Annotated in this window: 55 protein-coding genes and 3 tRNA genes (2 of these 58 running past the window's edge); 29 read left to right on the top strand and 29 right to left on the bottom strand. The window is 70.1% G+C overall.

Translation table 11 applies throughout. The features are described from left to right. From AAME72_RS10185 to AAME72_RS10170, 4 genes are all read right to left on the bottom strand, one after another. A protein-coding gene (locus AAME72_RS10185) for an NAD(P)-dependent oxidoreductase (RefSeq protein WP_348786448.1) crosses the window boundary here: on the bottom strand, positions 1-464 show its 5' portion. The gene continues 445 nt to the left of window position 1, outside the view; 464 of the gene's 909 nt are visible here — the first part of the coding sequence; the start codon lies at positions 462-464; its stop codon lies off the left edge, out of view. Further along, the gene (locus AAME72_RS10180) at positions 461-1,432 is read right to left on the bottom strand and encodes a carbohydrate ABC transporter permease (RefSeq protein WP_348786447.1); all 972 of its coding nucleotides are present in this window, start codon (positions 1,430-1,432) and stop codon (positions 461-463) included. The genes AAME72_RS10185 and AAME72_RS10180 overlap by 4 nt, the downstream gene beginning before the upstream one ends. Next, positions 1,432-2,394 (bottom strand): sugar ABC transporter permease, encoded by a 963-nt coding sequence (locus tag AAME72_RS10175; protein ID WP_348786446.1) that lies wholly within the window; start codon positions 2,392-2,394, stop codon positions 1,432-1,434. The genes AAME72_RS10180 and AAME72_RS10175 overlap by 1 nt, the downstream gene beginning before the upstream one ends. Positions 2,395-2,457: 63 nt before the next feature. Then, on the bottom strand, positions 2,458-3,822 hold the full coding sequence (locus tag AAME72_RS10170; RefSeq protein ID WP_348786445.1) for an extracellular solute-binding protein: 1,365 nt from the start codon (positions 3,820-3,822) through the stop codon (positions 2,458-2,460). Positions 3,823-4,155: 333 nt separating this feature from the next. On the opposite strand from AAME72_RS10170, the gene AAME72_RS10165 reads away from it, so the two are divergent. Then, a complete protein-coding gene (locus AAME72_RS10165; RefSeq protein ID WP_348786444.1) occupies positions 4,156-5,187 on the top strand; it encodes a LacI family DNA-binding transcriptional regulator in 1,032 nt (343 codons plus the stop codon). Between the two features lie 3 nt (positions 5,188-5,190). Here AAME72_RS10165 and AAME72_RS10160 read toward each other — a convergent pair whose 3' ends face one another. After that, positions 5,191-6,957 (bottom strand): hypothetical protein, encoded by a 1,767-nt coding sequence (locus AAME72_RS10160; protein WP_348786443.1) that lies wholly within the window; start codon positions 6,955-6,957, stop codon positions 5,191-5,193. Positions 6,958-7,205: 248 nt separating this feature from the next. Here AAME72_RS10160 and AAME72_RS10155 point away from each other — a divergent pair, with 248 nt between their 5' ends. Further along, complete coding sequence (locus AAME72_RS10155; RefSeq protein ID WP_348786442.1) at positions 7,206-9,509, top strand: chitobiase/beta-hexosaminidase C-terminal domain-containing protein; 2,304 nt, start codon at positions 7,206-7,208, stop codon at positions 9,507-9,509. A gap of 1,476 nt (positions 9,510-10,985) precedes the next feature. Here the strand turns inward: AAME72_RS10155 and AAME72_RS10150 are convergent. Beyond that, positions 10,986-11,059 (bottom strand) — tRNA-Met (locus tag AAME72_RS10150). A 30-nt stretch (positions 11,060-11,089) separates the two neighbouring features. After that, positions 11,090-11,161: transfer RNA gene (locus AAME72_RS10145), tRNA-Thr, on the bottom strand. 64 nt (positions 11,162-11,225) lie between these two features. Between AAME72_RS10145 and AAME72_RS10140 the strand changes: the two genes are divergently transcribed. Further along, positions 11,226-12,269, top strand: a complete 1,044-nt coding sequence (locus tag AAME72_RS10140) for a hypothetical protein (protein WP_348786441.1) — start codon at positions 11,226-11,228, stop codon at positions 12,267-12,269. A gap of 64 nt (positions 12,270-12,333) precedes the next feature. Here AAME72_RS10140 and AAME72_RS10135 read toward each other — a convergent pair whose 3' ends face one another. After that, a complete protein-coding gene (locus AAME72_RS10135; protein WP_348786440.1) occupies positions 12,334-13,290 on the bottom strand; it encodes an aldo/keto reductase in 957 nt (318 codons plus the stop codon). Between the two features lie 256 nt (positions 13,291-13,546). On the opposite strand from AAME72_RS10135, the gene AAME72_RS10130 reads away from it, so the two are divergent. Continuing rightward, a complete protein-coding gene (locus tag AAME72_RS10130; protein WP_348786439.1) occupies positions 13,547-14,398 on the top strand; it encodes a pentapeptide repeat-containing protein in 852 nt (283 codons plus the stop codon). A 194-nt stretch (positions 14,399-14,592) separates the two neighbouring features. Next, positions 14,593-16,332 (top strand): glycoside hydrolase family 13 protein, encoded by a 1,740-nt coding sequence (locus AAME72_RS10125; protein ID WP_348786438.1) that lies wholly within the window; start codon positions 14,593-14,595, stop codon positions 16,330-16,332. A 72-nt stretch (positions 16,333-16,404) separates the two neighbouring features. Here the strand turns inward: AAME72_RS10125 and AAME72_RS10120 are convergent, their stop codons facing one another. Further along, a complete protein-coding gene (locus AAME72_RS10120) occupies positions 16,405-17,265 on the bottom strand; it encodes a M23 family metallopeptidase (protein WP_348786437.1) in 861 nt (286 codons plus the stop codon). Positions 17,266-17,314: 49 nt separating this feature from the next. Then, positions 17,315-18,127: an inositol monophosphatase family protein gene (locus AAME72_RS10115; protein ID WP_348786436.1), complete on the bottom strand. Its 813-nt coding sequence runs from the start codon at positions 18,125-18,127 to the stop codon at positions 17,315-17,317. A 93-nt stretch (positions 18,128-18,220) separates the two neighbouring features. Here AAME72_RS10115 and AAME72_RS10110 point away from each other — a divergent pair, with 93 nt between their 5' ends. Together AAME72_RS10110 and rox are read left to right on the top strand one after the other, a co-directional pair. Then, entirely contained in the window at positions 18,221-18,571 is a 351-nt protein-coding gene (locus AAME72_RS10110) for a hypothetical protein (RefSeq protein WP_348786435.1), read from the top strand. Between the two features lie 142 nt (positions 18,572-18,713). Further along, entirely contained in the window at positions 18,714-20,183 is a 1,470-nt protein-coding gene (gene rox, locus AAME72_RS10105; protein WP_348790114.1) for a rifampin monooxygenase, read from the top strand. Here the strand turns inward: rox and AAME72_RS10100 are convergent. Then, positions 20,171-20,255 (bottom strand) — tRNA-Tyr (locus tag AAME72_RS10100). The two genes, rox and AAME72_RS10100, sit on opposite strands and share 13 nt — an antisense overlap. Positions 20,256-20,360: 105 nt before the next feature. Between AAME72_RS10100 and AAME72_RS10095 the strand changes: the two genes are divergently transcribed. Beyond that, positions 20,361-20,978 carry an ATP-dependent Clp protease proteolytic subunit gene (locus AAME72_RS10095; protein WP_348790113.1) on the top strand — a complete coding sequence of 206 codons (618 nt, stop codon included), beginning with the start codon at positions 20,361-20,363 and terminating at the stop codon, positions 20,976-20,978. 115 nt (positions 20,979-21,093) lie between these two features. Here the strand turns inward: AAME72_RS10095 and AAME72_RS10090 are convergent, their stop codons facing one another. The 5 genes from AAME72_RS10090 to AAME72_RS10070 all read right to left on the bottom strand — a co-directional run bounded on the left by AAME72_RS10090 (position 21,094) and on the right by AAME72_RS10070 (position 25,841). Next, the gene (locus AAME72_RS10090; protein WP_348786434.1) at positions 21,094-21,414 is read right to left on the bottom strand and encodes a helix-turn-helix transcriptional regulator; all 321 of its coding nucleotides are present in this window, start codon (positions 21,412-21,414) and stop codon (positions 21,094-21,096) included. A gap of 82 nt (positions 21,415-21,496) precedes the next feature. Further along, positions 21,497-21,712 (bottom strand): DUF2283 domain-containing protein, encoded by a 216-nt coding sequence (locus AAME72_RS10085; RefSeq protein ID WP_348786433.1) that lies wholly within the window; start codon positions 21,710-21,712, stop codon positions 21,497-21,499. A 264-nt stretch (positions 21,713-21,976) separates the two neighbouring features. Beyond that, on the bottom strand, positions 21,977-23,203 hold the full coding sequence (locus AAME72_RS10080) for an acyl-CoA dehydrogenase family protein (protein ID WP_348786432.1): 1,227 nt from the start codon (positions 23,201-23,203) through the stop codon (positions 21,977-21,979). 11 nt (positions 23,204-23,214) lie between these two features. After that, positions 23,215-24,423, bottom strand: coding sequence for an acyl-CoA dehydrogenase family protein (locus tag AAME72_RS10075; RefSeq protein WP_348786431.1), 1,209 nt, complete (start codon positions 24,421-24,423; stop codon positions 23,215-23,217). Further along, positions 24,420-25,841: an LLM class flavin-dependent oxidoreductase gene (locus AAME72_RS10070; protein ID WP_348786430.1), complete on the bottom strand. Its 1,422-nt coding sequence runs from the start codon at positions 25,839-25,841 to the stop codon at positions 24,420-24,422. The genes AAME72_RS10075 and AAME72_RS10070 overlap by 4 nt, the downstream gene beginning before the upstream one ends. 162 nt (positions 25,842-26,003) lie before the next feature. Between AAME72_RS10070 and AAME72_RS10065 the strand changes: the two genes are divergently transcribed. From AAME72_RS10065 to AAME72_RS10055, 3 genes are read left to right on the top strand one after another with little or no spacing between them, the layout of a single operon-like run. Beyond that, positions 26,004-27,329, top strand: coding sequence for a sugar ABC transporter substrate-binding protein (locus AAME72_RS10065; protein ID WP_348786429.1), 1,326 nt, complete (start codon positions 26,004-26,006; stop codon positions 27,327-27,329). Further along, positions 27,326-28,264, top strand: a complete 939-nt coding sequence (locus tag AAME72_RS10060) for a sugar ABC transporter permease (protein ID WP_348786428.1) — start codon at positions 27,326-27,328, stop codon at positions 28,262-28,264. The genes AAME72_RS10065 and AAME72_RS10060 overlap by 4 nt, the downstream gene beginning before the upstream one ends. Next, the gene (locus AAME72_RS10055) at positions 28,257-29,090 is read left to right on the top strand and encodes a carbohydrate ABC transporter permease (protein ID WP_348786427.1); all 834 of its coding nucleotides are present in this window, start codon (positions 28,257-28,259) and stop codon (positions 29,088-29,090) included. Before AAME72_RS10060 ends, AAME72_RS10055 begins: the two co-directional genes overlap by 8 nt. Before the next feature lie 24 nt (positions 29,091-29,114). Here AAME72_RS10055 and AAME72_RS10050 read toward each other — a convergent pair whose 3' ends face one another. Further along, a complete protein-coding gene (locus AAME72_RS10050; protein ID WP_348786426.1) occupies positions 29,115-30,011 on the bottom strand; it encodes an RNA polymerase sigma-70 factor in 897 nt (298 codons plus the stop codon). After that, a complete protein-coding gene (locus tag AAME72_RS10045) occupies positions 30,008-31,201 on the bottom strand; it encodes an FAD-dependent oxidoreductase (protein WP_348786425.1) in 1,194 nt (397 codons plus the stop codon). Before AAME72_RS10045 ends, AAME72_RS10050 begins: the two co-directional genes overlap by 4 nt. A 107-nt stretch (positions 31,202-31,308) precedes the next feature. Between AAME72_RS10045 and AAME72_RS10040 the strand changes: the two genes are divergently transcribed. After that, complete coding sequence (locus tag AAME72_RS10040; protein WP_348786424.1) at positions 31,309-31,797, top strand: YajQ family cyclic di-GMP-binding protein; 489 nt, start codon at positions 31,309-31,311, stop codon at positions 31,795-31,797. On the opposite strand, the gene AAME72_RS10035 is transcribed toward AAME72_RS10040, so the two are convergent. The 4 genes from AAME72_RS10035 to AAME72_RS10020 are packed head-to-tail and all read right to left on the bottom strand — an operon-like array spanning position 31,784 to position 36,368. After that, complete coding sequence (locus AAME72_RS10035) at positions 31,784-32,800, bottom strand: alpha/beta hydrolase (protein ID WP_348786423.1); 1,017 nt, start codon at positions 32,798-32,800, stop codon at positions 31,784-31,786. The genes AAME72_RS10040 and AAME72_RS10035 overlap by 14 nt on opposite strands. A gap of 37 nt (positions 32,801-32,837) precedes the next feature. Beyond that, complete coding sequence (locus AAME72_RS10030) at positions 32,838-34,220, bottom strand: FAD-dependent oxidoreductase (RefSeq protein WP_348786422.1); 1,383 nt, start codon at positions 34,218-34,220, stop codon at positions 32,838-32,840. Between the two features lie 16 nt (positions 34,221-34,236). Beyond that, positions 34,237-35,316, bottom strand: a complete 1,080-nt coding sequence (locus AAME72_RS10025; protein ID WP_348786421.1) for a polyprenyl synthetase family protein — start codon at positions 35,314-35,316, stop codon at positions 34,237-34,239. After that, positions 35,316-36,368, bottom strand: coding sequence for a demethylmenaquinone methyltransferase (locus AAME72_RS10020; protein ID WP_348790095.1), 1,053 nt, complete (start codon positions 36,366-36,368; stop codon positions 35,316-35,318). The genes AAME72_RS10025 and AAME72_RS10020 overlap by 1 nt, the downstream gene beginning before the upstream one ends. 123 nt (positions 36,369-36,491) lie before the next feature. On the opposite strand from AAME72_RS10020, the gene AAME72_RS10015 reads away from it, so the two are divergent. Then, positions 36,492-37,760, top strand: a complete 1,269-nt coding sequence (locus tag AAME72_RS10015) for an isochorismate synthase (protein WP_348790094.1) — start codon at positions 36,492-36,494, stop codon at positions 37,758-37,760. A gap of 22 nt (positions 37,761-37,782) precedes the next feature. Here the strand turns inward: AAME72_RS10015 and AAME72_RS10010 are convergent, their stop codons facing one another. Further along, positions 37,783-38,637 carry a polyphosphate kinase 2 family protein gene (locus tag AAME72_RS10010; RefSeq protein ID WP_348790093.1) on the bottom strand — a complete coding sequence of 285 codons (855 nt, stop codon included), beginning with the start codon at positions 38,635-38,637 and terminating at the stop codon, positions 37,783-37,785. A gap of 182 nt (positions 38,638-38,819) precedes the next feature. Here AAME72_RS10010 and AAME72_RS10005 point away from each other — a divergent pair, with 182 nt between their 5' ends. From AAME72_RS10005 to AAME72_RS09995, 3 genes are read left to right on the top strand one after another with little or no spacing between them, the layout of a single operon-like run. Next, complete coding sequence (locus tag AAME72_RS10005; RefSeq protein ID WP_348790092.1) at positions 38,820-39,206, top strand: SHOCT domain-containing protein; 387 nt, start codon at positions 38,820-38,822, stop codon at positions 39,204-39,206. A 45-nt stretch (positions 39,207-39,251) separates the two neighbouring features. Next, positions 39,252-39,932, top strand: coding sequence for a GntR family transcriptional regulator (locus AAME72_RS10000; protein WP_348790091.1), 681 nt, complete (start codon positions 39,252-39,254; stop codon positions 39,930-39,932). Further along, entirely contained in the window at positions 39,932-40,633 is a 702-nt protein-coding gene (locus AAME72_RS09995; RefSeq protein WP_348790090.1) for a GntR family transcriptional regulator, read from the top strand. Before AAME72_RS10000 ends, AAME72_RS09995 begins: the two co-directional genes overlap by 1 nt. A gap of 3 nt (positions 40,634-40,636) precedes the next feature. On the opposite strand, the gene AAME72_RS09990 is transcribed toward AAME72_RS09995, so the two are convergent. After that, entirely contained in the window at positions 40,637-41,308 is a 672-nt protein-coding gene (locus AAME72_RS09990) for a TrkA family potassium uptake protein (RefSeq protein ID WP_348790089.1), read from the bottom strand. Next, positions 41,301-42,737 (bottom strand): potassium transporter TrkG, encoded by a 1,437-nt coding sequence (locus AAME72_RS09985; protein ID WP_348790088.1) that lies wholly within the window; start codon positions 42,735-42,737, stop codon positions 41,301-41,303. The genes AAME72_RS09990 and AAME72_RS09985 overlap by 8 nt, the downstream gene beginning before the upstream one ends. A 67-nt stretch (positions 42,738-42,804) precedes the next feature. Between AAME72_RS09985 and AAME72_RS09980 the strand changes: the two genes are divergently transcribed. The 6 genes from AAME72_RS09980 to AAME72_RS09955 all read left to right on the top strand — a co-directional run bounded on the left by AAME72_RS09980 (position 42,805) and on the right by AAME72_RS09955 (position 45,390). After that, positions 42,805-43,221, top strand: a complete 417-nt coding sequence (locus AAME72_RS09980) for a metalloregulator ArsR/SmtB family transcription factor (RefSeq protein WP_348790087.1) — start codon at positions 42,805-42,807, stop codon at positions 43,219-43,221. Positions 43,222-43,304: 83 nt separating this feature from the next. Continuing rightward, complete coding sequence (locus AAME72_RS09975) at positions 43,305-43,514, top strand: helix-turn-helix domain-containing protein (protein WP_314147583.1); 210 nt, start codon at positions 43,305-43,307, stop codon at positions 43,512-43,514. 70 nt (positions 43,515-43,584) lie between these two features. Next, on the top strand, positions 43,585-43,683 hold the full coding sequence (locus AAME72_RS09970) for an AURKAIP1/COX24 domain-containing protein (protein WP_003792170.1): 99 nt from the start codon (positions 43,585-43,587) through the stop codon (positions 43,681-43,683). 80 nt (positions 43,684-43,763) lie between these two features. Then, on the top strand, positions 43,764-44,030 hold the full coding sequence (locus tag AAME72_RS09965) for a glutaredoxin family protein (protein WP_348790086.1): 267 nt from the start codon (positions 43,764-43,766) through the stop codon (positions 44,028-44,030). After that, positions 44,027-44,329, top strand: coding sequence for a Dabb family protein (locus AAME72_RS09960; protein ID WP_348790085.1), 303 nt, complete (start codon positions 44,027-44,029; stop codon positions 44,327-44,329). The genes AAME72_RS09965 and AAME72_RS09960 overlap by 4 nt, the downstream gene beginning before the upstream one ends. Positions 44,330-44,475: 146 nt before the next feature. Further along, complete coding sequence (locus AAME72_RS09955; protein ID WP_348790084.1) at positions 44,476-45,390, top strand: hypothetical protein; 915 nt, start codon at positions 44,476-44,478, stop codon at positions 45,388-45,390. 51 nt (positions 45,391-45,441) lie between these two features. On the opposite strand, the gene proC is transcribed toward AAME72_RS09955, so the two are convergent. After that, the gene (gene proC, locus AAME72_RS09950; protein ID WP_348790083.1) at positions 45,442-46,290 is read right to left on the bottom strand and encodes a pyrroline-5-carboxylate reductase; all 849 of its coding nucleotides are present in this window, start codon (positions 46,288-46,290) and stop codon (positions 45,442-45,444) included. A gap of 23 nt (positions 46,291-46,313) precedes the next feature. On the opposite strand from proC, the gene AAME72_RS09945 reads away from it, so the two are divergent. Both AAME72_RS09945 and AAME72_RS09940 read left to right on the top strand, forming a co-directional pair. Beyond that, entirely contained in the window at positions 46,314-47,276 is a 963-nt protein-coding gene (locus AAME72_RS09945) for a cation diffusion facilitator family transporter (RefSeq protein ID WP_348790082.1), read from the top strand. Then, entirely contained in the window at positions 47,273-47,977 is a 705-nt protein-coding gene (locus AAME72_RS09940) for a gamma-glutamyl-gamma-aminobutyrate hydrolase family protein (protein ID WP_348790081.1), read from the top strand. The genes AAME72_RS09945 and AAME72_RS09940 overlap by 4 nt, the downstream gene beginning before the upstream one ends. 10 nt (positions 47,978-47,987) lie before the next feature. Here AAME72_RS09940 and tadA read toward each other — a convergent pair whose 3' ends face one another. Beyond that, entirely contained in the window at positions 47,988-48,455 is a 468-nt protein-coding gene (gene tadA / locus AAME72_RS09935) for a tRNA adenosine(34) deaminase TadA (protein WP_348790080.1), read from the bottom strand. A 39-nt stretch (positions 48,456-48,494) separates the two neighbouring features. Here tadA and upp point away from each other — a divergent pair, with 39 nt between their 5' ends. The 5 genes from upp to AAME72_RS09910 all read left to right on the top strand — a co-directional run bounded on the left by upp (position 48,495) and on the right by AAME72_RS09910 (position 54,066). Beyond that, entirely contained in the window at positions 48,495-49,127 is a 633-nt protein-coding gene (upp, locus tag AAME72_RS09930) for a uracil phosphoribosyltransferase (RefSeq protein ID WP_348790079.1), read from the top strand. A 383-nt stretch (positions 49,128-49,510) separates the two neighbouring features. Beyond that, the gene (locus tag AAME72_RS09925) at positions 49,511-50,251 is read left to right on the top strand and encodes a winged helix-turn-helix domain-containing protein (RefSeq protein ID WP_348790078.1); all 741 of its coding nucleotides are present in this window, start codon (positions 49,511-49,513) and stop codon (positions 50,249-50,251) included. Positions 50,252-50,566: 315 nt separating this feature from the next. Beyond that, a complete protein-coding gene (locus AAME72_RS09920; protein ID WP_348790077.1) occupies positions 50,567-51,034 on the top strand; it encodes a MarR family winged helix-turn-helix transcriptional regulator in 468 nt (155 codons plus the stop codon). A 66-nt stretch (positions 51,035-51,100) separates the two neighbouring features. Continuing rightward, a complete protein-coding gene (locus AAME72_RS09915) occupies positions 51,101-53,413 on the top strand; it encodes a transglycosylase domain-containing protein (RefSeq protein ID WP_348790076.1) in 2,313 nt (770 codons plus the stop codon). 68 nt (positions 53,414-53,481) lie between these two features. Further along, positions 53,482-54,066 carry a TetR/AcrR family transcriptional regulator gene (locus AAME72_RS09910; protein ID WP_348790075.1) on the top strand — a complete coding sequence of 195 codons (585 nt, stop codon included), beginning with the start codon at positions 53,482-53,484 and terminating at the stop codon, positions 54,064-54,066. Here the strand turns inward: AAME72_RS09910 and AAME72_RS09905 are convergent. Both AAME72_RS09905 and AAME72_RS09900 read right to left on the bottom strand, forming a co-directional pair. After that, positions 54,054-54,506: an SRPBCC family protein gene (locus tag AAME72_RS09905; RefSeq protein WP_348790074.1), complete on the bottom strand. Its 453-nt coding sequence runs from the start codon at positions 54,504-54,506 to the stop codon at positions 54,054-54,056. The genes AAME72_RS09910 and AAME72_RS09905 overlap by 13 nt on opposite strands. A 74-nt stretch (positions 54,507-54,580) precedes the next feature. Continuing rightward, positions 54,581-55,671 carry the 3' portion of an alpha-glucosidase gene (locus tag AAME72_RS09900; protein ID WP_348790073.1) on the bottom strand. The gene runs 607 nt beyond the window's last position, so 1,091 of the gene's 1,698 nt are visible here — the last part of the coding sequence; its start codon lies beyond the right edge, outside the window; it ends in the stop codon at positions 54,581-54,583.

Genomic DNA, 55,671 nt, shown 5'->3' with positions numbered 1-55,671 from the left:
TGCTTGGAGAGGGAGTAGCCGTCCGCGATGTCGGCGGGGATCTCCTCGTCGAGCGGGTAGTAGGCGGGCATCACCTGGTTCGTGTTCATCGGGACGCCGAACGCGTTGATGCTGCTGGCGATCACGGCACGCTGCACGCCCGCCTGCCCGGCCTGGGCGAGCACGGTGAACGTCGCGACGGCGTTCGTCCCGAAGACGACCGCAGGCGTCCCCAGCGAGGGATGCGGGATCGCCGCGAGGTGGACGACCGCGTCGGCGCCCTCCAGCGCCCCGGCCACGGTCGCCTCGTCGCGCGCGTCGCCGACGATCACCCGGTCGGCCGGGCTGTCCGCGGCGAAGTCGAGCGACAGCGCGGTCACGGCGACGCCGAGGCCGATCAGGCGCTCGGTGGTCGCGCGGCCGATCGAACCGTCGGCTCCGGTGACCAGCACGCGGCGGGGCAGCGCACCCAGAGGCCCGATCATCCCTTCACCCCGCCGGACATTCCGACGCCCCGGAGGAACGACCGCTGGAAGACGATGAACAGCACCACCGGGATGAGCAGCGCCAGGAACAGCCCCGCCATCTGGATGTTGAGCTCGCTGCGCGCCGCCAGCTTCGGCAGCGCGACCGACACCGGTTGGAGCGCCGGGTCGGGGAGCACGAGCAGGGGCCACAGGTAGTCCTTCCAGGAGGCGATGACGGCGAGCAGGGCGACGACGCCGAGGATGGGACGCGAGAGCGGGAGCACCACGGTCGTGAACACCCGCACGTGGCCGGCTCCGTCGATCCGGGCGGCCTCGAAGTACTCGCGCGGGATCGAGTCGAAGAAGCGCTTGATGACCAGCACGTTGAACGCGCTCGCGGCCGCCGGCAGCCAGACGGCCCAGTAGGTGTTGGTCAGGTTGGCCCCGATCACGGGCATCTTCAGCACGGTCAGGTAGAGCGGGACGAGGGAGACGATGCTCGGGATGAACAGCGTCGCGAGGATGGCGCCCGACAGGATCGGCCCCCACTTCGGCCGGAGGACGCTGAGCACGTACGCGCCGGTCGTGCAGACGAAGAGGTTGGCGATCATCGCGCCGAGCGCGAGGATCGCGGTGTTGCCCAGGTAGTAGCCGATGTGCCCCTGATCCCACGCCGTCGCGAGGTTCTGCCACTGCACGACGCCGGACGGGAACAGCGCGAGCGGTTCGCGCAGCGTGTCCTGAGTGGGCGAGATCGCCGCCTTCAGCAGCCACAGCAGCGGTCCGAGGCCGGCGATCACCAGCCCGACCAGGATGAGGATCTGCACGATGGTCAGCGGCACCCGCACGCGGAGGCGTTTGCGGTCGCTGAAGGAGATCACGCTCCGCTCGCCGCCGTCCGCAGCGCGCCGGCGTCTGCGGGCGGTGGGGACGACCGGCGCGTCGAGTCGCGCCTGCTCGTCGCTCTCGAGAAGTGAGCTGCTCATCAGTCTGTGCTCCATTTCCGCGTCGCGAGCTGGTAGACCGCGGAAAGGACGCACAGTCCCGCCGCGAGCAGGACGCTCAACGCCGTCGCCGCGCCGTAGTCGCCGTTGACGAACGCGTAGTTGTAGATGAGGAGGAGGATCGTGGTGGTCGCGCCCTGCGGGCCGCCGCCGGTGAACAGGTACGGCTCGGTGAACAGCTGCATCGTGCCGATGATCTGAAGCAGCAGCATCACCAGGATGATCCCGCGGATCTGCGGCAGGGTGATGTGCCAGACGCGCGACCAGACACTCGCCCCGTCGAGCTCCGCCGCCTCGTACAGCTCGGCGCGCACCGAGGTGAGAGCAGCGAGGTAGATGATGACCGCGGTCCCCGAGGCCGCCCAGGTGGACTCGAGCACGATGGAGGGCATCGCGGTCGCTGTCGAGTCCAGCCACGGCTGCGGAGGGATGCCGATCACGCCCAGGATGGAGTTGAACAGACCGTCGGCCGACGAGTCGTAGAACACCTTCCACAGCAGGATCGACACGACCGGCGGCACGATCACGGGCAGGTAGGCCAGCGTCGTGTAGATCCACGACCGGCCCTTGAGCTCGGCCATGAAGACGGCGAGGAAGATCGGCAGCGGAAAGCCGAAGATGATCGCCAGCACGGTGAAGTACAGGGTGTTGAGCGTCGCCTGCCCGAGCAGGGGATCCGCGAGAACGTAGGTGAAGTTGCCGATGCCCACCCACTGCGCGGGGTCGACGAGGTTCGTCTTCTGCAGGCTCATCAGCAGCCCGCTCACGATCGGCCCCCACGAGAAGTAGAGGAAGATCAGAACGATCGGCACGGCGAAGAGCACGACGACCAATCCGCCCTGGCGATACCAGCTGAGGAACCGGTTGCGCCGGCGTGCGCGAGGCGGCTCCACCGCCCGGCTGCGGGACTGAGGAATGGCCGGGGCTTGCTCCCTGATGACCATGGTGACTCCTTCGGGATGTCGCGGCCCGGCCGCACGCGAGCGTGCGTGCCGGGCCGCGGGGCGTCAGCGCCCGAGCTTCGCCTGGACGGCGCCTGCCGCCTTGGCGAGCAACGAGTCGATGTCGGCGTTCCGGTCGGTCAGCACCGCCTGGACCACCGGGTCCAGGGCGGCGTAGACCTCCTGCGCGTGGGACACCGGCTCGGGGATGATCTCCTGGTCGGCCGCCACCTTCACGTAGGGCGCGAAGTTGTCGACAGGCACGTTGACGTAGGGCTTGATCCAGTCGTTGTACTTCGCCTGCTGCTCGGCACTCAGGACGGGCAGCCCCGGAAGGCCGACGGGCTGGTTGTCGGCGGCGCTGGCCTTGGCGGTGGCCGTCGCCTTGCCCTCGTCCTGGTACTTGGCCAGGTAGTAGAACTCGATCCACTTGATCGCGGCCTGCTTCTGCTCCTCGGTCGCCTTCGGGCTGACCACCTCGACGGACCCTCCGGAGAGCGTGCCGTGCTCGCCGCCGTTCTGCGGCAGGCCGCCCACAGCGAAGTTCTTCGGGTCCATGCCGTTGGTGACCACCGAGGCGGAGTACTGGTCGGGCGCCGACATGAACATGCCGATCTTCCCTGCGGCGAACTGCTGGGCCATCGCGTCCAGGTCGAGGAGTGTCGTGCTGGGCATGGAGGCGTCGGTCCAGCGCATCTGCTGCAGCGCCTTCAGCGCATCCTTGGACGGCGCGCTGTCGAAGGTGACCTTCGTGCCGTCGGCGTTCTCGACGCTACCGCCGAACGCGTAGGTCTGGGTGGTGAACATCCAGCCGCCCTGGCCCTTGGTTGTCAGCTGCGCGTAGCCGGCGGCACCGGTCTTCTCGGTGATCTGCTTGGCGTCGGCGCGCAGCTCCTCCCAGGTGGTCGGGGGCTTGTCGGGGTCGAGGCCGGCCTTGGTGAACAGGTCGCGGTTGTAGATGAGGCCGACGGAGTACGCGGACACCGGGACGCCGTAGGTGTTGCCGCTGCTGTCCTGCGCCACCTTGAGCACCGTCGGGTTCAGCTGGTCGATCAGCTTGCTCGACTTCAGCACGCCGCTCAGGTCGGCGACCTGCTTGCGGGCGATGAGCCCCTGGGGCTCGGTGAACGGCACGCTGAGGACGTCGGGCAGATTGCCGCCCGCGACCAGGGCCTGGAAGGTGGTGGCGTCCCAGGCCGTCTCCATCGGTTTGAGGGTGATGGAGGGGTTGGCCTTTTCGAACGCCTTCACCTGGCTGTCGTAGAAGGCGCGATTGTCCTTGTCCGACGAGGCCGGCCGGTCGCCGATCGTGATCGTGACCTTGCCGTTGCCTGCCTCGGAGGCGGGCGAACTCGAGCATCCGACCAGTGCGGCGAGCACGGCGACTCCTGTCGCTGCGGCGACGGCGGCCTTACGCGATGGTTTCATCATTGAAACTCCTTGGTTGCTGCGGCGGGGAGAGCCGCTGTTCTCCGGAATGGAATGGGTAGCGCAAATGCTTTCGCATTCGCAGTCTGCCTCATGGACGGGCGCGAAGCAAGCATTTCGCAGATATGCGCAATCGCTTGCGCGAATTCGCCGACCAGCCTTGAACAGCGGCCGTGGGGCACGCGCAAGAGTTTTCGCGTTCGGCTTCGCAGCGGAACAAGGGGCACCCGTCGCGGACGCGTCGCACGGGCCTCCGAGCGAAATCGCTTACACTCGGATGACGCCGAGGCGTCTCCCCCACTAACGTTAGGTGAGCGCCATTCTCGAGGAGGACGGATGACGAAGCGGGCCAGCATGAGCGACGTCGCGCGCGCGGCGGGCGTCTCGCTCACGACGGCCTCGCGGGCGCTCGGAGGCGTCGGCCGGGTGTCCGCAGAGACGCGCGCGAAGGTGATCGAGACGGCGGAGCGCCTCCAGTTCCAGCCCGACATGATCGCCCGCTCCTTCGTCACGGGCCGCAGCTTCATCGTCGGGGTGCTGGCCGAGGCCGCACAGGGGCGCTTTAGCATGCCGCTCATCGTCGGCGCCACCGACCTGCTCGGCCGCGAGAACATCGCAGCGGTCACCCTCGACGCCCGGGGCACGCCGCGGCGGCTGAACGACTACCTGAAGCGGCTGCGGTCGCGTCGCATCGACGGCATCCTGGTCGTCGGCGACGATCCCAACCGCGCGAGCCTCGTTCTCTCGGAGGACTTCGCCGTGCCCGTCGTGTTCGCCTCCTCGTCGGCCACACCCGAGACCGACTACGTCGTGGCGCCGGACAACCGGGCCGCCGGACGCATCGCCGCCGAGCACCTGATCGGCCTCGGCCGCCGGCACATCGCCCACGTGACAGCGGCGGTCCACGAGCCCGCTGTCGACGCCCGCGCCGCAGGTTTCGCGGACGCGATGGCCGCCGCCGGGATCAGGACCGCGCTCGGCGGCCCGCTCTACGGCAGCTACCTGCAGCGCTGGGGCACCGACGCGGCCGAGCGGATCATGGCGAGTGGCGAGCCCGTCGATGCCATCTTCGCCGCGAACGACGAGATCGCGATCGGCCTCTTCGCCGAGTTCCACAAGCACGGCATCCGCGTGCCGGACGACATCGCCATCGTCGGCTACGACAACCGCCTCGCGGGCGTCCGCCGGCCGGACGATCCGTTCACCACCTTCGACCCGCAGCTCATCACGGTCGGGGAGCACGCCGCCAGACGGCTGCTCGCCGCCATCGGCGGCGACGGCGAGCCGGGCGTCGAGTACGTCGAGCCGAAGTTCATCGTCGGCCGGTCGACCGTTGGACCGACCCTGGAGCCGTACGACGTGCTCTGAGCGTCAGGCCACCGCCCACTGGAACGTCTCCCAGCCGAGGAGGCGCGGAGCGCTCGCCTTCACCGGGGCACCGTCCGTGTCCTGCCACGTGCTGACGAGGTCGCCGTTCGCCGAGCTGACCAGCCCCATGGAGCCCGCCCCGAGGACGACCCAGCGGAACGACTCCCACACCGCCACGGCGGTCACCGCCGCAGTCAGCGGACCGTCGGTCGTCGTCGGCTCCCAGGCGCTGACGTACCTGCCGTTCGCCTGAGCCTGCAGGGCGATCATGCCGTTCCCGGCGTCCACCACCGTGAACCGCTCCCAGACATCGACGACCGGGGCGATCGCCTGCAGCGGCGCCGTGCCGTCGTCCTGCTTCCTCGCACTCACGTACATCCCGTTCGATGCCCTCAGGGAGATCGTCGACCCGACGGGCGCCCCGCTCGCGACGGCATCGGGATGCGCGAACACGTCGTCCTGGTACGCGCTGTACGGGGGGTCCAACGGGGTGCCGTCGCCCTGGGTGAGACCCCACTTCGCCCCCTGATCGAGGCTGTAGAACATCGCCGACTGGAGGCCGACCGTCGTCCGCGCGGCCCGGAACTCCTGGAGCTGGGAGGGGATGTACGCGGCCCGGTGCGGGAGCGCGTCGTCCTCGTTGGAGTTCCACTCTGTGACCATGAACGGTTTGCCGTAGCGCGCCTTGGCGTAGATCGGCAGGTTGAAGGACGGCCCGGCGCCGTCCGTCCCGATGCGGAACAGGTCGCCGTCGACCTGGTAGTTGTGCCAGGTCGTGATGTCCCACCGCACCTGCGGATGGCCGCCGGAGCCGTCCGGCTGCATCCCGTCCCAGAGGGCGTCCGCAGCGCCGATGTCCGACCGGCAGAAGTTGATGCCGATCAGCGCGGACGGCTGGACGCCCTTGACGCCGTCGATCAGACCCAGCATGAAACCGCGCATGAGCGGCCAGGTGTCGTTGCGCCAGTCGATGGCCTTCGTGCCCGCGTCGTTCGTGTGGTCGGCGGCGACGACGTACGGGTCGCGGGTGAGCTCGTTCCCGCACTCGTACATGGTGACGCCGAGCGGCGCCATCGCGGTCGCCACCCGTCGGCCGATGTCCTGCGCGGCCGCACGGGCCTGCGCCTCGGAGCCGTACGCCAGATTCTTGCCGGCGTCCTGCAGTCCGGCGTCGATCACGGGGAACACGCTCTTGCCCACCTCTGTGACGCGCTGCGCGATCCCCGCCGCCGCCGCGATCGAGCCGTCGTCTCCGCCGGTGTTGACCCGGAGGACCGTCGCGCCGAGCGCGCCCATCGCCGCGACGATGTCGGTGGGCGACAGCGCCGTGTCGTGGTGGGTGTTGACCCCGTACATCATCCCTGCGGGAGCCGACAGCGGGATGCGGGGGTCGGTGACCTTCAGCCAGACGTCGTTGAGGCAGACGTACCACTGTCCACCCGTTCCCGAGTGATAGATCATCCCCCCGTACCAGAGCAGCAAGGTCACGTTGTAGGTGTTCCCGACGGTGGCGCCGTTCCGGTGGATCACTCCTCCCGACAGCGTCCACACGGCACCGCCGTTGTCGGTGATCGAGGAGGCCGACGGGATCGTCGTGCCGTCCGGCGACGCGTTCGGCGAGTCGCCCATCGGGCGGATGCCGAGCGGCGACGCCGATGCCTTCAGGGGCGGCCCTCCGGCCGCGAGGGCGAGTGACGCGGTGGCCGCCGCGGCGGCGGCGGCGCCGAGGAAGACCCGCCGCGGGATGGGCTCGGGCTCGGGCTCGGTCATCGTCGAGACTCCCCACTTCATCACGGCGCACACGTCGTCGTGAGGCTGATGCAACGCGCAATCGGTTGCACACCACAGAATGAGGCATGACGAGCGCCGGCGCAAGCCCCCATCGCCGAATGCGGCGAGCGCGGAAACCCGCGATTGACACTCGAGCCGCGCCGGGCCTAACCTGTGCGGACCGCGCACTTCCGCGCAAATTCACTCCCATTCTCGAACGATGGAGTTCACAGGTGAAGAATCGATCGTTGTCGATCGCGACGGCGCTGGTCATCCTCGGCGTCGCAGCAATTCCGACATCCGCGCAAGCAGTTGCGCAGAGCATGAACCGGGCGGAGACCACGGCCACCGCCCCGTCGCCGGCCGACTGCCCGGCCGCTGTACCCAATCCGACCTCCGGCAACGTGAGCGACTATCGGCTCGACTCCAACGTGGTCGGCGCCGGGCGCTGGTCCTACGAGTCGATCGACGGCGACGCCGTCAACCTGCTTCACAAGGGCGGCGCCGGCTCCTTCGCCTCCGACGAGTGGGCGGCCGACACGACCAAGCCGGAGCACGCCTGGTTCGTGAAGGCCGACGGTTCGATCGGCACCGACTGGCGCCCGATCGCCGAGACCTACACCGTCCCCGATATCGCCGACGGCAAGAACGTCCACATCGCCGGAAGCTTCACGTCGCCCGGTGGCCGCTTCCGCGTGCTGCTCTCGCACGATGGCCGCAGCGACTCGATCGGCAGCGCGAGCACGTTCCGCGAGCTCTTCACGTACACGGGGACCTCGACCACGTTCGACCTGAACGTCACGGCCGCAGCGGGCGACGACATCCTCTTCGTGGACGACGGGGTGTCGACGTGGTGGGTCCCCGGCTCGCTGAAGGCGACCGTCACCACGCAACTGTCCACTCCCCCGGCCGTCGTCACCGCGAAGCCCGGCGCCGGCGCGATCGACGCCGGTGACGCGGTCGCGCTCTCGAGTGCCACCGACGGCGCCTGCATCGCGTACACCACCGACGGGTCGGACCCGACGACCTCGGGCACGGCGAAGACCTACGCCGAGCCCATCACCATCACGGCCGACACGGACATCAAGGCCGTCGCGATCTCCAAGACCGGTGCACCGAGCGCGGTCTCGGACCTGCCGTTCGTGCTCAACGAGCCGTTCCGCGCCTTCGCCGGCATCAACCAGGCAGGCAGCACCGGCCTCACCGCCGGCGTGCAGTGGTCGCGGCAGGACTTCGACTGGGGCAGCGTCGAGCCCGCCAAGGGGCAGATCGACAAGGCCGCCCTCGCCGAGTACGTCCGCCAGTTCCGCGAGGCGAAGGCGCACGGCGAGACGATCCTCCCGGTGCTCGCCTACACCGCCGGGTGGGCGGCCAACCGCACCGGCTACAGCTACGACTTCCACGGCACCACCTACGTCTACGGTCCAGTCCTCTCCGAGCAGAACGGCAGCTTCACGCGCCAGCTCACGACGAAGGACTCCTCGGGGAAGGTCATCGAGAGCAAGCAGGTCCAGACGAACATCGGACGCACTCCCCCGCAGGATCCCGCCGACTGGACCGCCTTCGTGAAGCTCGCCGTGGACACGCTCAAGCCGCTCGGCATCACCTACTTCCAGGTGTGGAACGAGGCCTATCCCGGCTCCGGCTTCTGGGAGGGCGGCATGGATCAGTACATGCGCGACATCCAGCTCCCGGCCGCCGAGGTCATCCACGCCGCCGGCGTCAAGCTCGTCTACGGCGGCTGGATCTGCGGCGCTCCGCTCAGCGAGTACATCGCCCTGCTCGACAAGTGGAAGGCGTGGAAGAGCATCGACGTCTACGACATGCACTACATGCCCATCGGCACCATGCAGACGATCTACGCCGCGGCCCAGAAGCGCGGGATCAAGAACCCGTCCGTGTGGCAGACGGAGATCGGCTTCACCACCGAGGACAAGTTCATCGCCGACATCTACCCGCGGGTGTTCCAGTGGGCGCTGTCGAAGGGGACGAAGAACATCGATCAGACGAAGCTGATCTACTTCGCCGATTGGTCGCCCAGCGACCCGGCCGCCTTCGGCTACAACCGCACCATCCGCAGCGGCTCGGGCCTGAGCACGAAGGGCAAGACGCTCGTCACGCTGGCCTCGCTGCTGCGCGGCACGAAGGCCGAGACGTACACGGACTTCACGACCGACCCGGGTCTGAAGCCCGAGCTGAACGAGGCGCTCTCGACGGCCAACGGCTTCCGGCTGGACGACGACCGCGTCGTCCTCGCGATCGACCTCAAACGGCAGAACCAGGCGGACATCTTCGAGGATCAGGCCACGGGCGACACCATCCACCTGAACTTCGGAAACCCGACCATGACGGTGACGCTCCGCAACGTCCATCATGTGACGTCGCTCGACCGGGTCGACCTCTTCGGCAACAAGACGCCGCTGACGTGGAAGAGCACGGGCAAGAACACCATCCAGGTGCAGGTGCCGATCATCGACGCCGATCCCACCGTGCACGACCTCAACCAGACGGAGAACGAGGACGTATTCTACCTCTCGCTCACGCAGGGCTGAGAGAACCACCCGGGGCCGCCGTCCGACGGGCGGCGGCCCCGGTCCGTGCACACTCCCGATCGGGCGGAGCGATCCATCATCGCGGGGAACGACGAGACGGCGGCTTCTGATGCTGTAGCGAGGGGGGACTCGAATCCGCGACACCACGATTATGAGCCGTGTGCTCTAGCTGGGACGCCGGGACTCCCTGGAGCGTGGCGAGAATCCGCGGATCCGGCGGGTATTGCTACCGGGCAGTCCGTCGGTGCGCAGCGGGCCGGGCCGAGGCCGATCCTCCAATCGAGCGCATCACGCACTCAGGCAGGATCGTCTTCCTCAGGCCGGACTGACTGCTCTCCGCTCCCGGAGGGTCCTTCGACTTCGGCGTCAGTCGTCGCCGAGCTGATCCGGCCTGTCACGCGTTCCTCGGCCCTCGCGCGAGTCGCGGTCGTGTATTCGCTGGTGTGCCAATGCTGCGCATGCGCCTCAGTCCACCGATGTTCACGTGTTTCCGCCGCCACCTCGGCTGCGAGGTCGGCGTCTGATCCCACCGAGCCGCCCTCGTTGTCCCAACGCGCGTCCGCGTCCTGGCCCTCCGGCGTTCTGAACTCCATCGGATCGCCCGGGTCGCCGCCACTGCGGTCGTCTCGAGACTGTATCTCGTCCACGAGATGCGCCTCCCTATTTCCATCAGACTTGCAATGAGAATGAGAACGAGGGCGAGGGGCGCATCGACTCCGATGCGAACCTCGTCCCCGCGCCCGCTGGGAAACGCAGTTCACCGCCCCATGTCAGAATGGGTACGATCTGCCTTCCAGCATTTCAGAACGCTAAGACGTTTCGTCGTCGGTCGGGTCCGACAAGTACGCGTCATGTGCCTTCTGAATTCGGTCCGGGTCATCCCGGCGAGACGACCTTAAGGACTCCCAGGCTCTCTCGATGCGACGCTCGGTCTGATCCGCCGAGTCTTCAGGGAACAACTGTTCCGCCATAGCGCACTCTCCCCGGTCGACCACATCGACCGGCAGCGCGAGGAGACCCGGAATCAGCACCACCGGCCGGCAGAACACGCCTGGGAGGAGCCCGCAATTCATGTTACGCCTCCACCGGGCTGATGGACACTACCCCAGCCCACCCGGACGCGTGAGAGTGCCGAGTCCCCGCCGCCCCGTCATAGGCACGCGTCCCGGCTCGCCTTCTCCGACCCGATCGGCGCCGCGACGTGAGCTCAAAACCTCCGATCTGACCATGCTTGCGGCACGGGAGGCTTTCCCCGCAGCAAGCTCCAGGACGGTCACAACCGTGTCATCAACGGATTGAGGCGACATTTCCCGCATCTGCGCTCGCGGTTCCGTCACGGTGCACACGAGGGCCATACGACTCTGACGTCATCACGCGTCACCACTTCACGTGTGGGCAGAATGTGGGCGATGTCGCCTGCAAACACAAGAACGGCGGCTGTTCAACAGCCGCCGTTCCCCGTGTTTTCAACCTATGTAGCGAGGGCGGGACTCGAACCCGCGACACCACGATTATGAGCCGTGTGCTCTAACCACCTGAGCTACCCCGCCGGGGTCTCCCTCGTCGCGTTCGGGAGACGGAGCCCCCTGTGGGAATCGGACCCACTACCTCTTCCTTACCAAGGAAGTGCTCTACCAATGAGCTAAGGGGGCGAAGCCGACGTCGGCATCCGCCGGACGTTTTTGGCAACCGTACGAGGATACCATTCCTCCGGGGGTGCTCCGTACCACCGCGGACAGCCAAGGAGGCATGTTGGATCAGCTTTTCGGCGACCCGATGGGGTGGGCGCAGGATTGGGATAGCCGACCACTCGAGGGACCCGGAAGCAAGAAGTCGCTCTACCAAGGCGCTGTCGGCGAGGACTTCCTCGCGCGTCACATTCAGGTCGCGCTCGGACCAGGCCGAGCGGCCGGCGCCGTCCTCGGCGCTCGCGCTCGCCAGCGAGGACTGGGCGACTTCGACATGATCATCCACATCGCCGCCGGCACGGAAGACCACATCATGGTTGTGGACGCGAAGAACCTGCGCAGGGCGCACATCGACGACAGACAGGTCGTCAAGGCGCAGAAGCGGTTGGCCGAGCTCGTCTCGAGCGGCGGACTCGGCGAGACTCGTCGCGGCAAGAAGGACGGCTGGCACGGCGTCACGCTGAGCTACCACCTGGTCTTCGCGGGCGAAGCGACGACCGAGGAATGGCAGCGAGACGCACGAACCAAGCTCGTGCACGCCAAGCACCACCCCCGCACCGACGTCCACGATCTCGAGCACGTGATCGTGATCGAACCGTACGAAACGCTGATCGGCGACGTACTGTGCAGGGCGATGCGAAGCACCAGCGAAGACTCCCGCGCCCCACGATATGGCACGCGCATCCTCGACATGATCGCCGACCAGTACTACGCCGACAGCGCACCCCGTCCTTTCCGCTCCATCATGGAGCGGGACAGGTCCGTCGCGTGGTCCTGCTCTCATCCCTCATGCTGGAAACCTCCCGGGCGCGGCTACCTGCTCGCTCACCTCCACGACCAGGCGCACGTGTCAGGTCCGCCACGCGGCTCTCGATGGTTCCACGGGTGGATCGACGCGCTGGCCGCCGGAGCACAGCACGGCGTGCCGGAGTGGAAAGACCTGCTCGCGATCGATGACCTCTGGGATTGGACGCCGGGCTCCGCCGCTGCCGCGCTGCTCTATGGGGACAGCCACCCGCCGTACCCGGGTCCGCTGAGGTACCTCACATTTTCGGAGTCGGTCACGCCCTGACCAGCGGATACCATCACCGCGAGGGTGCTCCGTACCATCGGGAGCACCCTCGCGGTCGATCCGGTCACGCCGCGACGGCGGCCTCCGAGGCGCCGGAGAGCGCCTCCAGCTCGTCGGCGGTCAGCTCGAGCTCGACGGCCGCGAGCAGGTCGGGGAGCTGCTCCAGCGTGCGGGCGCTCGAGATCGGCGCCGTGATGGTCGGCTGGGCGGCGAGCCAGGCCAGCGCCACCGTCGCCACGGATGCGGAGTGCGCGGCCGCGACCTCGTCCAGGGTGGCCAGCACCGCGCGACCGGTGTCGTCAAGGTACTTGGCCGCGCCACCGGCGCGGGGGCTGTCCACCGTGACGCCGTCGCGGTACTTGCCGGTGAGGAAGCCTGCGGCGAGCGCGAAGTACGGCATCACGCCGAGGTCGTGGCGCTCGACGAGCGGCCGGTAGTTCTGCTCGTAGGCGCGCTCCACCAGGTTGTAGTGCGGCTGCAGCGCCACGGCGCGGTGAAGTCCCTCGCGCTCGGTGATCGCGAACCACTCCTCCACCCGCTCCGGAGAGTAGTTCGAGATGCCGATGTAGCGCACCTTGCCCGCGTCCACGAGCCCGGAGAGGGCGGCGACGGTCTCTTCCAGCGGCACCGTCTCGTCGTCGAAGTGCGCGTAGTAGAGGTCGATGTACTCGCTCTGCAGGCGCTCGAGCGAGGCGTCGGCGGCACGGCGGATGTTGTCGGCGGCGAGACCCTTGAAGTCGGGGTGCTGGCTGACCTTGGTGGCGAGGACGACGTCGTCCCGGTTGCCGCGGGCGTCGAACCACTCGCCGAGGATCCGCTCCGAGTCGCCGCCGGTGTTGCCGGGCACCCATGCCGAGTAGCCGTCCGCCGTGTCGACGAAGTTGCCACCGGCGGCCGTGTACGCGTCCAGCACCTGGAACGAGGTGTCCCGGTCGGCCGTCCAGCCGAAGACGTTGCCGCCGAGGGAGAGGGGGAAGACCGTCAGGTCGGAGGTTCCGATCGTGCGACGCGCAGAAGTCATGCCGTTTCGTCCTTTCGTTGGGGGTCATCCCACGCTAACGCCTGCTCGCCGGGCCTATTCCGGTTCCGTTCGGTTCGCGCCCGCCCGCCGTGGCGACTGTCCCCGCACGGCAGCGTGCGGCAGCGTGACTGCGCACGCGCGGGACGAGTGCGCCCGGGCGCCGGGGCGCACTCGTCCCACGACGCAGCAGTCACGGTGTCGCGGTCGCGGGCGCACGAGTGTGGAAAGGTGACGGGCCCGCCCATAGTGTGGAGGGATGGCCACCATCGTCGAGGAACCCCGCCGCGCGCTCCGCGCCGAGTGCGGCGACTGCGTCGGGCTCTGCTGCGTCGCCCTGGCCTTCGCGAAGTCCGCCGACTTCGCCTTCGACAAACCGGCCGGCGAGCCGTGCGTCAACCTCGACGGGGACGATCGGTGCAGCATCCACCCGCACCTGCGCGACCGCGGCTTCAAGGGCTGCACCGTCTTCGACTGCTTCGGCGCGGGCCAGCACGTGACCCGGCACACCTTCGACGGCCGCAGCTGGCGGGACGACGACGCCGTGCGAGCCGGGATGTTCGCCGTCTTCCCCATCGTCCGTCAGCTGCACGAGTTGCTCTGGTACCTCGAGGAGGCGCTGCGGATGCCCGCGGCGGCTCCCCTACATCCCGCTCTCCGCGAGGCGCGCGCCGAGGTGGAGGCGGCCGCCGACGCCCCCGCCGACGCCATCCGGATGCTGGACGTGGACGAGCTGCGCGCCCCCGCCGCCGAGCTCCTGCGCGAGGCCGCCCGCCTCACCCGAGAGACCGGCGAGCCCGCCGACTGCACCGCGCCGTTGCGGGTGAAGCGGTCCCGGATCCGCCCGGGCGCCGACCTGCTGGGCGCCGACCTGCGCGGCGCGGACCTCCGCGGCGCCGAACTGCGCGGCGCCCTCCTGATCGCGGCCGACCTGCGGGATGCGCGCCTCGTCCGCGCCGAGCTGATCGGCGCCGACCTGCGCGACGCCCGGCTCGGCGGGGCCGACCTCTCCGAGGCGATCTACCTCACCCAGACGCAGGTCAACGCCGCGACCGGCGACGCGCGAACCCGCCTCCCCCGCACGGTCGATCGCCCGTCGCACTGGCGCTGAGCCGGCCCCGGCGCGCGCCCCGGCGCCCTGAAGCGGCGCCCAGCGGATGGCGCTAGCATGTCGTGCAGCGCCGACGACGGCGCGACGACCCCGGCTCGCACCACCCCCGCAGACCCTGGGACCGGCCGCGCCCGCGGCCGCCGCGTTCCCACCCGCCGGCGTCGCCCGTCCCGTCCCTTCGATGACCAAGACAGGTGATCCGTATCCCCACTCCCACTTCCTCCCCTCTGTCCCCGAGCACGCCCGGCCGCGAGTGGTGGCGCTCCGCCGTCATCTACCAGGTGTATCCGCGCTCCTTCGCGGACTCCGACGGCGACGGGATCGGCGACCTGCCCGGCATCACGCACCGCCTGCCCGCCCTGCGCGAGCTCGGCGTCGACGCGGTCTGGCTGTCCCCCTTCCAGACCTCGCCGCAGCGCGACGCCGGCTACGACGTCGCCGACTACTGCGACGTCGACCCGCGCTTCGGCACGCTGGCGGACTTCGACGCCCTGCTGGGCACGGCGCACGAGCTGGGCCTGCGCGTCATCATCGACCTCGTCCCCAACCACTCCTCGAGCGACCACGTCTGGTTCCAGGAGGCGCTGGCCGCCGGCCCCGGCAGCCCCGAGCGCGCGCGGTACATCTTCCGCGACGGCACGGGAGCCGACGGCGAGCTGCCCCCGAACAACTGGGAGTCGATCTTCGGCGGCGCCGCGTGGACCCGCATCACGGAGGCGGACGGCCGTCCCGGTCAGTGGTACCTGCACCTCTTCGACAAGTCGCAGCCCGACCTGGACTGGGAGAACCCGTGGGTGTGGGAGCAGTTCCGCGGCATCCTGCGGTTCTGGCTCGACCGCGGCGTCGACGGCTTCCGGGTGGACGTCGCCCACGGCATGATCAAGGAGAAGGGCCTGCCCGACTACACGCCGCCCGCCCACGCGGGCAGCATGGGCGGCGGCCAGGTGCCGACGACCACCGGTGGCATCGCCCTGGAGCCGCAGATCGCCGGTCACGCCGGCGACGAGCCCGCGACTCCCCCGTACTTCGCGCAGGACGGTGTGCACGCCATCTACCGCGACTGGCACACAGTCCTCGAGGAGTACGAGGGCGACCGCGTGCTCTGCGGCGAGGCCTGGGTGGAGCCGCTGGAGAAGCTGGCCCGCTGGGTGCGCCCGGACGAGATGCAGCAGACCTTCAACTTCGGCTACCTGGAGACGCCGTGGGATGCGGTGGCGCTACGCACTGTGATCGACCGCTCGATCTCGGTGTTCGGCAGTGTCGGCGCGCCGAGTACCTGGGTGCTCTCGAACCACGATGTCGTGCGGCACGCGACCCGCCTCGCCCTGGAGGGCGAGAACCTGCAGGGCCACGGCATCGGACCGAACTCGACCGGCATCCCCGACCCGCAGTTCGCGCTCCGCCGCGCCCGCGCCGCGACCGCTCTCATGCTCGCGCTGCCGGGATCGGCGTACCTCTACCAGGGCGAGGAGCTCGGCCTGCCCGAGGCGATCGACCTGCCGGACGAGGCGCGTCAGGACCCCACCTGGTTCCGCACGAACGGCGAGCGCTACGGCCGCGACGGCTGCCGTGTCCCGATCCCGTGGGAGGGCACCGACCCGTCGTACGGCTTCGGTCCGACCGCGGCGAGCTGGCTTCCGCAGCCCGCGTCGTGGGCGTCGTACACGCGCTCGTCGCAGCGCGGCGTCCCCGGCTCGACCCTGTCGATGTACCAGGATGCGCTGGCCGCGCGCCGCGAGCACGACCTGGCCTTCGGCGAGCTGGAGTGGGCGAACGCCGGCGAGGACGCCCTCCTCTTCCGGTCGGGCGCGGTCACCGTGGCGGTCAACTTCGGCAAGGCCCCGCTCGAGCTCCCCGCCGGCGCGGTCATCCTCGCCAGCGGCCCGCTCGAGGGCCGTCTGCTCCCGCGCGACACGACCGCCTGGCTGATCTGACCCGCGCCGATTCGTGGCGAATGCGGCTCATTCCCGACGAATGACCCGCATTCGGCACGAATGTGCGGCCACTCAGGCGGCGTTCGCCTGCAGCCACGCGAACGGGTCCACCGGCTCGGTGCCGTTCAGGCGGATCTCGAGGTGCAGGTGCGCTCCGGTGGAGACGCCGGTGTTCCCCACCCGGCCCACGATGTCGGCCACCTTCACCCGCTGGCCGGCGCGCACCTGAACCGAGCCGACCTGCATGTGGCAGTACTTCGAGCTGACCAGCCGCCCGTCGATCATGTGATCGATCGTGACGTTCACACCGCACCCGCCGTTGTCGCCGGTGACGACCTCCCGCACCACGCCGTCGGCGATGATCTGGATCGGCACCCCGGCACCGGGGGTGAAGTCGACGCCGAGGTGGTTCGTCGACGCACCGGCGGTCGGCGCGACCCGCGGCCCGAACCCGGACGAGATCGGGACGCCGACCGGGAACGGCCACTGGATGGCGCCGTTCGGGTCGTTCCTGAACGTGTCGGCGATCCGCATCGAGCGGATGGCGGCGAGCTTCTCGGCGGAGGTGGCGGCACCGGCGTCGCGGACGATCTCCGCCGACGAGTCCAGTGTCACCTGGTCGAGCGCCTGCAGCTCGCCCTCCGTGGCCGTCCGCCCGGAGAAGTGCACCGCCTGCCCCGCGCGCACCTGCTCGTCGGTCAGCAGCGCCATCGCGGGCACCGAGGTCGCGACGCCGATCCCGAGCACGGACAGCATCGCCATCAGGGTCACCCCGCGGCTGAACCGGCGCTCGGGGACCCCGCTCTCGCGGACGCTGCGGTCGCGTTCGATGCGACGCTGCAGCACGCGCCGACGGGTGCGCCGTGCGGCCTCTTCAGCGAGCCGCCGTTCGCGGCGGGTGAGAGGCGTCTGCGGGGGTTCTGCGGCGCGCACCCGACCTAATGTAACGAATTGATAACCGCGGCACCAATCCCGCGGCGCGTCACTCCCACTCGGCGTAGTACCGCTGGACCAGCGGGTCGAGCTGTTCGTACAGTCCCGGCTCCGCCGCGAGGATCAAACGCTTGCCGGCGGGAGCATCCCCCAGGCCGCCGACCCTGGCGCCTGCCTCCCTCGCGATGAGGGCGCCCGCGGCGTGATCCCACGGGTTGAGTCCACGCTCGTAGTACGCGTCCAGCCGGCCGGCGGCGACGTTGCAGAGGTCGAGGGATGCGGCGCCGATCCTGCGCACATCCCGCACCTGGGGGATCAGCTCGTGCACGAACGCGGCCTGACGCCTGCGCACCTCGGCGTCGTAGCCGAAGCCGGTGCCGACGAGCGCCAGCGGCAGTTCGACACCCTCGTGCACCCGCAGCGGCCGTCCGTTGAGCGCTGCCCCGCCGCCCTCGAAGGCGGTGAAGACCTCGCCGAGCTCCGGGTTCACCACCGCGCCCGCGAGCGTGCGCCACGTCGACGGGTCCGGCTCGCCCTCCACCACGGCGACGCTCACCGCGTACGCGGGAATGCCGTAGTAGTAGTTGACGGTCCCGTCGATCGGGTCGACCACCCAGGTGAGGCCGCTGCTGCCCGGCTCGGCCTCCGACTCCTCGCCGAGGAAGCCGTCGCGCGGACGCGCCGCGGCGATGGCGCCGCGGATGAGGTCCTCCGCCTCCCGGTCGGCCTTCGTGACGATGTCGGTGAGCGTCGACTTGGACGCGGCGATCTCCACCCCGTCCCGCCTGCGCTGCAGGGCCAGCGCCGCGGCTCGGCGGGCGACGGTGGCGGCGATTTCGAGGAGCTCGGCGTTGGACGGCATGCCTCCAGCATCCCAGACCGCAGTCGGTGTCGCGCACGACGTCATCCCCGCGACGGACGCCGGGGTACGGCCCTGGCCGATACCGTCGACCGCATGAAGGGGGCTCTCATCGCGTTCGGCGCCGCCCTGCTCGCCATCGCCGGGCTCTTCGCGGTCCTCCAGGCCGGCTACGCCTGGAAGAACCCGTGCTCGCGGTACGGCCCGGTCCCCGCGGAGGCGCGCCCGACCGACGCCGGCGGAAGCGTGCACGAGACCCGGACGTGGTGGCCGATCGGGAGCGTGTGCGAGTGGATGCGCGCGGACGGCACCGGAACGGTCCGCTCGCAGGTCGGCGACGACGCCCTCACCCTGACCACGTACGGCCTCGCCGTCGCCGGAGTCGTGAGCATCGCCGTCAGCGGGACGGCGGCTCGGCGTCGCGAGCAGCGGGCGAGCCGCGGCTGAACAGAAGAAGCAGCGGGCGTCTCCCCGCTGCATTTCCAGGATACCGGACGACCCGGGGCTTGCGGCAAGGCCCTCCCGCTCGTGCAGAATGGCTGGTCGCGGGCGGATTCCCGCCGGGATGGAGGCTGTGGTGCAGGACGAGATGTTCGACGTCGCGATCGTCGGAGGCGGACCGACGGGGATGATGCTGGCGAGCGAGCTTCGGCTCCACGGCGTGCGCACGCTCGTGCTGGAGCGGGATGTCGAGCCCACTCCCCTCGTCCGTTCGCTCGGTCTGCACGCGCGAAGCCTCGAGATCCTGGACCAGCGCGGACTGCTCGACCGCTTCCTCGCGCTCGGCACGCGCTATCCCGTCACCGGCAGCTTCGCCGGGCTGACGCCCAGCCGGCCCGTGACGCTGGACACCGCCCACGGCTACACGCTCGGGCTCCCCCAACCGGTGACCGATCGGCTGCTCGCCGAGCGCGCGGCCGAGCTGGGCGCGGAGATCCGCCGCGGCGCGGAGGTGACCGGTTTCGAGCAGGACGACGATGGCGTCACGGTCGAACTCGGGGACGGCGCCCGCGTGCGGTCGCGGTGGCTGGTGGGCTGCGACGGCGGGCGAAGCATGATCCGGCGCACGCTCGGCGTCGGCTTCCCCGGCGAGGCGGCGACCACGGAGTGGCTGCTCGGCGAGGTGCAGGTGACCGCACCGGCCGACGAGATCGCCGCGGTGTCCGCGGAGGTCCGGAAGACCCACCGCGGCTTCGGCATCGGGCCGGCCGAGGGCGGCCTGTTCCGCGCCGTCGTCCCCGCCGCGACCGTCGCGGAGGACAGGACCGTACCGCCGACACTGGAGGACTTCACGGCCCAGCTGCGCGCGTACGCCGGCACCGACTTCGGCGCCCACTCGCCGCGGTCGCTCTCGCGCTTCACCGACGCCACGCGGCTCGCAGAGCGCTACCGGGTCGGCCGGATCTTCCTCGCCGGGGATGCGGCGCACGTCCATCCGCCGCTCGGCGGCCAGGGGCTGAACCTCGGCATCCAGGACGCGTTCGACCTGGGCTGGAAGCTGGCTGCGGAGGTCTCGGGATGGGCGCCGGAGGGCCTCCTGGACAGCTACGCCGACGAGCGCCGGCCCGCCGCCGAGGACGTGCTCACGATCACCCGCGCGCAGAGCGAGCTGATCTCGCCGGAGCCGGGGCCGCAGGCGGTCCGCCGGCTGCTCACGGAGCTCGTGGAGTTCGAGGACGTCGCCCGGTTCCTCGCCGAGAAGGTGACCGGAACGGGCATCCGCTACGACTTCGGCGACGGGCCGGACCTGCTCGGCAGGCGGATGCCGGACGTCGCCCTCGAGACCGGCCGCCTCTACGACCGGACGCACGAGGGCCGCGGACTGCTGCTCGACGGCACCGGCTCGCTGTCGGTCGCGGGATGGACGGACCGCGTCGACCGCGTGACCGACGTCGGCGCGGCGCTCGACGGGCTCGGTGCGCCCGCTCTGCTGCTCCGCCCGGACGGCCACGTCGCCTGGATGGGCGCCGAGCAGGAGGACCTGCAGCGCGCGCTCCCGACCTGGTTCGGAACGGAAGAAGCCCGGACACGAGTCCGGGCTTCCGATGGTGGCGAGTGAGGGATTCGAACCCCCGAAGTCGTAGACAGCTGATTTACAGTCAGATCCCTTTGGCCGCTTGGGTAACTCGCCATTCGCGCTTCCGACCACCAGTCAGCTGCTGACCGAAGGCGCCAGATAAGGATACTCGGCGGGCGCGTCCACGCGAAATCGAGCCGATGCGTCTGCCCGCGGCGAATTCGCGGGAGGCAGAAACGCGAGACGGGAGCGGGACCGCGCGAGCAGCATGAGCGCATGGACATGGACAAGACCTCACCCGTTCAGCGGCTCCTGGAGGAGCGGATCGTGTTCCTCGGCAGCGAGGTGAACGACGACTCCGCCGGGGAGATCTGCGCGCAGCTGCTGCTCCTCGACTCGATCGCCTCCGACCGCGACATCTACCTCTACATCAACTCCCCCGGCGGCTCGGTGACGGCCGGGTTCGCCATCTACGACACGATGAACTTCGTCCGCGCCGATGTGGCGACGGTCGCGATGGGGTTCGCAGCCTCGATGGGACAGTTCCTGCTGTCGTCGGGCACGAAGGGCAAGCGGTACGCGCTGCCGAACGCGTCGGTGGTGATGCACCAGCCGCACGGGGGATTCGGCGGCACCAGCGCGGACATCCAGACGCAGGCCAAACAGATCCTGCACTTCAAGCGCAAGATGGCGGAGCTGACCAGCGAGCAGACCGGCAGGCCGGTCGAGCAGATCATCGAGGACGGCGACCGCGACCGCTGGTTCACCGCGGAGCAGGCGCGCGACTACGGCTTCGTCGACCAGGTCATCGACACCACCCGCGCACTCGACCGCTGACCGAGGCCCCGTCGACCCCGCCACATTTGGCGCACATGTCGGTTCTGGCGCAGCCGAAGCCGACATGTGCGCCACATGTGCAGCGAGCGGGACTCCGACGCGGCTTCGCGCGGGGCTACGCGGCGAGCAGCAGCGCGCCGGGGCGCGCTGGCTCGGCCACCTCGTGCAGCGGCTCGACGACGCGCTCCGGCAGCAGGCTCAGCACCGGCGTGCCCGCGAACTCGGCGGCGACCAGGGTGAGCAGCTCGCCCTCCGTCACATCGAGCACGCGGCAGAGGGCCGCGAGGATCTCGGACGACGCCTCCTTGCGGCCCCGCTCGATCTCCGAGAGATAGGGGATGCTGATCCGCGACCGCTCGGATAGCTGGCGCAGCGTCGCACCGCGCTCCGTCCGGATCCGGCGGAGCACGGAACCCATCGCGTGCCGCAGAAGCATGGCAGCAGCCTAAGCCGCGCGGCCGCGTTCCGCGCGGGGCGGGTTCCGCGATTCTGCTGTCGGCAGAATCGGCGGCTCCGACTCACGCCGGCTCCGCCCCGGCGAGCACCTCGGGCGGGAGCACGCGCGTCGCGCCGATCACCTCGAAGCCGACCAGCCGCCCCGCCGCGTCGAACTCCGCATCCACATAGCTGCCTGCGGGGATGCCGCCCACCGTCGCCAGCCGCCCGCCCGGCGCCGCCGCATCGCCGAACACGACGTGCGCGATGTCCAGTTCCGGGTCGTAGACGATGCGCATACCCGTCACGCTACGGATCGGCGCGCGGGATGTCGTCGGACCCTCGTACCACTTCGCGACACACCCGTCCTCCTTCCGATTGTGTCGGTGGTCGGGCGCACAATCGAGGGCATGAGGACCTTGGAGATTTGCGAACGGTGCGACGGGACGGGTGCCGACCCCGTGCAGCGCAGTGAGGAGATCACCGTGTGCATCGAGTGCGCAGGTGATGGCTGCCACGTGACGTACTACGCCGAACTGGCGGAGACGGCCTGAACCGACCCGTCAGGTCGTCGGCGCCGAGGCGCGGTCGACGCCGATCTGCCAGATGAACGGCGGGACGGTGCCGTTGACGCTCCAGTCGCCGACGATCCGCGCCTTGTAGACCCACGGATTGTGGGAGGCGACGGTGCGTGCGTTCCGCCAGTGCCGATCCAGCCCGCTCGCGCGGCTGACGGCGGAGGCGCCGAGCGTGTCGAAGAGCCGCGTCGCCGCGAGCGGGACGGACTGGCTCAGCACGACCTGCGCCTGCGCGGAGGCGATCTCCGCGCGGATGTTCGCGGCGTCGTCCTCCGCGCTGCCGCGCTCCGCCGCGGTCGAGGCCGCCGCATCCAGCGCCTCCCCTACCGAGCGGACGAGCGAGCGGGCCGTGAACGCCACCGCGGAGATCTCTCCGACGACCGCCTGGAGCTGGCCGTCGTCCTTCGCGAACGGCGCGAGGCCGTGGCTGTACACGCGCTTGCGGGCGCGAAGCGCGGCGCCGGCGTCCCGCTCGACCGCCTGCGCGATCCCCGCCAGCACGGTCACCAGGGTCCACTGGTAGAGCGCCGTCTGGTAGCGGAACCGGTCGGCGAAGGGATACACGTGGTCCGCCGCCGCGTCGTCGAAGACGGCCGTCCCGGTGCCGGTCAGCTGCTGCCCGAAGCCGTCCCAGTCGTCGCTCACCACCACGCCGGGCTGCCCGGTGCGGACCAGCACGGTCACGTCGGCGCCGTCGTCGTCCTTCGCCGTCGCGTCGATCCAGTCGGCGTAGATGCTCCCCGTCGTGTAGTACTTGCGGCCATCCACGCGCGGTCCGCCCGCGCTGCTGCGGACGCGCGTGCCCGACTCGCCGAGCCCGACGGCGCCGGTCTCGCTCCAGGCGTTGCCGACGATCTCGCCCGCCGCGAAGCGCGCGAGCCACGTGTCGCGGTCGGCGGAGGCGGGCGCGACCAGTCGGTCCTCCGCGAACGCGAAGTGCCCGCGGAAGATCTGCGGCAGGTTGGAGTCCGCCGCCGCGAGGTCGACGAGCAGCCCGCCGAGCTCGACGAAGCTCAGCCCGGCGCCGCCGAGCTCGACCGGGAGGCGCAGCGCGCCGAGCCCGGCCGCCGCGAGCTCGCGCACCGCCTCGGTCGGGAGCTCGTGCTCGCGCTCGCGGCGGGACGCTCCCTCGGCCAGCCGCTCCAGGATGGGCGCGAAGCGCTCCCGCGCCTCCGCGGCGCCTGCCGGTGCGCGCAGTGTCGTGTCGGTCATGGTGGCTCCGTTCAGGTGTAGAGGGAGATGGGCTGCAGGTCGCCGTTGACGTAGTAGGCGCCGACCTCGAGCTTCTTGTAGTCCACCGGGTCGTGCAGGGTGTGCGTGCGCACGTTGCGCCACCACAGGTCCAGGCCGACCGATGCCTTGGCGGAGCTGGAGCCGGTGACCTCGAACACGCGCGTCGTCACCTCGATGGCGACCTCCGTCGACACCACCTTCAGCCGCGCGATCCGCTGGGCGAGGCGTCCACGATCCTCTGCGGTCACCGCGGAGCCGAGCTCCACCACCGCGTCGAACTCGCGGCCGACCGCGTCGGCGAGCGCCTCCACCGCATCCACCTTCGACAGCAGCTCGCCGAACACCCGCAGCACGAACGGGTCCTCCGCGTAGCGCTCGACTCCAGAGAGGAACCACGAGTTCGCCCTGGCGAGCGTCAGCTCCCTGGCGCGGGCGAGCGCCCCCTGCGCGACGCCCAGGTAGAGATCGCCGAACGCGAGCTGAATGCCCGGCGTGATGAGCGTCGAGAACGGCTCGTCGGTGAGTTCGCCGAGGATGTCCTCCTCCGCCACCCGCACGCCGTCGAACGTGACGGAGCCGCTGGCGGACAGCCGCTGGCCGAGCGCGTCCCAGTCGCCGTGGTAACGGATTCCCGCCCGGTCGTGGTCGAGCAGGACGAACACGGGCGTCCCGTCCCTGTCCCCGCCGCGGATCGTCCCGGCGGCCAGTACGACGTCCCCCACGGACGCCCCGGTCGAGAACCGCTTGGTGCCGTCCAGCCGGAACCCGCCGTCCGGGTGCGGAGTGAGCGCGAGGTCCGGGTCGACAGGGTTCACGGAGTCGCCCCACACCCAGCGGCCGGCGACGGTGCGCCGGTACAGGTCGGGCTGCTTCGCGAAGTCCACGGCGAAGCCGATGTTGCCGGAGTTGATGTAGTGGTACGCGAGCACCTGGGCGACGGACGCGTCGGCGCGGGCGAGCACGCGGACCACGCGGAACGCCGTCTGCCAGTGCGCGCCTCCCCCGCCGAACTCGGCCGGGTCGAGCAGGTTCACCAGGCCGGCGTCGCGGAGCAGCTGCAGCTCGGCGTGCGGGTCCTGGTTCGCGCGGTCACGCTCCAGCGCGTCGGCGGCGAGGGTCTCGGCGACCTGCGCGGCCACCGCCTCCCAGCGCTCCAGCTCGGCCACGTCTGCGGTGCCGGTCCAGTGACTGCGGGTCATGCCGCTCCTTCCGTCTCGCGCTCGCGGGCGTCCGCGGCGCTCGGTCCATCGGTGAACGCGCCGCGGTAGGCGTGCGCGGGGTGCCAGGAGGGGACGACCGCGTCCCCTGTGCCGTTCAGGCGGCCGCGCAGCGTCGTGCCCGGCTGGTCGTCGAGTCGTCCCCTCGCGCGCAGCTCCGGGACGACGAGCTCGACGAACTCCTCGAAGCTGCCGGGAGTCACGACATAGGCGAGGTTGAAGCCGTCGACACCGCCGACCTCGACCCAGCGCTCCAGCTCATCGGCGACCGTGGCGGGGCTTCCGACGATCACGGGACCGATACCGCCGATTCCGACGTACTCGGCGATGTCCCGCGCGGTCCAGCTGCGCGTCGGGTCGGCGATCGTGAAGATCGACAGCGCCGAGCGCGCGGCGTCGGTGTCGATGTACTTCAACGGCTCGTCGATGGGATGGTCGGCGAGGTCGAGGCCGGACCAGCCGCCGTAGAGGGCGAGGGCGCCCTCGGTGGAGACGTAGCCGCGGTACTCGGCCAGCTTGGCCTGCGCCTCCTCGTCGGTGGGCGCGACCACCACCGTCGCGAGCGTGAGGATCTTGACCGTGTCCCGCGGGCGCCCGAGGCGCTCGGCGCGGTCGCGGATGTCGTCGGTGGCCTTCCTGGTGAGCTCCGGGGTGAGTCCGTTGATGAAGATCGCCTCACCGTGCCGGGCGGCGAACTCCCGCCCGCGCGACGAGGCGCCGGCCTGGAAGACGACGGGCGTGCGCTGCGGGCTCGGCTCGGCGAGGTGGATGCCGGGAACGCGGAAGAACGCGCCGTCGTGACCGATGGGATGCACCTTCGCCGGGTCGGTGAACACGCCCGCCTCGCGGTCGCGGACGACCGCGTCGTCCTCCCACGACCCCTCCCAGAGCTTGTAGACGACGTCGAGGAACTCCTCGGCGATCCCGTAGCGGTCGTCGTGCCCGATCTGCGTGTCGAGACCGAGATTGCGGGCGGCGGAGTCGAGGTACGACGTCACGACGTTCCACCCGATCCGGCCCTTCGTCAGGTGGTCGAGGGTGGAGAAGCGGCGGGCGAGCAGGTACGGCTGCTCGTACGTGGTCGCCACCGTCACACCGAAGCCGAGCCGCTGCGTGACGGCGGCCATCGCGCTGATCTGGCCGATCGGGTCGCCGAGTGGGATCTGCGCCGCGTCGAGCAGTGCCGGGGCGGCGGAGTCTCGGTACACGTCGTAGACGCCGAGCACGTCGGCGAGGAACAGCGCATCGAACCCGCCGCGCTCGAGCGTGACCGCGAGGTCTGTCCAGTAGTCGAGGTCGGTGTAGCGGTGCGCCTGGTTGTCGGGGTGGCGCCACAGGCCCGGCGCCTGGTGGGTGACGCAGCTCATGTCGAACGCGTTGAGGATGATTCGTGCAGCCATAGGTGCCGGACTCTAGCGGCCACGACCGCGCCGGCCCAGCGAGTGTGACGCCCCGTTGCGGCGACGACTCACAGCGTCACATTCGGTTGCCCGCTCCGCCTCCGCACCCCTACCGTGCAGACCCTTGCACCCCATCCCGCACCCGAACACCAGGAGCCCCCCATGACATCCCGACGACCGCTCGCGGCCGCCGTCGCCGCCATCGCCGCCACGGCGCTCGCCCTCACCGGCTGCGCGGGCGGATCCGGCGCGTCCACCGCCTCCGGCGACAAGAAGTTCGCCGGACAGACCCTGACCGTCGAGATGATCTCGTCGCACGAAGGCGCGGCCAAGTGGCTCGCCGCCGAGTTCAAGAAGGAGACCGGCGCCACCATCAAGCCGGTCATCGTCCCTTACGACGAGATCGGGTCGAAGATCGCGCTCGACCAGCAGTCGGGGGCGAACACCATCGACGCCGCCGCGCCCTGGTATGTGTCGCTCGGCGACCTGGCGGCCGATGGCGCCATCCAGGACCTCACGAGCTGGATCAAGGACGACGCATCGCTCGACACGTCCGACTTCATCCCGTCGATCTACGACGCGTACAGCAAGGTCGGCGACAAGCGCTACGGCCTGCCGTTCGACGGCGACACGCACGTGCTGTTCTACAACAAGGAGATCCTCGCGAGGAACGGGATCGCGAACCCGCCGAAGACCTGGGACGAATACCTCGAGGACGTGAAGACGATCACGGCGAACGAGTCATCGAAGGGTGTCTACGGGGCTGCGGTCTTCGGCCAGAAGTCCCCGCTCATCCTCGGCGCGAGCTATGCGAACCGCCTCGCCGGCTTCGGCGGAGAGTTCCTGGACGACAAGGGACGTCCTGCCCTCGACTCCGAGGCGGCCGTCCAGGCCGCGCAGGCGCTGGTGGACGTCGACAAGTACGCGCTCCCGACTCCGGCCGAGACGGACTTCGGCGCGGGCAACAGCGCCTGGTTCGCCGGCAAGGTCGGCTTCATCGAAAACTGGACGGACCTCGGTGTGCGCTCCGAGGATGCGACGAGCGACTCGAAGGTCGCCGGCAAGTGGGGCGTCGTCACCCTTCCGGTCGGCGGTTCGAACACCACGTCGCGCGCCTCGCTGGTCGCCGGGTTCACGTGGGTGATCACGGCGAACACGAAGAAGACCGACCTGGCGAAGGCGTTCATCGCGTTCGCGACCTCGTCGAAGGTCAACGCGCAGCTGCTCGTCGCCTCCCCGCCGACCGGCATCGACCCGAACCGCAAGAGCTCGCTCGAGGATGCGACCTACGGCAAGGACTTCCCGGAGATCCAGACGGTGAACCGCGCCACCCTCACCGGCACGCTCGCCTGGCCGACCGGGCCGCACGCGACCGAACTGGCCCAGGTGCTCACCGACGGACTCGCCAAACTGCTCGCCGGCCAGGGCGGCTCGGCGAAGCAGACGATGGACGCCATCCAGGCCAAGTGGGAGAGCATCCTGAAGTGACCGAGGCCACCCTCGCCACCGGCGCCGTCCCCCGGCCCGCGGCGCGCTCCGGCGCACGCGGCCGGGCGGGCGGCGCCTGGCCGCGCCGTGCGATGGTCGCGCCGACCGTGCTGGCGACCGTCGTGCTCGGCGCCTACCCGCTCGTGTTCATCGTGCTGACCGCGTTCTCCCAGTCCTCGCTCGGCAGACCGCTGCAGGCGTGGGTCGGCACCGCCAACTTCGCGGAGGTGCTCACCGACACGGACGTGACCGCGTCGCTGCTGCGGAACATCGGCTACGCCGTGGTCGTGACAGTGGTGTCTGTGGCGCTCGGCGTTGTGACCGCGCTCGCCCTGCGCTCGGCGACGACGCGCGGATCCCTCGTGCGGACCCTGCTGCTCCTTCCGCTCATCACTCCGCCCGTCATCGTCGGGGTGCTGTGGAAGCTGATCTTCAACCCGTCCGGCGGTCTGCTCGGCACCGTCCTCTCGGCCCTCGGCCGGCGCGGCGACCCCGTCGCCGTGCTGTCCTCCCCCGCATCGGCCCTCGCCGGGATCGGCGTCGCCGACGTGTGGGAGTGGACCCCGCTGATCGCGCTGCTCGTGTTCGCGGCGCTCCTCGGCCAGGACCGGTCGGTCGCCGAGGCCGCCGCCCTGGACGGCGCGCACGGCTTCCGGTTCTTCTGCAGCATCACACTTCCCGCGATCGCGGGGACGATCGCCGCGGCATTCCTGGTGCGCCTTGTGCTCGCGTTCAAGGTCTTCGACCTGGTGTTCGTGCTCACCTCGGGCGGACCGGGGACCTCGACCAGCGTTCCCGCCTACCTCATCTACCAGGCGGCGCTGCAGCAGTTCGACCTGGGCCGCGCCTCCACCATCACCCTCCTGCTCGCGGTCGTGGTCACGGTCGTGACCCTTCCCGTCATCCTCATCGCCCGGAGGCTCCACCGTGACTGACCGCCTGCTCACCGGGACCCGGGCGCGTCGCCCGGCCGCCGCCGTCGTCGTGCTGGCGCTGGTGCTCGCCGGGACGCTGATCCCGATCGCCTACCTGGTGTCCGTCTCGTTCATGTCGCGGGCGGATGTGGGCGCGGGGCTCGTGCTGCCCGCGCATCCCCAGCCGGCGAACTGGTCGAACGCCCTGGCGGGCGGCCTGCTGCAGGGCATCGGCAACTCCCTCGTCGCCGCGCTCGGCGGAGCGCTGCTGACCCTTGCCATCGCGCTGCCCGCGTCGTGGGCGATCACCCGCTACCGGGCGGGCGGGAGGACGCTCGCCGCGACCGTCCTGAGCCCCTGGCTGCTGCCCCCGATCGTGGCGGTCATCCCGCTGTTCACCCTGCTGAGGACGCTGTCGCTGAACAACACCCTGCCCGGCCTCACGCTCGTCTACGCCCTGGCCAACGTAGCCGTGGCCGTGTGGCTGCTGGAGGGGTTCACCCGGCGCGTGCCCGCCGAGCTCGACGAGGCGGCGCAGCTGGACGGCGCGGGATCCTTCCGGGTGCTGTTCAGCGTCGTCGCGCCGCTCCTCACGCCCGCACTCGTGGCGGTCGGGATCATCGTGGCGGTGCTGAACTACAACGAGTTCCTGCTCGCGGCCTTCCTCACCCAGTCACCGGATTCGCAGACCCTGCCGGTCGTGCTGACCCTGATGCTCGGGGAACGGATCACCGACTACGGCAAGCTCGCCGCCGCGTCGGTCATCGGGCTCATCCCGGTCTTCGCCGCCGCCGCGTTGCTGCAGCGACGGCTGGTCTCCGGGCTGACCGCGGGCAGCGCCCGCTGAGGGCCCGCCGGCGCGGTCGTGTGCTCACCGGCGGGCGAGTTCGGTCTCCTCTCCGACGCGCGTGAGCTTGTGCGGGTTGCGGACGAAGTAGAGGCCGGTGATGCGGCCGTCCTGCACGTTCGCCGTCAGGACGCCGTCGAGCTCGCCGCCGAGTGTGAACACCAGCGCGGGGTTGCCGTTGACCTCGGAGGCGACCGCGTCGACGTCCGCCCCGCCCTTGCGCAGGCCGCCGATGATGAACCGCGACACCTTGTCCGCGCCGAGGATGGGCCGCAGCGCCGCCTGCTTCACGCCGCCGCCGTCGCTGATGAGCACGACGTCGGGGGCGAGCACGTCGAGGATCGCCTGCACGTCGCCGCTCTCGACCGCGGCCTTGAACGTCTCGAGGGCCGCCCGCACCTCCGCCGGCGCCACCGTGACGCGCGGACGCCTCGCCTCCACGTGCTCGCGGGCCCGGTGCGCGATCTGCCGAACTGCCGCCGGCGTCTTGTCGACCGCCGCCGCGATCTCGTCGAAGCCGAACCCGAACACCTCCCGCAGCACGAAGACGGCGCGCTCGGTCGGCCCGAGCGTCTCCAGCACGACCATGAGCGCGATCGACACGCTGTCCGCCAGCTCGACGTCGTCGGCGACGTCCGGCGCGGTCAGCAGCGGCTCGGGCAGCCATGGACCGATGTAGGACTCGCGCCGGCGCTTCACGTCGCGCAGCCGGTTGAGCGCGAGGCGGGTGGCGATCCTCACCAGGTACGCGCGCTCGTCCCGCACCTGGCTGCGGTCGACGCGCACCCAGCGCAGCCAGGTCTCCTGCAGGACGTCCTCCGCGTCCGCCGCCTGGCCGAGCATCTCGTACGCGACCGTGAACAGCAGGTTGCGGTGCGCGACGAACACCGCCGTCGCCGCGTCGGTTCCGCCGTCGGTCATCCCCGCACCCCCTGTTCCGCTGTCGCGAGCATACGGCGTCGGGCCGGATCCGCGAACGAGGCGGGCAGCCGCAGCCGGCCGGGATGCTTCGCCTCGATCTCCAGCTGCTTCACCGTCCCCCAGCACACGAACGCCTTCAGCGCCGCCCCCGCGCGGCCGGAGACGTGGAATCGGATGGCCGTGTCGTCCTTGTGCGCGAACTGGAAGATGCCGTGCCGGCGGCCGAGGCTGATGCACTCCCCGAAGAAGCCCATGACAAGGGGGGCGGGCCGCTCGCCCGCGATGCGCCGCAGGACCGTGTCCGCCGCGTGGCCGCCGAGAGGTTCCGCGGCCTGGCAGCTCATCCGCAACGGAACGCCGGAGGGCGCGGCCGAGTCGCCGGCGGCGACGATGCGGTCGTCGTCCACGCTGGTCAGCGACTCGTCGGTGAGCAGCCGGCCGGCCGCGTCGACGCTGAGCCCGCTGCGCCGGGCGAGATCCGGGACGCCGAACCCCGTCGTCCAGATGGTCACGTCGCTTGGCACGGAGCGGCCGTCGGCGAGCTCCACCGCGTCCGCCCGCACCGCGACGACGCGCGAGCCGGGCCCGTCCACGACACTCACCCCCAGTTGCGCGAGCCGCTTGGCCACGACCCTCCGGCCGCTCGGGTGCAGGTACGGGCCGAGCTGACCGCCGCAGAACAGGGTGACCGGGATGCCGTTCTCGCCGAGCTCGGCGGCCGTCTCGATCCCGGCCGGTCCCGATCCGACGACCGTCACGGCCGCGCCCGTGCCCGCGTCCGCGCTCCGCAGCGCCGCGCGCAGCCGCTCGGCGTCCGCGAGCTCGGCGATGGGATGCGCGTGCTCGGCCGCGCCAGGCACGTCGCCGACCCGTCCGTGGCTGCCCGCCGCGTACACCAGGTAGTCGTAGTCCAGCGTGGTGCCGGAGGCGAGCCGCAGCGTGCGGCCGGCCGCATCGATCGTCTCGACGGTGTCGACGACGAGCCGCACCCCGTCCGCCAGCACGTCGTCGAAGTCGACGACGGCGTCGTCCGACCCTCCCACCAGCTGGTGCAGCCGGATGCGCTCCACGAACACCGGCCGCGGGTTCACCACCGTCACGTCCACGTCCGACCCGCCCGTGAGCCGGTTCGCCGCCGTGACGCCCGCGTATCCCCCGCCGACCACGACGACCCGGGTGTGCTGTGCCATGAGTTCTCCTTCTCCTCGGCTTCACAACACCAGACACCGCCGCGGCCCCGCCTGTGACACCCGCGCTCGTAGACTGGGACGACAACCGCTAGGGAAGGAACGGAACCGTGGCAGACTCCTCGTTCGACGTCGTCAGCAAGGTCGACAAGATGGAGGCGGACAACGCCGTCAACCAGGCCCGCAAAGAGGTGGACCAGCGCTACGACTTCAAGAACGTCGGGGCGTCGGTCGAGTGGAGCGGCGAGAAGATCCTGCTCAAGGCGAACACCGAGGAGCGCGTGAAGGCGGTCCTCGAGGTGCTCGAGTCGAAGATGATCAAACGCGGCATCACGCTCAAGTCGTTGGACGCCGGCGACCCGTACGCCTCCGGCAAGGAGTTCCGCATCGAGATCGGCCTGAAGAACGGCATCGAGCAGGACGCCGCCAAGAAGATCAACAAGCTCATCCGCGACGAGGCGCCGAAGTCGGTCAAGTCGCAGATCCAGGGCGACGAGCTCCGCGTGAGCTCGAAGAGCCGCGACGACCTCCAGGCGACGATGGCCCTGCTCAAGGGCGCGGACCTCGACGTCGCGCTCCAGTTCGTCAACTTCCGCTGAGGGCGCCGCGGAGCCAGAGCGTCAGCTGCGCGTAGGCGGCCGCCCGCACCGACGGCGGCGACAGGAAGACGTCGTGCAGGGCCTCCTGGACGCGCGCGACGGTCACCGTCGGCGCGAGGCCCAGCGCCCGCACGGCGATGTCCTGCACCACGAGCACGACGTCCGACTTCAGCATGTCCGGCGTCCAGTACGGCAGCAGCGTCGACGCCGACGACAGCAGCGTGAGCACCGGCGCGTCGATGTGCAGGCCGGCCGCGACGCGGGTGTGCCCGGCGAGGATCGCCGTGAGCCACGCGGGGTACACGCGGAAGCCGCGCACGGGACGCCACGCCAGGTCGTAGTCCCACTCGCCGTCCATCGTCTTCGAGACCGAGCGCGTGTAGAAGCCGAGGTCGACGTTCGGCATCGCCGCCTTCGGGTCGATCCGCGCCTGCAGGTCGACGAGCGGCCCGAGCGCCGCGCGGCCGACCGAATGCGCCTGGAACTCGAGCCACGGACTGTTCAGGACGAGCGCGTCGGCGCGCCCGCGATGCCGGTCGGCCCAGAGGCTCAGCGTCAGCCCGCCGGTCGAGTGACCAACGAGGACGAGCCGGCGCGAGCGGGCGGACCCCCGATCGGCCTCGCCGTGCCCGATCGCCGCGAGCGCGGCCTCGATGTCCTCGTCGTACGTGGCCAGGTCGCTGACGTAGCCGGGCGTCTGCCCCTTCCGGAGGCTCCTGCCGTACTTGCGCAGGTCGAGCGCGTGGAAGCGCGCACCTGCGTCGTGCCAGAACCGGGCGAGCTCGGTCTGGAAGAAGTAGTCCGACCAGCCGTGCACGTAGAGCACGTCGGTGTCTGCGGCGGGATGCGCGCCGACGCGCAGCAGGTCGCCCAGGTGCGGCCCCGGCGCGTAGCGGACGAGCGTGGCGACGACATCGCCCTCGGCGTCCGCCGCCAGCGGCAGGGTCAGCTGCTCGAAGCCGTCGCCGAGGATGTCCGGCCGCCAGTCGTGCGCGCGCGTCATGGCACCAGCGTGCCAGACGACCGGCGCGCCCGGGAGGTCACTCCGCCGCCGGGACCTCCACCGGCGTGCCGTTGGACACCCGGACCATCTCGTCCCTCGGCACGACCTTGATGCGTGCCCGCCCGCGCTCCGCGCCCAGCTGCTGCTCGTGGGCGTCGAGGTTGTGCCAGCCGTCGAGGTTCGTGAACTCGACGCCGCGCTCCTCCAGCAGTCGCACGACGGACTCCTCCGACGGGTCGGCCGGCGCCCACCAGTTGCCCTGGTCGTTGATGACGTGCTTGATGGTCTCCATCGCGTCCGACTTGGTGTGACCGATCAGGCCCACCGGGCCGCGCTTGATCCACCCGGTCGCGTACACGCCGTACATGCGCTCGTTGTCCTCCTTGCGCAGCACCTGGCCCTCGTGGTTGGGGATGACGCCGTGCTTCTTGTCGAAGGGGATGCCCGGCAGCGGCGACCCGAAGTAGCCGACGGCGCGGTACAGCGCCTGGATCTCCACCTCGCGGATCTCGCCGGTTCCGCGCACGCCGCCCTCGCCGTCCGGCGCGGTGCGCTCGTAGCGGAAGGCCCGGACGTTGCCATCCTCATCCCCGACGACCTCGAGCGGCTTGGCGTAGAAGTGCAGGTGCAGCCGGCGCGACGCCTGCCCGACCTCGCGCTTCCGCCACTGCTGCAGCACGCGGTCGATCACCATGACCTGCTTGTTGCTGGCGATCGCGTCCTTCGACTGCTCGTCGTAGTCGAAGTCCTCGTCGTAGAGGATCATGTCAACGTCCCGCAGCTCGCCGAGCTCGCGGAGCTCGAGCGGGGTGAACTTCACCTGCGCCGGTCCCCTGCGTCCGAACACGTGCACGTCGGTGACCGGCGAGCTCTTGAGGATCTCGTAGACGTTGTCCGGGATCTCGGTGGGCAGCAGATCGTCGGCGTGCTTGGCGAGGATGCGGGAGACGTCGAGCGCGACATTGCCGTTGCCGATGACGGCGACCGACTGTGCCTCCAGCGGCCAGGTGCGCGGCACGTCCGGGTGGCCGTCGAACCAGCTGACGAAGTCGGCGGCGCCGTAGGAGCCGCCGAGGTCGATGCCGGGGATGTCGAGGTCGGCGTCGTGCACGGCTCCGGTCGCGAAGATGACCGCGTTGTAGTGCCGCTTCAGGTCGTCCAGCGTGATGTCTGTGCCGTACGTGACGTTGCCGAAGATGCGGATGTCGCCGCGGTCGAGCACCTCGCGCAGCGCGGTGATGATGCCCTTGATGCGGGGGTGGTCCGGCGCGACGCCGTAGCGGACCAGGCCGTACGGCGCCGGCAGCTGCTCGAACAGGTCGATCGAGACGTCGAACCCGCGCTCCGCCTTCAGCAGGATGTCGGCGGCGTAGATCCCGGCGGGTCCCGCCCCGACGATGGCCAGTCGGAGTTTGGTCATGCGTTGATTCCTTCGCTCAGCTCGAACGTTCGACGATGGTGTCGGCGAACCGCACCAGTGCCTTCTTCACCGGGCCGTCTGGCAGCGGCGCGAGCGCCTCCACGGCCTCGCGGGCCCAGCGGTGGGCCTCCTCCAGCGTCTGCTGGGTGACCTCGTGCTCGCGCAGCGCCGCGATGGCCGCGGTCGACTCCGGGGTGATCTCGCCGTCCTCGGCGGACCCCATCACGTCGCGCTCCAGGCGTTCCAGCAGTTCCGCCGCCGAGGCGTCGGTCGCTGCGCGCTCGCGCAGCCGCAGCACGGGGAGGGTCGCGACACCGGCGCGCAGGTCGTTGCCCGGCTGCTTCCCGGTCTCGGCGACGCCCTGCGAGGACAGGTCGATCACGTCGTCGATGAGCTGGAAGGCGACGCCGATCTTCTCGCCGAAGGTGACGACCGGCTCCTCGTACGCGCTGTCCGCTCCGGAGAAGACGACGCCCATCTGCGCGGCGACGGCGATCAGCGAACCGGTCTTGTCCTCCAGCACGCGGAGGTAGTGCTCGACCGGGTCCTCGCCGTCCTGCGGGCCGATGGTCTCGTGCAGCTGGCCGAGGCAGAGCCGCTCGAACGTGTCCGCCTGCAGCTGGATGGCCCGCTCGCCGAGCGCGGAGACCAGCTTGCTCGCCCGCGCGAACAGCAGGTCGCCGGTGAGGACGGCCACCGAGTTGCCCCACACGAACTGGGCGGTGGGGACACCGCGGCGCATCTGCGAGTCGTCCATCACGTCGTCGTGGTACAGCGACGCGAGGTGCGTGATCTCGACCGCCTGGGCCGCCTGCAGCACCTCGGGGGTGTTGCCCCGGCCGAGCTGGGCGGTCAGCAGCGTGAGCAGCGGGCGCACCCGCTTGCCGCCGGCCTCGAGGAGGTACCGGGTGGTGACGTCGGCGAGGTTGTCGGCGAAGCGCATCTGCTGGTGCAGGGCCTCCTCGACGAGCGCGAGACCGTCATCGACGGCGGAGGCGACCTTGCGGTCCTCGCCGCTGGCGAAGATCCGCTCGGTGAGGCCGAGCTGGCTGGTCAGCGACGCGGGACGTCGGACAGCCGGAACGCTGCGTGGCACTACTCCCCCTCGGGTGGGACGGCGGACGGCTGGGACGCGGACGGTTTCGCGGGCCCTGCGGGCTGCTTCGGCGCGGCCGGTTTCTTCGGCGCGGCGGGCTTCGCAGGCGTCGCCTTCGGCGCGGCGGGCTTCGCAGGCTTCTTGGCGGCGGCAGGCTTCGCGGCAGCGGCGGGCTTCTTCGCGGCAGCGGGCTTCGCGGCAGCGGCAGGTTTCGCGGCAGCGGCGGGCTTCGCCGCTGCGGGCTTCACGGCCGCAGCCGGCTTCTTCGCGGCAGCGGGCTTCGCTGCGGCAGCCGACTTCGCCGCGGCAGCGGGCTTCGCCGCGGGCGCCACCGGCGCGACCGCCACCCGCTCCGGCTTCCACGCGCGGTGCAGTGCAACGATGCCGGCCGTCAGGTTGCGCCACTCCACCCGCTCGAACCCGGCCTCGCGCAACCAGGCTGCAAGCTCCGGCTGGCTCGGCCACGCCTCGATGGACTCCATCAGATACTCGTACGCCGCCGGGTTCGAGCTCGCCGCCTTGGCGAGGATCGGCATCCCGTAACGAAGGTAGGCGCTGTATCCGGCGCGGATCGGGGCCAGCGTCGGCCGCGAGAACTCGCAGATCACGACCCGGCCACCTGGCTTCAGCACGCGCAGGAACTCGGCGAGCGCCGCGCGCGGGTCGACGATGTTGCGCAGGCCGAACGAGATGGTGACGGCGTCGAACGCGTCGTCGTCGAACGGCAGCGCCGTCGCGTCCGCCTGCACGAAGCTGACGAACGGGTTGTGGGCCTGCCTGCGGCGGCCCACCTCGATCATCCCCTCGGAGAAGTCCGCCGCCACCACGCTCGCGCCGTTGCGCGCGAGGGAGGCGCTGGAGGTGCCCGTCCCCGCCGCGACGTCGAGGATGGTCTCGCCGGCGCGCGGCCCGACGGCTCGCGTCGTCGCCACGCGCCAGAGGGTCGCGTTGCCCATCGAGAGGACGGTGTTGGTCCGGTCGTAATGGGTCGACACCTCGTCGAACATGGCGGCGACCTGGGCGGGCTGCTTGCTGAGGTCGGCCTTACTCACCCCACCAGCTTAGGCCGCCCCGCATTCGCCGCGCATTCTCGCGCGACCGCGCGCGACGCACGCGAGGAGAACCCCCAGCGCTCGCGCATCGGGCGCCCAGCATCCCGGGCGTAGGCTGGTCCGGTGACAGCACCCTCGACCACCCGCAGGGCGACGGGCGTGACGGCTCTCTCGGTCGAGACGACGCCGCTCGACGACGTCCGCCAGCTCATCCCCTTCCTCGACTCCCGCCGGCCCCTGGTCTGGCTCCGCAAGGGCGAGGGGATCGCGGGGATCGGCGAGGCGCTGCGGCTGGAGTTCTCCGGTCCCGATCGGATCCGCGAGGCGTCCGCCGCCTGGCGCGAGACGGTCTCCGCCGCCACCGTGAGCGACGATGTGCACACACCCGGCACGGGCCTGGTCGCCTTCGGCACGTTCGCGTTCGCCGACGACAGCGCGGCCACCAGCACGCTGATCGTCCCCGAGGTCGTGCTCGGTCGCAGGGCCGGGCGCAGCTGGATCACGCGCATCCGCCGGACGGATGACCTCGATGCTGCGACGACCGCACTGCCGCGTCCCACTGCCTTCGGCGACGAGTACCGGCTCACGCTGCTCCCCGGGTCGCTCGGCAAGGACGGCTACCGCTCGGCCGTGGCGTCCGCCGTCGAGCGGATCCGCGAGCACGACCTGTCCAAGGTCGTCCTCGCGCGCGAACTGACCGCGCATCTCCCCGCCGAGTCGGACGTCCGACGCGCCCTCGTGGAGCTCGCGCTCGGCTACCCCGACTGCTGGACCTTCGCGGTCGACGGCCTTGTCGGTTCCTCGCCGGAGACGCTGGTCCGCGTCCACCACGGCACGGTCACGGCTCGCGTGCTCGCCGGCACCATCTCGCGCGGCCGCGACGCCGCTTCCGACAATGACGCCGCGATCGCTCTCGCCGCCTCCACCAAGGACCAGGACGAGCACCGCTTCGCCGTGGCGAGCGTGCTGGATGCACTGCGCCCGCACAGCGCCGACCTTGCCGCGAGCGACCTGCCGTTCACCCTCAAGCTGCCCAACCTCTGGCACCTCGCCACGGACATCGCGGGGACCCTCAGCGACGGCGCGAGCTCGCTCGACCTGGCCGACGCCCTGCACCCGACCGCCGCGGTCGCCGGCACGCCGACACGGGATGCCGTCGCGCTCATCCGCGAGCTGGAGCCCTTCGACCGGGGCCGGTACGCCGGTCCCGTCGGCTGGGTCGGCGGCGACGGCGACGGCGAGTGGGCCATCGCCCTGCGCTGCGCCCAGCTCGCGGAGGGCGGCGACCTCACCGCCTTTGCTGGCGCCGGCATCGTGGCGGACTCCGATCCCGAGCGGGAGCTCGCGGAGACGGTGATGAAGTTCCGTCCGATCGTCGAGGCCTTCGGTTGACGCCGGCGCCGGCCTCCCGCCGTCAGGACCCGGCCAGCCGCGCCTTCTCGACCTCCACGTCGTAGTCGGCGGCGGGCCATTCGAGGTCCAGGTCCTCCAGCGCGTGGATGAGCAGGTGCTGCACTGCGAGCCGCGCGTACCACTTGCGGTCGGCCGGGACGACGAACCACGGCGCGTACGGCGTCGACGTCCGCTCGAACACCAGCTGGTACGCGGCCTGGTACTGGTCCCAGAGCAGACGTTCGTCGACGTCGCCCGGGTTGTACTTCCAGTGCTTGTCCGGGCGCTCCAGCCGGTCGGCGAGGCGGTCCTTCTGCTCGTCCTTGCCGAGATGCAGCATCACCTTCACGATCGTGGTGCCGCCCTCGGTGAGCTCCTTCTCGAACGCGTTGATGGCGTCGTAGCGCCGCTCGATCTCCTCGGGACGCGCCAGCTGCCGCACCCGGCCGATCAGCACGTCCTCGTAGTGCGAGCGGTCGAAGACGCCCACCTGCCCCGCCGCGGGGACCTGTCGCCAGACGCGCCAGAGGAAATCATGGGCCAGCTCCTCCTCCGTCGGCTTCTTGAACCCGCTGTAGCGCACGCCGTCCGGGTTCATCTGGCCGATCACGTGCGTGACGATCCCGCCCTTGCCCGCCGTGTCCATCGCCTGCAGCACCAGCAGCACGCTGCGGGTGTCGCCGGCCGTCCCCACCGCGAAGAGTTGTTCCTGCAGCTCGGCCAGGATGCCGGCGCCCTCGGCGAGCGCCTTCTCGCCGTCCGCCTTGTCGCCGTCGAATCCTGGCGTCCCATCGGTCGGTCGCTCCTCGAGCCGGAACTTCTTGCCGACCCTCAGCAGCTCGTCCGGGTCCGTCGCCCAATAGCCCTCTCGTCCCACTCCGCCTCCTCGCTCGCAGGTCGCCTCATCGTACGACCGCCCGGCGCGCGACGTGAGCGGCACCGTCGCAGGGAACCCGCAGGAGTCGCCGCCCGTTCACCAAAACGAACGGAATCACACGTCTAGCCACAATGGGCCGCCCGGCACTAGCGTGAGCGCACCGTGACGCAAAGGAGTCCGCAGTGAACAGTTTCTGGAGCTTCATCTGGCTGATCTTCTGGGCGTTCGCCTTCGTCGCCTATCTGATGGTGCTGTTCACGATCCTCGTCGACCTGTTCCGCGACGAGAAGCTGAACGGGTGGTGGAAGGCGGTCTGGGTGATCTTCCTCATCTTCGTGCCCTTCCTCACCGCGCTCGTGTACCTGATCGCGCGCGGCCGTGGCATGGCCGAGCGCAACCAGCGCGACCGGAGGACCGTGCCGGAGGACACCGACTACTACACCCACCCGACGCCGTCCGCGAATCCGGCCGCTGACATCGATCAGGCCAAGCGGCTCCTGGACTCCGGGGTGATCAACCAGAACGAGTTCGACGCGCTGAAAGCGAAGGCGCTGGGCGAGCGCTTCTGACGCGGCTCTGGCCCTGCGCCCGGGTGCCGGATGTAACATTCATGTATGCCTGTACCCGTTACCGAGGCCGTCAGCCCGCGACGGCTCATCCGCGACGAGGTGTTCCAGCGCCTCCTCGACGCCATCGTCGACGGCGACCTCACTCCCGGTGAGCAGCTGTACGACGCCGAGATCGAGAAGTGGGTCGGCGTCTCCCGCACCCCCGTCCGCGAGGCCCTGAACCAGCTCGCGGCGATGGGGCTGGTCGAGATCATGCCGCAGAAGCGCACCCGCGTCACCCCGATCGACCCCGCGCGGCTCCGCGAGCTCGTCGCCACCGTCGCGACCCTGCTGCACGGCACGGTGCGCGACGCGACGCCGCTGCTGACGGAGCAGGACGCGAAGACCCTGCGGTCCGCCGCGGACGCGGTGGCCCGCGCGAAGGACGGCGCGGCGCGCGCCAACGACGCGTTCATCACCGAGGCGCTCCTGGGCGTCTTCGTCCGCCGTCTGGACAACAGGTCGCTCGCGCGGCTGTTGGCGCGGCACCTGCCGGAGGTGCGCCGCGCGCTCCTCGCGGCACCGTCGGCCGCCGCGTTCGAGAAGGCGGCACCCGCCGTCGCCGCACTGGTCGACGCGGTGGACGCCGGCGACGCCGGGCGGGCCGCGCGCGCGGTCGACGACTACTGGAACACCGGCCTCGTCGCCGTCGCCGACGAGTTCGCAGCCCTGGAGAGGACCGCCTGATGCCGCTTCCCGTCAAGGACTCCGCTCCGGTCGAGCGCCGGCTGCTGCGCGACGTCGTCTACAACCGCCTCTACGAGGGCATCATCGACGGCACCCTGGAGCCGGGCGAGACGCTCCTCGACGACAAGCTCACCGCGTGGCTCGGCGTCTCCCGCACGCCGATCCGCGAAGCCCTGATGAAGCTCGCCGACATCGGCCTGGTGGAGATGGCGCCGAACCGGTACACCCGCGTGGCGCCCATCGACCTGCGCGCGATCGACGAGGCGATCTACTCCACCGGCCTGCTGCACGAGCAGGCGGCGCGCACGGCCGTCCCGCAGCTGGACAGCGCCGCCCTCGGCCGCATGGACAAGGCGCTCAAGGAGCTCAGGAAGGCCGCCAAGTCGGCCGACCTGCCCCAGCTCGGACGCTCGTTCAACGCCTTCTTCCTCGAGTTCGAGCGGGGAAGCGGCAACCGGGTCCTGCTCGCCGTGAGCGAGAGCCTCGGCCCGCAGCTGCTGCGCTACGTGTCGGTCTGGGAGAAGCCGTTCGGCGCGGACGACCTGGCAGGGCGCCTCGGCGAGATCCTCGAGGCGGCGAAGGCGCACGACGGCGAGAAGGCGGCCGAGCTCGTCCACGCGCTCTACGCGCCGACGCTCGACCAGTTCCTCTCCGACTACCGCCGCTCGGACGCGGAGATCGAGGAGTCCCCGGTCGTCTGACGCTCAGGCGTCGAGCGCCGCGAAGCGTTCGATGTCGCCGGAGCTGCCGGAGACGATGATGAGATCGTGGTTGGACACCACGGTCTCCGCCGTCGCGTAGGTGAAGGGCTTGCCGGGGCTCTTCACGCCGACGACCGTGATGTTGTACTTCGACCGCACGCCCGACTCGGTGAGGTTCAGCCCGCGGATCGGCTTCGGCGGGTACATCTTCACGAGCGCGAAGTCGTCGTCGAACTCGATGAAGTCGAGCATCCTGCCCGAGACCAGGTGCGCCACGCGCTCGCCGGCCTCCGCCTCCGGGTAGATCACGTGGTTCGCGCCGATGCGCTCCAGGATCTTGCCGTGCGACTGCGAGATCGCCTTCGCCCAGATCTGCGGGATGCGCAGATCCACCAGGTTCGCCGTGATGAGCACGCTCGCCTCGATGGACGATCCGACGGCGACCACCGCGATGGAGAAGTCCTCCGCGCCGATCTGACGCAGCGTCTCGATGGAGCGCGCGTCGGCCTGCACGGTGTGGGTGACGCGGTCGGCCCACTTCTGCACGAGCCCGGCGTCCGTGTCGATCGCCAGCACCTCGCGGTTCAGGCGGTCCAGCTGGCCGGCTGTCGCTGCCCCGAACCGGCCGAGGCCGATCACCAGGACGGGGGCGTTGTGCTTGATCCGGTCAACCAACGAGCGGCCTCTCCTCGGGGTTCTGGTACAGCTGCTTGCGCTGGCTCTGGGCCAGCGCGGCAGCGAGAGTCACTGTACCAACGCGGCCGCAGAACATCGTGGCGGCCAGCACGTAGACGCCGGCGTCCGGCAACCGTTCCGTGAGGCCGGTGGAGAGCCCGCACGTGGCGAACGCCGAGATCACGTCGAACAGCACGTGGTCCAGCGGCGCCTTCGTGATCTGCAGGATGAGGATGCTGGACACCGCCACGATCGTCGCGCCCCACAGCGCGACGGCGACCGACAGCCGCAGCACATCGATCGGGATGCGGCGTTTGAACGCATCCATCGACTCCACGCCGCGCGCCTCTGCGACGGCGGCGAGGAACAGGACGGCGAGCGTCGTCACCTTGATGCCGCCCGCGGTGGATGCGGAGCCTCCGCCAATGAACATCAGCATGTCGGTCACGAGCAGGCTGGAGCCATGCAGGTCGTCGATGTTGATCGTCGAGAAGCCGCCGGAGCGCGCCATCGTCGACAGGAACAGCGACTGGAACACGGTGTGTCCCGCATCCAGCCGCCCGAAGGTCTTCGGGTTGTCGTACTCGAGCACGATGTAGAGGATCGTGCCGGCCACCAGCAGGATCACCGACATCAGCAGCGTCAGCTTCACGTGGATCGACCAGCGCCGGCGCTTCTTCCGCAGGTTCGAGGCGATGGCCAGGATGACCGGGAAGCCGATCGCGCCGAGGAAGACGCCGATCATCAGCGCGCCGAGGAACCAGACGTCGTCGGCGAACGGGGTGAGCCCCTCGGTGTTCGGAGCGAACCCGGTGTTGGTGAAGGCCATCGCGGAGTAGTAGACGCTCTCCCAGAGGGACGAGCCGAAGCTCATCCCCGCAACGAGCATCCGCGGGAGCAGCAGGGCGGCGACGAGACCCTCGATCACGACCATGCTGATCGCGACCGTGGCGAGCAGCTTGCCGACCTCGCCGAGCCGCACGGCCTGGCCCTCCGCCACCGGGCCGGCGTGGATGCGCAGCGGGTTGCTGTCGCTCGCGGCGATGAGCTTGGCCCGCAGGCCGAGCCGGCGGGAGATGACGAGGCCGAGGATGCTCGCCATGGTGAGCACGCCGACGGCGCCGATCTGCACGCCGAGGTAGACAAGGATGTGCCCGAACACCGACCAGTGCGTAGCCATGTCCACGGTCGAGAGCCCGGTGACGCAGATCACCGAGACGGCGGTGAACAGCGAGTCGGCGAGCGGCGTCACCCGGCCGGACGAGGACGCGATCGGCAGCGAGAAGAGCAGCGTGAACACGAGGATGAGCAGCGTGAACACCAGGATGGCGAACCGTGACGGGCTGCGCTGGGCGAAGCCGTTGATCGCCGTCCTGACCCGTCCTCCGGTCGTGGAGGTGCCACTGCGGGCCGCCTGCGTCGCGCGCATCGTCCGTTCCCTCCCACCGACAGCTTCGGACATGGTACTCCGACACCCGGACGACTAGCCTGGTGGAATGGCCGACATCTTCGACGTGATCGCCGACCCGACCCGGCGCGACATCCTCAAAGTGCTGCTCGACCGCAACTCGGATGATTCGCAGTCGGTCGGCGAGATCTCGGTCTCGGAGATCGTGGCGCGGCTCGAGCTCAGCCAGCCGACGGTTTCGAAGCATCTGAAGGTGCTGCGCGAGGCGTCCCTGGTCGCGGTCCGCGAGGAGGGCCAGCACCGCTACTACCGGCTCGACCCGACGCCGCTGGAGGCGGTGGAGGACTGGGTCATCCCGTTCACCGCATCCGACATCGACGCGTCCGCGATCACCGCCCAGCTCGCGGAGGAGACTCGCGAGTTCGCGAGCACGGTCGGTAAGGTGCTCGCCGACACCCGGCGCCGTGTGGAGCGTGTGACGCCGAAGAAGTGGCGGCGCGACTAGCGCACGCGCCCGCGCGGCCTCTAGAGTTCCCTAGCGTCCCGTCGTCCCGACCCGAGTACGATGGCGGGCAGAAGGGGGCATGGATGGCTCACGACGCTGGTTCCGGATCGTTGCGCGATGTGCGCTTCCTGACGGTCGCAGAGGTGGCCGACATGATGCGCGTCTCCCGCATGACGGTCTACCGGCTCGTGCACTCCGGCGAGCTGCCGGCCATCCGTTTCGGCCGCTCCTTCCGTGTTCCGGAGTGGGCAGTAACACAGGTGCTTGAGAACGGCGTCGCCGACACGGCGTGACGTCGGGTAGACTGGCTGCTTGTGTCGCCGCGCATCCCGCGGCATGCCCCCTAACTTTTGTGAGGTCTACGTGGGTTCGGTTATCAAGAAGCGTCGCAAGCGTATGGCGAAGAAGAAGCACCGCAAGCTTCTCCGCAAGACGCGTCACCAGCGTCGCAACAAGAAGTAGACCCCAGAGTCTGCGGCTCGAGCGTCGGTCCGAACGGTCCGGCGCTTCATGCTTTAACGCGCTCGGTTAGGCTGGACGACGTGCCAACCACCGTCACGCTCACCCTGATCGGCAAGCCCGGCTGCCATCTCTGCGACGATGCGCGCGAAGCCGTCCGCGGGGTGCTCGAGGCGCTCCCCGACGGCGCTCCGGCCGTGGAGGTCGTGGAGCGCAACATCCTCGAGGAGCCGGCGCTGCACGAGCAGTACGTCGACGACATCCCGGTGATCCTCGTGGACGGCCGCATGCACACCTACTGGCGCGTCGACCCGGCCCGCCTGCGCACCGCCATCCTGGAGGACCGATGACTATCCGCCACGTCGTCACCTGGAAGCTCGCCACGACGGACGAGACGGAGCGCGCCGAGCAGGCCGCCCGCATCAAAGCCGGGCTGGAGGCGCTGCCGGCGTCCATCCCGGAGATCCTCGCCCTCGAGGTCGGCATCAACGCGTTGCTGCCCGGCGACAACTACGATGTCGTCCTGATCAGCGAGTTCGCCGACGCCGACGCCCTCCAGCGCTACGTCGAGGCCCCCGCCCACCAGGAGGTCGCGGCCTACATCCGCACCGTGGTCGCCGCCCGCTCCGCCGTCGACTTCCCCGCCTAGCCCGCTCCCCCGCCTCCCTCGCCAGCCCGGCCGCCGAGCACAGGAAAAGTGCTCCGATTTCGGCGGATTCGCGACACTTTTCCTGTTCTCGCGAGCGGCTGTGGAGAATGCGAGCGAAGTCGCGAGGGCTGCGGCAGGATGGCGCGATGTCGGATGAACGTGGTCACGCATTCACTTTCGCCGCCGCGCGCGCAGCAGGAATGAGCACCGGGCGCCTGCGCCACACGCGATTCGCGCGCCCGTTCCACGGTGTGCGGGTCGACGGACGATTCGACGGCACGGACATCGAAGCCCGGGCGCGCGCGCTTCGCCCACGAATGGCTGCCGGACAGTTCTTCGCGCACGCGACTGCCGCGGCGCTGCTCGGAATCCCTCTCCCTCGCCGTCTCGCCGATCCCGGTTCAGATCTTGAGCTCGGTGTGTTCGCGCCCGATCGCGCACCTCAGCTCCGCGGGGTCCGCTCGCACGAAATCACGTGGACGGGACAACAGCTCGTGAACCTCCGGGGGCTCCCGGTGCTCGGTCCCGCGGACACCTGGGCTCAGCTGTCGACGGCACTGAGCATCGAGGAGCTGGTCATCGCGGCCGATTGGCTCATCACGGGCGACGAGCCGTACTCCGGCGCGGCACCCCCTTCCTCGCTCGTGGAACTCGACCAGGCGATCGCGCGGCGCGGGCGGATGCGGGGAGTCCGGTCGCTGCGCGCGGCGAAGGAGCGGACCCGCTACGGCTCGCTCTCGCCGCAGGAGACACGGCTGAGACTGCTGCTCGCCGATGCGCACCTTCCGGAACCGGCGCTCAACCATCGAATCGTGGACGACCATGGCGCACTGGTGGCGATGGTGGACTTCGCGTATCCGGACCGCTCCGTCGCCCTCGAGTACCTCGGGGACCACCATCGCACCGAGCGGAGCGTCTACCGGGACGACATCCTCAGGCGAGAGCGGCTGACGGCGCGCGGATGGTCCGTGATCTACACGACCGCCGCAGACCTCGTCTCCCCCGCATTCCTCCTGATCCGCCTCCGCCGTTTGCTCGCGAGCACAGGGAAAACGTCGTGAAATCGGCGATTCGGGAGCACTTTTCCTGTGCTCAGCGGGCGGGCGCGGCGGTCAGCCGGCGGCGAGTTCGCGGGCGCGGGCGAGGGCAGCGTCGGTGGCGCGCGTGAAGAGGGCGGGGAGGTCGGCGGAGGCCAGGACCTCGATGGCGCGCTCGGTGGTGCCCTTGGGGCTGGTCACCCTGCGGCGGAGCTCCGCCGGGTCCTCTCCGGAGGAGACCAGCAGCTCGGACGCGCCGCGGAACGTGCCGTTCACCAGCACGCGCGCCTGCTCGGGAGTGAAGCCCTTCTCGAGCGCGGCGGCGGCGAGCGCCTCCACCAGGAAGAACACGTATGCGGGGCCGGAGCCCGAGATGGTGGACAGTGCGTCGAGCTGGGACTCCGGCACCTCGACCACCTCGCCGACGGTCTCGAACAGCGCCCGCACGAGAGCGACGTCGTCCGGCTCCGAGCGCGTGCCGGGACTGATCCCCGTCACGGCCCTGCCGATGACGGCGGGAGTGTTCGGCATCGACCGGACCACCGCGACCGACTCCGGGAGCAGCGACTCGAACGTCGCGACCGTGACACCGGCGGCCACGCTCACCACGATGGCGCCCGGCGTCAGCGACGGCGCGATCTCGCGAAGCAGGTCCGGGACCATCGCCGGCTTGACCGCGACGATCACCAGCTGGGCGCCGTCGACCGCGAGCCGGTTCGCCTCCGGCGTGCTCTCCGTCGCGTACGCGGTGACACCCTCGATCCCGGCCAGCTCGGCCGCGCGCGCCTCCGAGCGATTCGTCACCCGGATGCCGCCCGCCACGCTCACCCCGGGCGCGGTCAGCCCGGAGAGGATCGCCCTGCCCATCGAACCCGCCCCCAGCATGGCGACGGCAGGCAGCGTGACATTCTGGGTCTCGGTCATGCGCCCATCCTAGGATGAGGTCCATGAGCGCATCAGGTGGCACCAAGGCGATCGTCGCGGCCTTCGCGGCCAACCTCGGAATCGCGCTGACCAAGTTCATCGCCTGGGCCTTCTCCGGCTCGTCCTCGATGCTCGCAGAGGGCGTCCACTCGCTCGCCGACTCCGGCAACCAGCTGCTGCTCATGCTGGGCGGGAGGCGAGCGAAGCGTGCGGCGGACAAGGAGCACCCGTTCGGGTATGGCCGGGAACGCTACGTCTACGCGTTCGTCGTCTCGATCATCCTGTTCTCGGTCGGCGGCGTGTTCTCGGTCTACGAGGGCTTCGAGAAGCTCGCCCACCCGCACCCGCTCGAGAACTGGTGGCTCCCGCTCGCGGTCCTGGCGATCGCGATCGGCCTCGAGTCGTTCTCGCTGCGCACCGCCGTGCACGAGTCGCGCCCGCACAAGCTCGGGATGACGTGGCCGCAGTTCATCCGCCGCGCAAAGGCGCCCGAGCTCCCCGTCGTGCTGCTGGAGGACGTCGCCGCGCTCACCGGTCTGGTGTTCGCGCTGTTCGGCGTTGGGCTCACGATCATCACCGGCAACGGGGTCTTCGACGCGGTCGGCACGCTGCTGATCGGGACGCTGCTCATCCTCGTCGCGATCGTCCTCGGCATCGAGACCAAGAGCCTACTGGTGGGCGAGGGCGCGTCCGACGCCGACCTCGCCGCGATCGAGGCCGCGATCCTCGATGGGGACGACGTCGAGCGCATCATCCACATGAAGACGCTCTACCTGGGCCCGGACGAGATGATGGTCGGCGCGAAGCTGGCGGTCGCCGGCGAGCACCGGCTGGCCGACGTCGCGATCGCGATCGACAACGTGGAGCGCCGCATCCGCGCCGCCGTCCCCGCCGCGCGCGTCATCTACATCGAGCCGGACGTGTGGATCGACCCGAACGAGCGGCACCCCGCCACCGACACCATCATCCTGAAGGGCATCGATTGACCCGCACCGCTCTCGTCCTGCAGCACGACCCCAGCATCCACCTCGGCAACATCGGCCCCACCCTTCAGGAGCACGGCTACGAGCTCCGCGTCGTCCAGGTCGGCACGCCGGAGGACATCGCCGCCATCGACCCGCGCGAGGCAGACCTCGTCGTCGTGCTCGGCGGGGAGATGGGCGCCTACCAGACGGACGAGTTCCCGTTCCTCGCCGCCGAGCAGGACCTGCTCCGCGCCCGGCTGGATGCGGAACTCCCGACCCTCGGCGTGTGTCTCGGAGCGCAGCTGATGGCGGGCGCACTCGGCGAGCGCGTCTACAAGGGCGACACCACGCAGATCGGCTTCCGGCGGATCGAGCCGACGGATGCGGGCGCCGACTCCCCCATTCGGCACTTCGCCGGCGTGCCGGTGGTCGAGTGGCACGGCGACACGTTCGAGCTGCCGGAGCGTGCGACGTTGCTCGCGTCGTCGTCCGACTACTCGAACGAGGCGTTCGCGATCGGGGACTTCGCGCTGGCAGTGCAGTTCCATCCCGAGGTCACGGACGAGATGCACGAGACCTGGGTGAGCGACGGATACAACGAGCTGGACGAGCAGGCGATCGACCCGGACGCCCTGCGCCGCGACCGCGAAATCTACTCCGCCGGGATGCAGGAGGCGTCCCGCGCCGCCTTCTCGGAGTGGCTGGAGTCGCTCCCCCGCTAGCGCTCCACCGCTAGCGTTTGGCGCGGAAGAAGTCGAGCAGCAGTTCGGCGCACTCCTCGGCGAGCACCCCCGGGTAGACCGCGACCTGATGGTTGAGCCTGCGGTCGCGCAGCACGTCGTAGACCGAGCCCGCCGCGCCCGCCTTCTCGTCCCACGCCCCGAAGACGACGGTCGGGACGCGCGCGGCCAGCACCGCGCCCGCGCACATCACGCACGGCTCGAGCGTCACCACGAGCGTGCAGCCCTCCAGGTGCCAGTCGTCTCGGGATGCGGCCGCTGCCCGCAGCGCGAGGACCTCGGCGTGGGCCGTCGGGTCGTTGTGCAGCTCGCGCTCGTTCCTGCCGGTCCCGATCACCTCGCCCGACTCATCCAGCACCAGGGCGGCGACCGGGACGTCGCCTGTCCCGAACGCCAGCCGTGCGTCCGCGACGGCGCGGCGCATCCAGGCTTCGTAGGCGTCGGGGACGGCCAGGGTCACGCAGGGCTCCTCACGGGATGTTCGGCTAGCCTTGAGCCTATGCGAGTGCACGTAGCTGACCACCCCCTCATCACCCACAAGCTCTCCGTGCTCCGCAACAAGGAGACGCCCTCGCCGACCTTCCGGGCGCTGACCGAGGAGCTGGTGACGCTGCTCGCCTACGAGGCGACCCGCGCCGTCCGGGTCGAGCCCGTCCAGATCGAGACGCCGGTCACCACCACCATGGGCGTGACCCTCAGCGAACCGCGCCCGCTCGTCGTGCCGATCCTGCGCGCCGGTCTCGGGATGCTGGAGGGCATGGTGCGCCTGATGCCGACCGCCGAGGTCGGGTTCCTCGGCATGGCCCGCAACGAGGAGACCCTCGAGCCGACCACCTACGCCGAGCGCCTGCCGATGGACCTCTCCGACCGCCAGTGCTTCGTGCTCGACCCGATGCTGGCCACCGGAGGCTCGCTCGGCGCGGCCATCGACTTCCTCTTCAAGCGCAACGCCGTCGACGTCACGGCCATCTGCATCCTCGCCGCGCCCGAGGGCCTCGAGGCCCTGGAGAAGGCGACGGAGGGCCGCGACGTGACCATCGTCCTCGGCGCGCTCGACGAGCGCCTCAACGAGAACGGCTACATCGTCCCCGGCCTCGGCGACGCCGGCGACCGGCTCTACGGACTCGTCTAGCAGCGCCGTAACACGCCGTAACGATTTGACACGGCGAGTCATGGGACGTTTTACTACAGTGCATGACTGACAACTCGCGTCCCCTGACCTCCTTCGAGGCCCTTGGGAATGCCGGCATGATGATGGCCGGCCGCGACTCGGTCATGTGTTGCCGAATGTGTCGCTGATCTGACGACCCTTCGCCGAGCGACCGCCCTCCGACGCCAACTGCGTCGACGCCGGGCCCAGCTCCCCGGGAGCGCCACACGAACGCCCCCGCGCACAGGTACCCGTTCCTGACGGGACCGACCATACGCACCGCGAATCCCCGCACATCCGCTCCATCCGCGGATCGTCGCCGTACCGGGATCCGGCACATCATCATCACGAAGGACTTCCCTCCCATGTCTCTCGCCACTGTCGACTCGACTTTCGCCCCCGCCATCGCCGTCCGCCCCGCTCCCGTGACCGCAGCGGCGGCGCCCGCTCCTGCCGCACCGGCGCCCTCCGCCCCGCGCATCCGCGCCGTCCCGGAGGGCACCGAGGCCCGCGGCTTCGTCCTCTACGTCGGCATCGACGAGGCCAAGGCCGCCGCTGACGGCACGGACCTCGGCCGCATCGTGGAGGCGCTGAAGCAGCTGACCGCCGAGCTCGCGCCCTCCGCCGAGACCTACGCCGCCGTCGCACTCGCCCCGGCCGGCGCAGGTGGCCGCGACGTGGACGTCGTGCGCCTCGCCCTGCAGGACCCTGCCGCCATCGCCAAGCACCGCCACGTCGCAACCGTCGACGAGGACGAGGACCGCGCCGCCTCCGGCGTCGTCGTCGACATCTCCCGCAAGCGCCTCGTGCTGGACAACCAGACGGTCGCGCTGACCTACAAGGAGTTCGAGCTGCTGCAGTACCTCGTGCTGCGCGAGGGCCGGACGATCGAGCGCGCGGAGCTGATCACCTCGCTGTGGGCGGGTGCCGATGAGGACGAGGTCCCCAACGAGCGCACCATCGACGTGCACGTGCGCCGGCTCCGCGCCAAGCTCGGCCGTTACGAGGACATCGTGCGCACGGTCCGCGGCGTCGGCTACCGCTTCGACCGCCACGCGGACGTGTCGATCCGTCACGCCAGCGCGCCCTCTCCCGACCTGTTCTGAGCGGTCGTCCGGAGCCTTCGGCGCCCCGATAACCGGTCCATAGGAAATTGGCAGAAAAAATAACGACTTGGTAACTAGTCCCCGTTACCTCTTCGTTATATAGTTCAAGGGCAGTGGTTGTTTGCTGTGGCAGCCACCGCGGAATGTGATTGCAGGACACTCTTGGTGCAAGGGAGAGGGCCGGCCGCTAGCCTCTGCGGCCGGCCCTCAATCTGTTAAGCGCGAGTGCCCGTGCTGGCACGGATGGCGTTGTCGCCGGATGATGAGAGGATGCGAATGCATTCATTCGCATCCTGCGTCGGAAGGGGAGACGTCATGAGCACGAACACGGCAACGGCCGGACCCGCCAGACGTGCCAGGACGACCGCCGTCTCCGCCTGGGAGTCGCTGTTCCGCGCGCAGGTCGCCGTGATGCGAACGCTCGCCGCCGAGTTCCCCACCCGCGACATCTCGTTCAACGAGTACGACGTGCTCTTCAACCTCTCCCGCCAGCCCGACCGCTCCCTGCGCCTGCGCGACCTCAACAAGCACGTGCTGCTCACCCAGCCGAGCGTCAGCCGGCTCGTGGACCGCCTCGTCGCGCGCGGTCTCGTCGCGAAGTGCCCCGAGCCCTCGGACGCCCGTGGCACGGTCATCCGGCTCACCGACACCGGCTTCGACATGTTCCGCCGCGTGGCCGTCGAGCACATGAAGACGATCACCGATCGGGTCGGCACGCGACTCGACCAGGCGGAGCTCGAGACGCTCGCCGCACTCTGCGACAAGCTCCGTGACCCTTCCTGAACAAGTTCTCCACAACGCCGCGCCGTCCCAGGAACGCCCTCATGCGCGCCGCGTATCATGGCGCGCATGACACCGGAGCGACGCAGGAGATGGAAGTGGGCCCCCGCGCTGCTGGGGTTCGTGGCGCTCAGTGGTCTGGCGGGTGTGCTCGCCGCCGCGGCGGTGACACCCGCCGTCGCCCTCACGGGATCCGCCGCCGACTCGACGATCAGCGTGTTCGACGGGCTGCCGGAGTACATCAAGGTGGAGCCGCTCGCACAGGCCTCCACGATGTACGCCACCTCGAACGGCAAGCCGGTGGCGATCGCGTCGTTCTACTCGCAGAACCGCGTCGAGGTGGGCTGGGACGCGATCTCGCAGAACCTCAAGGACGCCGCCGTCGCGACGGAGGACCCGCGCTTCTACGAGCACGGCGGTGTCGACGTGACCGGAACGATCCGCGGCGCCGTGCTCACCGCGCTGCACAAGTCGGTGCAGGGCGGATCGTCGATCACGCAGCAGTACGTCAAGAACATCCTCGTGCAGCGGTGTGAGAGCAAGCAGCCGGACCCGACGGCGACCGCCGCGGTGCAGAAGAAGCAGTACACCGCGTACCAGAGCTGCTACAACGACGCCACCGAGGTGGACCCGGCGCGCAAGCTCAAGGAGATGCGGTACGCCATCGGGCTCGAGAAGGAGTACTCGAAGAACGACATCCTGCAGAGCTACCTGAACATCGCCCTCTTCGGCGGTCGCACCTATGGCGTGCAGTCGGCCGCCGAGTACTACTTCGGCGTCCCCGCCAAGGATGTGAACCTGCAGCAGGCGGCGACCCTGATCGCCATCCTGAACAACCCGGACAACCTGCGCATCGACCGCCCGGCGGACAAGACCAACGGGGCGGCGAACGGCTACAAGGAGACCCTCGACCGGCGCAACTACGTGCTGAACCGGATGCTCGCGAACGGCAAGATCACCCAGGAGCAGCACGACGCGGCGATCAAGACCAAGGTCGAGCCGAAGATCAGCCCGGTGCAGAACGGCTGCATGACGGCCCAGAAGTACAACGCCGCGTTCTTCTGCGACTACGTCGAGCGCGTGATCGAGCAGGACCCGATCTTCGGCAAGACGACCGACGACCGCGCGAGCTTCCTCACCCGCGGCGGGCTCAAGATCTACACCACCCTGAACCTTGACCTTCAGCAGTCCGCACAGCAGGCCGTCTCCGCCTACATCCCGCCGACCAGCCCCAACCTCGACCTCGGCTCCTCGAACACCTCGGTGGAGGTCGGCACGGGACGTGTCGTCACGATGGTGCAGAACCGCCCGTACGACAACACCGCCGCGCCCGCGGCGGGCACGACAGCGGTGAACTACAACACGGACTACAACTACGGCGGGTCGGAGGGCTTCCAGACCGGCTCGTCATACAAGGCGTTCGACCTGCTCGAGTGGCTGAACGAGGGCCATTCGCTGTACACGACGGTGAGCGGGACGCAGCACCTCTTCCCGCAGAGCTCCTTCCATTCCAGCGATCCGTGCAATGACATCGGTGGCGCTCCATGGCCGGTCTCCAACGATGAGGGCGAGTCGGTGACCGCGACGACGGTCATGAACGCTACGGCGGCCTCCATCAACACGATCTTCGCGAAGATGGCGACGCAGCTGGACCTGTGCGGCATCAAGCAGCGCGCCCAGGACCTGCTCGTGCACGGAGCGGACGAGGCCGCGAACCCGTACATGGCGAACCCGTCGTCCGTGCTCGGCACGAACTACATCGCACCGCTGACGATGGCCACCGCGTACGCCGGCATCGCGAACAAGGGCGTCGCGTGCAGCCCGATCGCGATCGACAAGATCGTCGGCAGCGACGGCGCCGCGCACGCGGTCCCGAAGTCGGTGTGCTCCAAGACGCCGATCGATCCCGGCGTCGCCGCGGCGGCGATCTACGCGCTGCAGGGCGTGCTGCGCGGAGGCGGGACGGCCACGTCCGCGAACCCGGGCGACGGCGTTCCGATCTTCGGCAAGACCGGCACGACGGACGACTCGCTGCAGAACTGGCTGGTCACCTCCACCACCAAGGTCGCTCAGGCGACCTGGGTCGGCAACGTGGAGGGCGCGGTCCCGCTGCGCAGCCAGGAATTCCAGGGCATCGGCGGCGGTAACGTCAAGTTCTCCATCGTGCGACAGATCCAGACGGCGCTGAACCACCTCTACGGCGGCAGCGACTTCCCGGCTCCGCCATCCAAGTACGTGTACACGCCGCCGCCGCCCAAGCAGCCGACCACGAAGGCGCCGACGCAGCCTGGCCCCGGCGGCAATCAGGGCGGCGGGAACGGCGGCAACCAGGGCGGCGGTCCCGGCGGGAACCAGGGTCCGAACCCGCCCAAGAAGCCCTGATCCCCGGCAGCCGCTTTCCTGCCGATTTCCGCAGGTATGGCGCGTGATATCTCGTCTATCGTTATGCCATGGGACGCACACCTGACCCCAACCGCAAGCCGGAGCTGCTCGCACGGATCATGGATCACGTCGCCACCGAGCCGCTCTCGCGGATGACGTTCCGTAGCCTCGCCAGCGCGCTTGGCGTGAGCACCTACTCCTTCGTCTACCACTTCGGGTCGCGTCAGGAGATGATCGACGCGATCCTGGAGGAGGGGGTCAGGCAGCAGACCTCCGCCCAGGAGGGCGTCGACTTCTCCGCGTTCGACCGCGACCAGTTCGCCGACTGGTACAAGGCGGCCTTCCGCACCTCGCTCAAGGACGCGAACCGCACCGGGCTGCGGCTCCAGTTCGAGGCCGGCGCGCTCGAACCGGTCGACCCCGACATCGGCAAGCGCGTCACCACGTCCTTCACCGAGTGGCGCGGCACGGTGAAGGCCTGGATCAAGCAGCAGGGCGTCGAGACGCGTCGCGCCGGCGTGCTCGCGCACTGGATGGTGGACACGGCGGCAGGCCTCCACTTCGGCTACCTGCTCTCCGGTGACCGCACGGCGACCGTGCAGGCCTTCGACCTGTTCCTGAACGCGTTCTTCCGCGAGGTCTACGCGGAGTAGCCGGCCTCGCGCTCCGCGACCGTGCGCACCCCGCGGAGCATCGCATCCCAGTTGTCGCTCGAGTGCTGGGCGGCCTCGGCGGTCGGGTTGTTGTCCTGGTCCAGGGTGACCAGGGTGCCGGTCGGGGTCTCGTCCAGCTCGAACCGCAGGGTGTGGTAGTTCTCCGGCACGTCGGGCTGACCCGTCATCGGGCTGAAGTGCGTGAGCACGATGCGCCACGGCTCCGACCGGTCGTCCAGCTCGACCACACGGCCGTGGTCCTCGAACGACCGGCCCTCCCACTCGCCGCGCCACACGATCCGGGAGCCCAGCCGCCAGTCCGAGACGATCTCGGCGCCGGCGAGGATCTCGGGATGCGAACCGCTGGTGGTCAGCAGCCGCCACACGGCGCGGCGGGGGGCCTTCACCTCCACCTCGGCTCTCGCCACAAAGCTGCCCATGCCCACACCTTTCGGATGTGCGCCCATCCCACACCCGAGGCGCCCGGTCGGGCAAGGGGTGAATGCGGGTGTGCTCAGGCCTTGCGCAGGACGAGCGTCTCCCAGGGGCCGAGCGTGCCGTGGGCGCTGCGCTCGGTGACGTCTCCGAGCAGGACCGCCGCGCCCTCCCAGCCGGGAAGCTCGGCGGTGTCGAACACCGCGTCCTCGCCGGTCAGGTTCGCGAGCACGAGCAGGGACTCGTCCTCGGTCGAGCGCGTGTACGCGAACAGCTGCGGGTGATCGGCGAGCACGAGCGCGAAGTCGCCGTCCGCGATCGCGTCCGACTCGTGCCGCAGTGCGATGAGGCGCCGGTAGTGGGCGAAGACCGAGTCGGGGTCGGCCGTCTCCGCCCCGGCGTTGATCTCGATGTGGTTGGGGTTCGCCTCGATCCACGGTGTCCCGGTCGTGAAACCGGCCGCGGGCCCCGCCGTCCACTGCATCGGGGTGCGCGCGTTGTCCCTGCTGGTCCGGCGCAGCGCTGTCAGCACCTCCTGAGGGTCGTGGCCGAGGATGTCGACGGCCTCCGCGTAGTGGTTCAGGGTCTCGATGTCGCGGAAGTCGTCGATGGAGTCGAACGGCACGTTCGTCATCCCCAGCTCCTCGCCCTGGTAGACGTACGGTGTGCCGCGCATGAGGTGGAGGACAGTGCCGAGCGCCTTCGCCGAGGCCACCCGGTGCTCGCCGTCGTCGCCGAAGCGGCTGACGACCCGCGGCTGGTCGTGGTTGTTCCAGTAGAGGCTGTTCCAACCGGCCTCGAGCAGCCCCTCCTGCCACTTGGCGAGGTTGCGCTTGAGGTCAAGGACGCTCGCCGGGCGGTAGTCCCACTTGCCGCCGGGGCCGTGGTCGAGGTCGACGTGCTCGAACTGGAAGACCATGTCGAGCTCGGCGCTGGCGGGGTCGGTGAAGAGTCGTGCCTGGTCGACCGAGACACCGGGCATCTCGCCGACGGTGAGGTAGCGGTCCTCGCGGTCGGCGAAGACGCGCTCGTGCATCTCGTGCAGGAACTCGTGGATGCGCGGACCCTGGCCGAAGAACGGGTAGCCCTGGCCGTACAGGCCGCCCTCCGGCACCTCGCCGTCGGGAAGCCCCGGCACCTTGGAGATGAAGTTGATGACGTCCATCCGGA

Origin of the sequence: Leifsonia sp. NPDC080035 (assembly GCF_040050925.1) — a bacterium.
Lineage (GTDB): Bacteria > Actinomycetota > Actinomycetes > Actinomycetales > Microbacteriaceae > Leifsonia.
The sequence above is the reverse complement of the archived record's forward strand: the minus strand, read 5'-3'. Positions and strand labels throughout refer to the sequence as shown.

Coding starts and splice junctions, on each gene's coding strand:
- AAME72_RS09905 (WP_348790074.1), bottom strand. CDS start 54,506: ATGGGCAGCTTTGTGGCGAGAGCCGAGGTGGAGGTGAAGGCCCCCCGC.
- AAME72_RS10075 (WP_348786431.1), bottom strand. CDS start 24,423: ATGACCCGCAGTCACTGGACCGGCACCGCAGACGTGGCCGAGCTGGAG.
- AAME72_RS10080 (WP_348786432.1), bottom strand. CDS start 23,203: ATGACCGACACGACACTGCGCGCACCGGCAGGCGCCGCGGAGGCGCGG.
- rox (WP_348790114.1), top strand. CDS start 18,714: ATGTTCGACGTCGCGATCGTCGGAGGCGGACCGACGGGGATGATGCTG.
- AAME72_RS09925 (WP_348790078.1), top strand. CDS start 49,511: ATGTCTCTCGCCACTGTCGACTCGACTTTCGCCCCCGCCATCGCCGTC.
- AAME72_RS10160 (WP_348786443.1), bottom strand. CDS start 6,957: ATGACCGAGCCCGAGCCCGAGCCCATCCCGCGGCGGGTCTTCCTCGGC.
- AAME72_RS10045 (WP_348786425.1), bottom strand. CDS start 31,201: ATGGCACAGCACACCCGGGTCGTCGTGGTCGGCGGGGGATACGCGGGC.
- AAME72_RS10135 (WP_348786440.1), bottom strand. CDS start 13,290: ATGACTTCTGCGCGTCGCACGATCGGAACCTCCGACCTGACGGTCTTC.
- AAME72_RS09985 (WP_348790088.1), bottom strand. CDS start 42,737: ATGCGCGCGACGCAGGCGGCCCGCAGTGGCACCTCCACGACCGGAGGA.
- AAME72_RS10170 (WP_348786445.1), bottom strand. CDS start 3,822: ATGATGAAACCATCGCGTAAGGCCGCCGTCGCCGCAGCGACAGGAGTC.
- proC (WP_348790083.1), bottom strand. CDS start 46,290: ATGACCGAGACCCAGAATGTCACGCTGCCTGCCGTCGCCATGCTGGGG.
- AAME72_RS09980 (WP_348790087.1), top strand. CDS start 42,805: ATGGCCGACATCTTCGACGTGATCGCCGACCCGACCCGGCGCGACATC.
- AAME72_RS10130 (WP_348786439.1), top strand. CDS start 13,547: ATGGCCACCATCGTCGAGGAACCCCGCCGCGCGCTCCGCGCCGAGTGC.
- AAME72_RS10000 (WP_348790091.1), top strand. CDS start 39,252: ATGCCTGTACCCGTTACCGAGGCCGTCAGCCCGCGACGGCTCATCCGC.
- AAME72_RS09995 (WP_348790090.1), top strand. CDS start 39,932: ATGCCGCTTCCCGTCAAGGACTCCGCTCCGGTCGAGCGCCGGCTGCTG.
- AAME72_RS09960 (WP_348790085.1), top strand. CDS start 44,027: ATGACTATCCGCCACGTCGTCACCTGGAAGCTCGCCACGACGGACGAG.
- AAME72_RS10050 (WP_348786426.1), bottom strand. CDS start 30,011: ATGACCGACGGCGGAACCGACGCGGCGACGGCGGTGTTCGTCGCGCAC.
- AAME72_RS09945 (WP_348790082.1), top strand. CDS start 46,314: ATGAGCGCATCAGGTGGCACCAAGGCGATCGTCGCGGCCTTCGCGGCC.
- AAME72_RS10035 (WP_348786423.1), bottom strand. CDS start 32,800: ATGACGCGCGCGCACGACTGGCGGCCGGACATCCTCGGCGACGGCTTC.
- AAME72_RS10175 (WP_348786446.1), bottom strand. CDS start 2,394: ATGGTCATCAGGGAGCAAGCCCCGGCCATTCCTCAGTCCCGCAGCCGG.
- AAME72_RS10110 (WP_348786435.1), top strand. CDS start 18,221: ATGAAGGGGGCTCTCATCGCGTTCGGCGCCGCCCTGCTCGCCATCGCC.
- AAME72_RS10085 (WP_348786433.1), bottom strand. CDS start 21,712: ATGCGCATCGTCTACGACCCGGAACTGGACATCGCGCACGTCGTGTTC.
- AAME72_RS10115 (WP_348786436.1), bottom strand. CDS start 18,127: ATGCCGTCCAACGCCGAGCTCCTCGAAATCGCCGCCACCGTCGCCCGC.
- AAME72_RS10090 (WP_348786434.1), bottom strand. CDS start 21,414: ATGCTTCTGCGGCACGCGATGGGTTCCGTGCTCCGCCGGATCCGGACG.
- upp (WP_348790079.1), top strand. CDS start 48,495: ATGCGAGTGCACGTAGCTGACCACCCCCTCATCACCCACAAGCTCTCC.
- AAME72_RS10180 (WP_348786447.1), bottom strand. CDS start 1,432: ATGAGCAGCTCACTTCTCGAGAGCGACGAGCAGGCGCGACTCGACGCG.
- AAME72_RS10070 (WP_348786430.1), bottom strand. CDS start 25,841: ATGGCTGCACGAATCATCCTCAACGCGTTCGACATGAGCTGCGTCACC.
- AAME72_RS09920 (WP_348790077.1), top strand. CDS start 50,567: ATGAGCACGAACACGGCAACGGCCGGACCCGCCAGACGTGCCAGGACG.
- AAME72_RS09975 (WP_314147583.1), top strand. CDS start 43,305: ATGGCTCACGACGCTGGTTCCGGATCGTTGCGCGATGTGCGCTTCCTG.
- AAME72_RS09910 (WP_348790075.1), top strand. CDS start 53,482: ATGGGACGCACACCTGACCCCAACCGCAAGCCGGAGCTGCTCGCACGG.
- AAME72_RS10165 (WP_348786444.1), top strand. CDS start 4,156: ATGACGAAGCGGGCCAGCATGAGCGACGTCGCGCGCGCGGCGGGCGTC.
- AAME72_RS10030 (WP_348786422.1), bottom strand. CDS start 34,220: ATGACCAAACTCCGACTGGCCATCGTCGGGGCGGGACCCGCCGGGATC.
- AAME72_RS09915 (WP_348790076.1), top strand. CDS start 51,101: ATGACACCGGAGCGACGCAGGAGATGGAAGTGGGCCCCCGCGCTGCTG.
- AAME72_RS09955 (WP_348790084.1), top strand. CDS start 44,476: ATGTCGGATGAACGTGGTCACGCATTCACTTTCGCCGCCGCGCGCGCA.
- AAME72_RS10065 (WP_348786429.1), top strand. CDS start 26,004: ATGACATCCCGACGACCGCTCGCGGCCGCCGTCGCCGCCATCGCCGCC.